The organism is Chryseobacterium flavum, from assembly GCF_003385595.1.
Lineage (GTDB): Bacteria > Bacteroidota > Bacteroidia > Flavobacteriales > Weeksellaceae > Chryseobacterium > Chryseobacterium flavum.
The window spans coordinates 1-56,336 of the sequence record NZ_QNUE01000021.1; the positions used below are offsets into that span (position 1 = coordinate 1).

The window sequence follows — 56,336 nt, forward strand, 5'->3', positions numbered from 1 at the left end:
ATAATATACTTAAAATAATAAATGATTATATCCCATATCAGAGTAAACCTGTCATTAAATCAACATTTAGGGATAATTATTTTAAAAATGACTGATTTAATTGTCATCATATTTATTACATTTGTAGTGAACAAAAATTTTTTTATGAAAAGATTAGCTATAATTTCTGCTTTATTTATAGGAGTTTTCGCATTTGCACAAGGTATAAAGTTTGAAGACGGCAACTTTGCGTCAATCCTGGCAAAAGCAAAGAAAGAAAATAAACTCATATTTATTGATGCCTATGCTTCCTGGTGCGGACCCTGCAAGCTGATGGTAAAAAATATCTTCCCGCTGAAAACAGTAGGTGACTATTACAATGCCCACTTTATTAATGCCAAAATTGATATGGAAAAAGGGGAAGGAATTGAGCTGGCAAAAAAATATAATGTAAAAGCTTTTCCTACTTACCTGTTTATTGATCCCAACGGTGAAACAGTACACAGGACTTTAGGCTATGTAGAAGAAAAAGATTTTATACAGTTTGCAAAAGATGCTGAAGATCCCAACAAAAGGCTGACAGCATTGAAACAAAAGTTTGAAAGCGGAGAGAAAGATCCTGATTTCTTAAAAAATCTGGCAGGACTTACCATGTACAATGATACTGAATTTGCCAGCAAGGTATTGGTACGTTATTTTGAACAAAAAACCACATTGGACCAGGAGGATGCCCAAATGCTGATCTCAAGTCCTCAAAGTACAGAAGGACCTTTATATAAATTATTTCAGGATAAAAAAGCTGATATCCTAAAGTTTATTTCCAAAGATAATTATGAAAGGGCAGATAAAAGTATTAAACTGACCGAAATCTCCAGAAAAGCCTATAATGCAGAGACCAAAACATGGGATGAGAATTACTTCATGACAGAAACCCAGAAATTTCTGCCTAAAGAAAATGCTGAAAGGTTATTTAAATCAATGAAAGCAAGCAGAGCGCTAAAAAATAAGGATATTGCCCTGTATGAGAAACTGATTCTTGAATTATACCAGGATTACTCCAAAGCAAGTTCCGGAGAATTGAATTCGCATGCGTGGAATTTCTTTGAGAATGTTAACAATAAAGCTTCTCTCGAAAAGGCTATTTTATGGGCACAGGAATCTGTAAAAAAAGATCAGAGCTTTGCCAATACAGATACTTTAGCTAATCTTTATAACAAGGTAGGTGATAAGAAAAATGCAAAATTATGGGCAGAGAAGTCTATCGAACTTGCAAAAAGTAATGGTGAAGATTCTTCAGATACTGAAAAGTTGCTAAAAAGTCTTTAAATCATAAGATAATAAAATTAAAATCCGCAGAATAGTTCTGCGGATTTTAATTTTATTATTATTTTTCTGTTTTTCTAATACTCAAATAATACACTTCCCCATGTAAATCCACTTCCAAAGGCAGAAAGAAGTACAAGATCTCCTCTTTTGATTTTACCTTGTTCAATGGCCTCACTTAAAGCAATGGGGATTGAAGCTGCTGTGGTATTTCCATATTTCTGGATGTTATTAAAGACTTTGTCATCCGGTAACCCGAACTTTTCCTGTACAAACTGAGCAATTCTCAGGTTGGCCTGATGCGGAATAAACATATCAAGATCTTCAACTGTTTTTCCAGCCTTATTTAAGGCTTCCATCATCGTTTCAGGAAATCTTGTTACCGCATGTTTGAATACAAAGTTTCCGTTCATGATAGGATAAACTTCTTTATTGGTTACATTTTCGGGGTCTTTTCTCATTCTGTCACTCCATCCGAACTTAGAACCCGGGAACTGTGTACAAAGATCATCAGCGTATTTTCCTTCAGAATGCATATTTACTGCAAGAACATCTCCTGAAGTTTCATCCTCCGTTGCAGAAAGCACAATAGCCCCTGCCCCATCTCCGAAGATTACGGAAACTCCTCTTCCTTCATCAGAAAAATCCAGACCGAAAGAATGAACTTCTGCTCCTACAACAAGAATATTCTTATAGGTACCTGACTTGATGAATGCATTGGCAACACTCATAGAATACACAAATCCTGAACATTGGTTCCTTACATCCAGTGCTCCGATTGTATCGCATCCCAACATATCCTGAAGCAGCACTCCACATCCCGGAAAATAATAATCCGGTGACAACGTAGCAAAAATAATATAATCAATATCTTTTGAGGTAAGCCCAGCCTGCTGAATAGCCTTTTCAGCTGCTTTAAAGCCTAAATAAGCGCTGGTTTCCTGAGAATCATATCTATTTTTTCTGTGTCTTCTTTCCTTGATGCCTGTCCTTTCTGTGATCCATTCATCATTTGTGGTCATTAGTTTAGCTAAATCATCATTTGTAACAATGTTATCTGGAACATAAAATCCCACACCTTTAATTGTACTTTTAATCATATAGTTTTATAATTTTGGCAAAGATAAAACTTATTTAACACATAGTTTTTCAAAATATTAGTATTTTTACTTTATGTCAATTGATACGGTATACAGAAATCCCCAATGCGAATGGGTAGATGTAGAGGCTCCTACTGCGGAAGACCTGAAATTTCTTCATGAAAGATATGAGATCAATAATCTTCTTCTGGAAGATACCATAGATCCCAATCACCTCCCAAAATATGAAGAAGATGGAAATATAAAGTTTTTTCTTCTCAGGGAAAGTACAGAACTGGAAAGGAAAAATCTGAATACAATCAGTGACATCAGTACCAAAATTGCTATTTTTTTAGTAGACAGGACTATTATCACCATCCACCGGATGAAAACCAAAAGTATATCTGAAACCATAAAAAAACTTTCAGCCACCCAGGAAGAAACCACTCCGGAAAAAATAGCCCTCATGATTGCTATATTGATCATGAAGAGCTTTGATGATGAGTCTATCAGCCTGCTGGAGACTATGGATAATATTGAAAATGAGATTTTCCTTAAAAATACCAACCATACAGGCCAGATCCGGCGCCTTTATAAGCTGAAACGGAAATCAGGGCTGAATTCACGCGTATTGGTTATTTCTACTGATGCTATTGATAAATTTAAATTATTAAACCTGCCGGATTCTGCAATCGTCGATTTAAAAGATAAGCATAAGGATGTAGTAGCAGATTTTGACCACCTGAATATACAGATCACCAACCTTATTTCGATGTTCCTGGCACTTTCTGATCAAAAAGCCAACCAGGTGATGAAAGTTCTTGCTATTTATTCGGTATATTTTTTACCCATCACATTTATCGCCGGAGTATATGGGATGAATTTTGATAATATGCCTGAACTTCATCATAAATACGGCTATTTTATTACAGTGGGAGTAATGGCTACGGTAGTTATCTGTACATTTATTTATGTACGCCGTAAGCAGTGGTAACCGCAAACAGTCATTTTTACTAGAAACACCATGAAAACTGAAGATCTTAATAAAATCCTGAATGACAGCTCTCTTTCACAGGCATCTAAGGAAAAGCTTATTGCGTTGCATGAGAATATTTCTTCCAGGGAATTTTCAGATCTGTTGGACCATTCCGGAAATCAGTATGTAGAATTCGTACAGGAAGGGGGCGGTGTTTGGGGAAGTGCACTTGTAGGTTATCTTTATGGTCTGGAGATCTTTGGCATCCGCTTTCTGAAAGTGGCGGGAACCAGTGCCGGAGCTATCAATACCATACTGATTGCAGCCTGTAAAACGAAGGAAGAGGCCAAAAGCGAGCTTATTAAAGATATTCTTTTCAGCTGGAACTTTGCAGATTTTATGGACGGAAAAACATATGTAAAAACGACACTCCATGCCATGCTCAACAATAAAAATTTCTTTACTGTCAATGCTGTCATTGCTGCTGTTCTGTTCATTATCCTGATCAGTATTCCTTTCGTGGTATCTTCGGAAACCATCCTGAATGCAAAACTGATGTTCCTGATTCCATTGGTTCCGGCTATAATCCTGTTCTTCTGTATAAAAAAGCTATACCATAATTTCAGAAAAGAAAACAGTGGGCTTAACCCCGGAAATGTATTTTTAAACACCATGAAAAATGCGCTCGACAGTTTTGGAATAAAAACGGTTGCGAAACTTAATGAAAAATTTGTCCGGAAGGAACATCATCTTAACCTCAACTACCGCTACGGGAACGGGCAGGAATATTATACCATGGCCCTGCAAAGCATTGAAAATATTAAAAGTAAAAATCAGGAACACATTGATCAGACCCGATATAAAATTTTCTATGAAAGTGCTGCCAATAATGATTATTATAAAAACAATCCTTTTTATCAGCTCAGGTCCGAGTATGTAATTATTACCACTGATATTAATGCTAAAATAAAAGTGGAACTTCCAACAATGGCCAATTTATATTGGTCTGAGGAAGAACTGAAGCATATCAGTCCGGCGGAATTTGTCAGAGCGTCAATGTCCGTGCCTTTCTTTTTTGAACCTTTTCAAAAGAGGATCAATAAAGATGATGATTCGGTAAAATATGCATGGAAATTCTGGATGAATACCAAACAGGAAAATATCAATCCTGTAGGAATTTTTATTGACGGAGGCAGTATTTCCAACTTTCCCATTGACCTTTTTCATGCAGATGAAGTTTTTTATCCCAGAATGCCGCTTTTTGGTGTGCAGCTGACCAGCGATTCTGATCTTCTTTCAGAAAAAGGAAAAACAAGCGAAGAAATTCTAAAAACACCTTTCAGCTATGCAGGAAATATCATCAGTACTTTAAAAGGGTTCAATGATAAGACTTTTCTTACCAAACACAGCTTTTACCATCTTTTCAGTATACAGACGGTCAACTGTGGAACCAGCAGCTGGCTAAACTTTTTTATGAAAAAGGAAGAAAAAGAAGAACTTTTTAACAGAGGGTTCCAGGCTGCTCTTGACTTTCTTAACCGCTTCGACTGGGAAAAATACAAATATGAAAGGATGTTGCTTTCTATGAAAGAGAGAAAAATACTTAAAGAAGAAGATACTCCTACGGTAGGGTAAAGATCTTTAGCTTAAAAAAATATATGAATTATGAAGTATATCTGTAGTTGTTGTGGAGAAGAAAAAGAGGAGTGGCCTGCGATCGCCTATCCCGTTCCTTATTTTTATTCAGAATTATCTGAAGAAGAGCGTAAAAAGTCCGAGCTTACTTCCGATTTATGCATTATTGAAGATCCAGAATATACTCACCAATTTATCCGTACGGTTCTTATACAGGAAGTTACAGATAGCTGCCAGGATCTGGAGTATGGCATTTGGGTTTCGCTAAGCGAAACAAACTTTAATGAATATGTTGAGAATTATGACAATAAAGAATTTGAAGCTGAATATTTCGGCTGGCTTTGCTCTTACCTTCCTGATTATGATTTCCCGGAAAGCATTCCTACGACAGTTGTAGTAAATAATTCTATAGGCCGGCCATTTGTTTATCCCCATCAAAGTTATGATCATCCCTTTGTGGATGATTTTTATGACGGAATAGCAGAAGAAGAAGCAATGAAAAGGATTAACAGAGTTTTAAATAGGAATAGATGAACTGGATTATCAGAAGTACAAAAAAAGTAAAATTCCATACGAATCTTCAGGAAGTTCTGAAGCCAGTATGGGATGACCTGGCTGTTTATAACTGGATTCTTACTGATCTGGAATTTATATCTACCGGCCAACCAATCCCTATCAATTATGACCAGGATGTTTTCATTTTAAATTGTCAGCAGCTTGAACAACTTTATAATACCAATCCTCAGATTATTTGGGGAATAATATCAGCTGTTCCAGATAATATTAATCCAGATACTTCAATAATCTCTACATTATCTGCCGAAGATACAAGTGTTTGGGAGCCTAATCATTTTTTAATAAAGGAAAGTATTTTAGAAATTGTTGCTTTTGATAGTGGGTATACTATTATAAAATTTAAAGATAAAGGGCTTTCAGATAAATTTAAAGAATATTTTCAAGAACAAGCGGTAGATCTGCAAAAGTTCAATGAAAAATATATGTAAAACCTTTGAATACATACAAAAGTAAGTTGAACTCGTTCCGATTCAAGTTCAACTTACTTTTCATAATATTGTTATAAATTATCCAGAAACTCCAGATACATCGGAACGCTCCTGTTGATCCACTCATCGGAAGAATCTCTTTCAATTCCATAGTAAACAAAAGGTTCTCTGTAATCTGCCTTTATATAATCAAAAGTCAGTTCATAGGGTCTGAAAAGCTCTTTCATCGTATATTTATATTCCCCGGATGCGCTGTATCCTTCTTCATCTATTCCTGCTGTAACAGCCAGACTCATCTTCTTTCCTCCAAGTTTATAGCCACTTGTACTTCCATATGCCCAACCATATAAAAGGACTTCATCCAGCCATTGTTTTAAAAGCGGCGGACTGCTGAACCAATAAAAAGGAAACTGAAATACAATTTTATCATAAGACTCCATCATTTTCTGTTCCTGAGCTACATCAATTTTCCCATCAGGATAGATCTCATACAGCTGATGAACTGTATATTTTTCAGGGTATTTTTTTAATTCATCAATCCATCTTTTATTGATCACAGATTTTTCAATATCCGGATGTGTCACAATCACTAAAGTCTTCATTATGTTTAAATTTCTATTACAAAATTACTACACATAACTTACATTTCGTACATTAGCTACCCATTGTATGGTACTATAAAAAATGTAAGTAATGACTAAAATAAAGGAAACTTCAACCAATTTTGCCAATAAAAAAGCTCTTGCTGATGAGTGCCCGGAAATCTATGCTTCCAACATTATCGGAGGGCAATGGGCTCTGGCGATCTGCTGTTATCTGATCAATGGAAAAATGAGATTCGGGGAATTAAGGAAATGTCTTCAGAATATTACTGAACGAATGCTTACGCTTCAGCTCCGCAGGCTGGAAGAAGACAAAATCATTACAAGAACAGTTTATGCTGAGGTTCCGCCACGGGTAGAATACGAACTTACAGAAATAGGCTACAAACTAAAACCTATTATTTTGGAATTTGAAAAATGGGGAAAGGAACACAAAGAACTCATTGGGAAGAATAATGTTTTCCCGACATAGTTATTTTCTGTTTTTTGTGTAATTTAGTATGCATAAAATCCACAAACTAATACTATGAAAACCTGACTTTTTTAATTGCCCTGGTTACGACTATTTGCTGGGGGACAACTGCAGTTGCACAAAAAATTTCGGATGGTCAGACACTGGACCTTAACGGGATGAGTGTTACCTTCAATATTCTTAATAAAGAAAGTATTGAAGCCGGGGGAAAAGCTTATGACCGATATAAGGTTTCTGCTTCTGTAAAAAATAACTCAGAAAAGCCCTACAACATCAGATTGACTTCCTTTCCTCAAATTGTCAGCAATATCGGGCTGGTAGAACTGGACTGCATCAATGCTACCGGTGCAAGACTCACTTCTAAGAAGATTGAGTTGAAAATGAAAGCCCAGATCATCAATGTAACTTATTCTGCATATGATAAATCTGGAAAATCAATAACCAGTACAATTCCGGTAACCGGCAGCTATTATTTTGATCCGGGCGATACAATTAGTGATCATGCGATTTTCATTGTTCCTCAGGGAGAAAAACCTGATGTTTCGGTAAGAAGCCTGAAATAAATGAATTTGTTCCGGTAAATTACCGGAACAAAAAACTATTTTTTCATCCATAAAGGCTTTTGTTCTAAAACTTTAAAGTGAACCGGACAGATTTCAGCATGAGCTCCTTTCAGGTATCCGGTACTCATCAGAAATTCATTAACAATCTCTCCGCCTGTAAATTTAAATGTTTTCTTAAACAGCTTCATCCATTCCTGCAGAGTTTTGGGATGATGATGTTCCAGCCATTTTTCAAATGATCCGAATTCCTTCTGCAGTTCAATAATTGTCCGGGCATTTTCTATTGCTGCATTTACCTTTAGTTTGTTTCTGATAATTCCCGGATCATTTAACAGTCTTTCACGGTCTTTTTCCGTATAAGCTGCTATTTTCTTAATATTAAAATGATCATATGCTTTTCTAAAGCTTTCTTCCTTTTTCAAAACGGTTTCCCAGCTTAAACCTGCCTGATTGATTTCCAATAATAATCTGCCGAACAATTCGTTGTCATCATGGATCGGAAATCCATAATGATGATCATGGTAGTTTTTATGCAGTTCTTTCCTGCTTTCTGGTTGCATTCTTTCGATTGCCAGACAATAACTCATTGAATTCTGTTTTTAAAATAATGGGATAAAGATAAGTGTGTATTGTGACAACTGCCAGTCAGTAGCTATTAAATTTCCGGAATTTATGTGAAAAACCACAAAATGATTTTTACAATTTATAAAGCTCAAATCAAAATAAAGTGTAGTTTTGTATCCATGTCACGTTCAGGAGTCCATATGAAAACCTATAAAGTCATCATAATGATGCTTATACTGTCATTTTCATTATCTCCATGTTCTGTAAAAAGAAATATTCTTGATATTTTTGATATTCAATACATCAGTGGCCTAAATAAAGTAAAAACAACATCCGCCCCGATTACAAACTGTGATGGTTCTGCAATAACCACCAGGTTTTCAGCTTCAAAGACGATTATAAGATTAAGTGACAAAGATATTTTCCTTGCATGGCATGTACAAAGTAACAGAGAAAGGAATTTGTCATTTAATAAATACTCAGGCTATACTTCCGGAAACAGTCCTCCTAAATATATTTTATTTAAAAGACTCAGAATAAATTTGATATAGTTTTAAAAATCAAATTCAATCAGTCTTTTACAATAATATTATATTTCAATGAAACATACCATAAATGACCGGCCTTCCGATTTGGCCGGCTTATACACTTTATCTTTCCGTCTGGTTATTGGATGGACCTATTTTTCAGCCTTCTGGCGCAGACTTATTCTTGAAAATAAATTAATTCCTGATGAAAAAGGATATATAGGAGAAAAGTTCAATCATTTTCTTCCGAATGCATTAGGAATAAAACCTGTTATCGAATATCTGGTTACTCATCCGGAAGCTTTACAACGTTCCATGATAACCTTTACAATTATTGAGGCTGTAGTAGGATTATTCATCATTCTAGGACTGTTTACCAGACTGATGAGTATAGGGATCTTCAGTCTTGCTCTTGGAATTCTTCTGGGATCCGGCTGGCTTGGGACAACCTGCCTTGATGAATGGCAGATAGGAGTTCTGGGAGTAGCAGGAGGTTTTGTTTTGTACCTCACAGGGAGCGGCCCTTATTCTCTTGATTATTATTTCATACAAAAAAAGCAAGGTTTCACACAGCGAAAATGGTTTCAATGGCTGGGATCCGGGGTACTTCCTTTTTCAAAGCCTAAAACAATTGTATTAACAGGTTCCCTGTTTATTTTCGGGCTGACCCTTTATACCAATCAATACTTTCATGGTGGGGTTTGGGGAAATCTGCATAATAAATCAATAAAACCTAACATTGAAATTTCTCAGGTTTCGCAGGATAATTCAGATCTTAAATTTGAAGTATACAGAACTGAAGGAGCAGATGTATACGGATCCTTCCTGATAGGAATTCAGCTCCTGGATCAAAATGGAAATATCCTGAAAGAATTCAATTATGAACAACTTTCTAAACTGTCTGGTGAGCATATTCAAAATCATTATGTAGCCAAAGTTAAGCCAGGAAAATACAGCCTGATTATTCCCCTGGGAGCCAGGGCAGACATTTCACTGGATATAAGTAATATCCTTCAAAAGCATACTATTCATACTTTAAAACTGATTGATATCAGTGGCATTGAATGGACAGCCATAGTCAGATAAATACAATGGTAAATATCAGGATATTAAAATCTCTTTTCCTGTTTTCAGGAAGAAATATAAAAGGGCTGCTGTTTTCTACAGCAGCCCTTAATTTATAAGCTGTTCTTTTTGTAAATCCCGGGTAATATCACTTCGTTTATTTTGTTTTTCAGGAAAGACTCACTTTATATATACATGAGCTATCGGGATTGAGTTCCAGAACCCGTACTTCAAGTAAAACATCCAGTCCCATAGTATCACACACGCCTTGTATAAAGGGTTTTATAACCGGCCATTCCAACAGTTCTGCAATTTCTAGACGCTGTGCAATTTTATGGTAGCGGTCAACTCCTTTTATCAATAATTCAATTTTATGGTCATTCAATTCTTTAAGTTCAAAACTATATTCGGGACTGGATGTAAAAACTGCCCCTATAAGTATTTTTGCCACTGCCGGAATCCCGGCATGCAAATCGGGTTTTGTATCTAAATTCTTTAAGGTCATTCTTGATCCCAGATCATACATAAAGCTGCTTGAAAGTTCTTCTATAGCATCCTTACCATAAAGCCTTCCTGCCTGCTTAAGCATTCCTCCGTAGAATGCGCCTGTAATATCGGAAAGACGCTGAACAAGCTCTGTGAAGGTAGCAGGGAAAAAATCTGAAATAATCTGCTCCCGATCCATTTCTGAAAGATAAACGTCATTTTTCCTGAAATCAGATAATGCCAAAAATGTTTCCGGCAATTGTAAATTATTATTCATGATAAAAGTTTTTAAAATATAGATTTTATAGCTCTGTAATAGTCAGTACAATCCTTAAATAGTTTTAATGAATAAAAACAAAGGTCAAACAACAATGGCTGTGTAAAGTGTTTTCAGAGATGGGACAATCTTTCAGACTTGAGTATTTTACAATACCCGGTATATCTCCTTTGGAAAAAAGGATGTTGAAGAGGGAATTTATTCATATTTCTTTCATTTGTTACTGTAAAGCTATAAAAAAAATACAAATTCTCCAATAAGTGATTTTATTTTATATGAAAAACTACTATCATTTATTATATCTATATATTATCAGGCGGTTAAATAATTTAACAGCCTGACTGGTAAAAAAATAACCTCCGGAAATCCGGAGGTTTGTCAATTAAATTTTAGTGCATGGCTTCACTCAAATCTATTTTTTCTTTGCTTTTTCTTTCTTTTATAAATAAGATAAACGGAATACATATCAGAAATATTACTCCCAGATAAAGAAATACATCCATATAGGACAATACAGTCGCCTGTTTTGTTACGGACAGGTCCAGCATTTTATAAGCGGCATTCATTGCTGCATCAGGAGTCATTCCTTTCGCAATAAAGTTTGCTTTCAGAGCAGCCAGTCTTTGCTGAACATCAAAACTGTTTTCGTCCAGATGTGAAATCAGATTATTTCTGTATTTCTGGCCGGCATTGGCAATAAAGGTTGTAATCGCTGCAATCCCGAAAGATCCTCCAAGTTGTCTCATCATTCCTGTGAAAGCTGCTCCCTGACCAATCTCCTGCCCTTTCAGTGTACTTAAGGACAGCGATGTGATTGGAATAAACAGTAATCCCAGCCCGGCTCCTCTTACGATCAGCATCCAGAAAAAAGCATCTTTACTTGTGTCCGGTGTCAGGATTTTATATCCCCAGAAACTATAGATAAAGAAGATGAATAATCCCAGGGAAACCAAAATCTGCTGTTTCGCTCCTTTAGTAAGTAATCTTCCGATGATAGGCATCATAAAAGCTGTCGTTAAAGCTGCCGGAATCATTAAAGCTCCTGACTGGAGTGCCGTCCAGCCCAAAATACTCTGCGTATAAAGCGGAACTATGAATGTTGACCCATACAGCCCAAACCCTAATACAAATGACATCACCGTTCCGATTCTTAAGTTTCCATTTTTCAATACCCTGAGTTCTACAATCGGGTATTTGAAGGTAAGCTCCCTCCAGAGGAATAATATAAATCCTAATATTGCAGCTACTGTAAAGGCTACGATCATTCCGCTCTCAAACCAGTCTTCTTCATGTCCTCTTTCCAGAATGAACTGTAATGAACCTACCGTTACAGCCAGTAAACCAATACCAATCCAGTCGACATCTGAAACTTTACGCTTTTCAGCATATTTTGGACTTCTTACGAACTGCAGTGTCATTAAAGTGGCTGCAATTCCGATCGGGATATTAATATAAAATATATACGGCCAGCTGTAATTATCAACAATATATCCTCCAAGTGGCGGACCTAATGTAGGACCAATGATTACTCCCAGGCCATAAATAGCCTGAGCCATACTTCTCTTTTCAATCGGATAAGATTCCGTAATGATCGTCTGTGAGGTTACCAGTAAGGCTCCTCCTCCGATACCCTGCATCAATCTGAAGAAAACAAGTTCCCAGATATTGGTGGCATTTCCACATAAAAATGAAAATACCGTAAATATGATGATGGATGCCGCAAAGTAATTTCTACGTCCGAACTGCTGTGAAAGCCAGCTTGTCATCGGAACAATAATTACGTTCCCGATAGCATAAGCTGTAATCACCCAACCCACTTCTGAAAGCGTAGCTCCAAGATTCCCCTTCATTTCATTCAGGGCAACATTGACAATCGTGGAGTCTACAATTTCAAGAAGGGCACAAAGGATAGCAGTAATCGTAATGATCACTCTCCGCGCTCCATATTCTACTAATGAATCTTGCATAGTTTTTTTGATGTGAAAAGGCAATTGTGAATTGTGTTACGCAAATGAATAGTAAATTTTAAACAGTATATCTGAATTGACTGCAAAACTGACTCACATTGACAACAACATTCATTGACTTTTAACAATTTTAAATATTATTTCAAAGCAACTTCTGCTTTCACATTCATTCCTGTTCTCAATCTTTTTGCAATATTCTTGTCAAGATTTACAAAATCAATTTTTACAGGAAGCCTTTGAACTACTTTTACGAAATTACCACTCGCATTATCCGGAGGAAGAATAGAGAAAGTTGCTCCTGTAGCCGGAGAGAACGAGCTTACCACTCCTTCAAATTCTTTATCAGGAAAAGCATCAATTTCAATTTTCACCTTCTGGCCTTCAACCATTTTATCCACCTGTGTTTCCTTAAAGTTAGCCACTACCCATTTCTGGTCGTTTTTAACCAGAGCGAACAGCTGTGCTCCGGCCTGTAAGTATTGCCCGGCCTGCGTAGGAACTTTTCCGACATATCCGTCTTCGGGAGCCACAATAACAGTGTATGACAAGTTTAATCTGGCATTTTCAACATCTACCTCTCTTTGTTTAGCCACAGAACTTGCAACGCTGATCTGCTGAGAGCTTGCTGCTGTTTGGGATGAAGCAATATTTGTTTGCTGCGCAATCTGGTTTCTCTGATCAATCAAAACCTGTAATTGTTTATCTGCAGACTGCTTTGCTGCCAGAGCCTGTTCATATTGCTGTTCTGTAATTGAATGATCCTTTACAAGGTTAGCATATCTTTTCAGGTCCTGAGAAGTTTTCCAAACGTTTACTTTTGCAGCTTCTATCTGTGCGTTTGCAGTTACAACTGCTGCTTCGGATGAACTGATGTTTTTTGAAGTGGCTGTAGTAGTAGCTTCCGCATTGGAAATATTACTTTTAGCAGTAGACAAAGCTGCCTGTGCCTGTTCAAGAGCCATTTTCTGATCTCTGTTATCTAAAATAACCAGTGTATCTCCTTTCTTCACAAACTGATTATCCTTTACTTTTACTTCTGCTACATATCCTGAAACTTTAGAAATGACAGGGGCCATATTTGATGCAATTTGGGCATCATCTGTTTCCTCGTGATATTGTCCGTAAGTATATGCTCTGTAACCATAGATTCCTCCTCCGATTACTACCGCTGCTAAAATGATTGGAAAAACTAAACTTTTTTTCTTTTTAGGTTCAGCTGCCTGTGTATTATTATTTTCCATTTTGGGTTTCGATCTGATTATTTAATTGTTAAAGTTCCTGTTGTCTGTAATAGTTTTCTATATGCCAGGGCTGCATCTGCTTTTGCATTGATTACCCCTACGTTTGCTGCAATCTGAGCGGCATCAGCATCCAGTAGTTCCGTCATGGTAGCAAGTCCGTTGTCATATTTGTTCTTTGTAATCCTGTAATTTTCATTGGCCTGCTCTGCAGACTTTTCAAAGACGGCAATTCTCTTTTTTGAATAGTCTGTGTTCTGGTATTCTCTGTTGACCTCCAGCTTAATATTGTCATTTAATAATTCATCTGTAGCAGCCAGTTGCTTTTCCCTGGCCTGGGATTGTTTTAAAGATGAATTTTCTTTCCATATATTTGATAAATTATAAGAAATTCCCACTCCTACATTCACTGCGTTGTATACTGTAAGAAATTTAGGAATATCTGCTGCAACATAACCTCCGGTAAAAGCTATTGATGGAAGGTTTTCTGCTTTGGCTGCTTTGGTCCCCAACTCTGCTGCTTTTCTTTGCTGAACCAATGCCTGCAGATCTTTACGGTTTTCTTTAGCTTCATTCACATAGAAATCAACGGGCTTTACTTCTGAACCTTCTTCAATATAGTTTTCATCAATTTCAAGCTCTGTTGTTTCCGGAAGACCCAGCAATAAATCCATATTGATATTGGCGATATTGTAATTATTTTTTGCTTCCAGCAACTGAAGCTCAATATTTGAGGTCTGAAGGTTTGCCTTTAACCGGTCATTTCTTGCTATTAACCCATTATTCTCCATTTTAAGGAATGTCTCATCTCTTTTCTGGGAAGCAGCCAGGTTCTCTTCAAATACTTTAATAGATTGGTTTGCTTTAAACAGGTTATTGTAAGCCTGCGCTACATTATATGCAATTGCAATCTTATCATTTTCAGTGCTCAATTTAGAAGCTTCTACCAGGTATTTTGCAGACTGAATACCATATTTGATTCTACCGCCACTGTAAATCGGTACGCTAAGATTAGCAGAACCGTAAAGAACCTGATGTATTTCCGGTCCACCTGCACCGGGAGAAACACCGGGAAGCTTGATATCAACATTTGGTTTCATCGGAAGATACATATAGCTTCCGGAAACCTTTAGCTCAGGAAGCTGTCTGTTTTTTGCCTCCAGGAGATCAGCGGTAGCCTCCTCAATCTTGGCGGCATCAATCTTAAGATTCTTGCTATTCTGGATTCCCAGTTGTACAGCTTCGTCAAGAGTAAGTGTCCTTTTCTCCTGAGCATTTGCATTTGCTATTCCTATGAATAATGATAATGCAATCACTGAGTTATTTATTCTCTTCATAACCTAAAAGGTCTTTTAGTAAATATTTTATATGTTTATTAAGTTCTGTATAGTACTTTTCATCAAAGACGTCATCCTCCTCTGTATCATTAAGAAACTCCTTGTACATTTCTTTTGCATTTGACGCGTAAAACAATGTACCGCTTATGGTTGCATGAAGAAGGTAAATTGGAGGATTTTTTGTAAAAATTCCTTTTTTAAGACCACTTTCAAGAACCTGAGAATACATAGAGATGAATCCCATTTTGGTCTGCTTCAGGAATTCTACAATCTGCGGGTTTTCTGTATGAAGCTGTTCCCGTTGCATAATCCTGTAAAAACACTTATGATTCCTTACCCTTCCTGAAAACTGATCTACGATTTTTTCGATTTTCTGCCATTCATTAATATCAGTTCTTTCTAAAATGTCTTTTGAAAAAAACTGTCCTTCATTCATTCTGTATTCAACCAGCTTTTCATAAAGCTTTTCTTTAGAGCCAAAATAGTAAGAGATCATTGAAATGTTCACATTTGCGGCTTTGGATATTTCTCTTGTAGAAGTTCCGTCAAAACCCTTTTCAGCAAAAAGTTTTTCCGCAGCAAATAATATATTTTCTTCTTTTGAAACCATATCATTTCTATTTTCAGGGCGCAAATTTACACAAGTTTTAAATAAAATCAAACGATTGATTGATTTTTTAATATAGATTTAATTTATCGGATTTATAAGGCTGTCTCTATAAACTGACCAGGCCTAAAATCAAGACAAAATTAAAACAGGGAAAATACAGTAAATTGCTAAAAAGAGATCATTAAACAGCAACCTGAATATACTGTAAAAAAAACTCTGGTCAGGAACCAGAGCTTATGAGTTTTTATGAATATATCTTGATAATTTAATACCAAGATCAGTCCATACAATTCTGGGGTTTCCATTTCTGGTAAGATGCAGATCAGCTGTACTGATCTCTTCCAAAATGCTTTCGATGTTTGCCCCACTGATAAATTTTGAAAATCCGGTCCAGTTGAAACCGTTGGCATTTATTTTCTTATACACAAGGTTCTCTGACTGATAATTCTGCAGCAATGCCAATCTGAAAATTTCAGAACAGTAATTCAAAAAATTCTTCTGTTTCTCCCGGTTCCAACCTGCTATTTCCCTTGCCCAGAAAATAATACTTTTTAAATATTCCGGTTTTTTCTTCACCATAAAAGCATCGCGAACCCACTGCACAAAAAGTTTCTCAAATTCGTTTGTTTTATCCCCTGAATTCAGGAGTTTGACGGCTTCATTGAGATCTCCCTGTGCCTCATGAATAATTTCCCTGACTTTTTCTTCAGTAACAGAAAAATTACTTTTCATATAATGTTCAAGATCTTCATCATTAATCCTTGGAACTTCTACAACCTGTGTTCTGGAAAGAATAGTCGGAAGAATATCATTTGTATTTTCTGCTGTAAGAAGAATAATCGTCTTTGCAGGTGGCTCTTCGAGAAATTTCAGAAATTTGTTTGAAGCGGCAATATTCATTTTATCAGCCCTCCATACAATCAGAATTTTTGTACCCCCTTCAAAACTTTTCAAAGAAAACTTCTGGTTCTGATCATCTACCTCATCAGCCGAAATAAAAAGTTGTTTATTTTCGGATTCAAGAAAGGCAGTCCAGTCGTCATAACTTGCATATGGAGATGCCAGAATCATTTCCCTGAACTCTTCAAATTTATTTTTACTCAGAGAATTTTTGTTATCCGTAAAAACAGGAAAACTGAAATGCAGATCCAGGTGATTAAGGTGCTCCACTTTAGATGCAGCATGCTCATTTTCCCGGCTTAGGATTTCCCTGGCGTAAGCCAGCACCATAGGTAATGTCCCATATCCTTCTTTTCCGACAAAAAGCTGGGCATGACTCACTCTGTTTTCAGCGATACTTTCCTGAAGAAGTTTTTTAAGGTTTTGCTGTCCGGCTATGTTCTCCCAATTCATGTCTCAAAGATAAAAAAACTGAAGAAGAATTTAAGTCTAAATTTATGAATAATCAATTTTGAAATAAAACCCTCACAGATATTTGGCAGAATACGGATAATCTCACAGGCAGAGTAAATTGTTAATCATAAAAAAGGACATAACTATTCATGAACCCTCGTGATACAGGCCTTAACAAACTTTAACCACATATAATTTTTACAATTCATTAATATTTAAGATATTTGCGCATTGTTTTAAAAAGAAAGAATGAAAAAAATCTTTGTAGTATCATTCATATCAGTTGGATATTTTCTGAATGCACAGAGTCTAAGCAACTCTCCTTACGCAACATACGGAATTGGAGATGTAAAATATGATAATACGATCGAAACTGCTTCAATGGGTGGTATATCAACTGCCTTTATCAGTGACTTTACCAGTAGTTTCAATTTTGCTAATCCGGCAAACAATGCCAACTTTGAGCTTACAAGCATCAGACTGGAAGCAACTAACGAAAACAATTATTTCAAATCGAACTATCAGGATACGAAATCTACAAAGCATTCTACATATCTTTCCAATATTGCTTTGGCCTTTCCTTTATCCCCAAAGGTAAAAATGGGACTTTCCTATCAGCCCTACAGCTCAAAAAGTTACAATATTGTAAATTCAGAGACCGCAGAAAACGGACAAACATATTATAATGCTTTTAAAGGAAGTGGTACTTTAAATACAGCACAGGTAGCTGTTTCCTATAAAATCAACCAACAGTTTTCCGTAGGTGCCAGAGCTAATCTTTATTTCGGGGACCTTTATGACCTTAATGAATTCAGTACATCAAATTCTGAATACATTAATGGATATGAAACAAAGAACAGAATCAAAAATTTTAACTTCACCCTGGGGACAAGTTATCAGAATCTGAATACGCGTACTGATAAAAAGTTGACCATTGGAGCTACTGCCACTTTTGGGAATACCAGCAATATGACGACAGATTATACCAACAGTACTTACAGGTATATTGATGCAGACGGCACAAAAGGAAGTGATACTCAAATTATTGAACAAAAAAGCAAAAAGACCAAAAACCTTATTCCGCTGCAGGCTTCTGTAGGGGTAGGATACGGAAGTGAAAACCATTGGTTTGTTTCAGGACAGCTTGACTATAAAAAGGGAGAAGATATTTCATATTTTGGTAAAAGCTTCAGCTTCCAGGATACTTACAGAATTTCTGCCGGTGGATGGTACCTTCCTAATTATAATAATTTCAGGAATTATTTTTCCAGAGTTATTTACAGATATGGAGCTTTTTATGAAAGAGGGAATCTTAATATAGATGGTAACAGTATTAATAAATTCGGTATCTCTGCCGGAGTAATGCTTCCATTCAAAAACAGCAGTATCACAAGAATGAGTGGTCTTGAAATAGGACTGGAGGTTGGAAAACGGGGTACTTTAAAGAATAACCTGATCAACCAGAACTTCATCAATCTGAGAATTGGCTTTAACTTTGCTGATAAGTGGTTCAGAAAGACCCTTTATAACTAGAATGAACTTTTCAAAAAAAATATCATATAAAAATATAGCATGCCTTTTTAGTTGTGCTATATTTTTTATATTGACTTCCTGTGAAGAAGACCTTACTAAAAGCAATGGAAGTCAAAGTAAGAACTTTCCTTCGCAGATCATCAATAATGCCAATATCGTACAGCGCGATTCCGGTTTTGTTACCCTAAAGGCAAAAGCACCCATTATTGAAAAGTATGAACTGATTGACAGTCCTTATGTTGTTGCAAGAAAAGGAATCAATATTGAGTTCTTTGACAAAAAGAAGCCTAAAATCCCCGGAAAAATTACCGCCAGGTATGCCCGTATTTTTGAATATAAAAAATTCTACGAAGCAAAAGGTGATGTAAGAATTACTACGAATGAAGGCCAGAAGTTTGCTATGCAGAGTATTTACTGGGACCAGAAGAAAAACAGGATTTATACCAAAGATACTGTTTATGTAACGATGGAAGACGGTTCTACACTGGTTGGAGCCAATGGAATGACTGCCAAAGATGATTTTTCAGAATACACCTTCTATAACAATTCAGGAGACTTTAATTCCAAAAGGATCTCTGAAAACAAAAAATAAATAACTCTACATGAAAACTCTTGCTATTGGGCTCATGTCCGGAACAAGTCTGGATGGTCTCGATATTTGTCTCGCTGAATTTGAAAAGCAGGATAAATGGACATTTCAGATTTTAAAAACTGAGACGCTCCCCTATTCCGAAACCTGGGAAAGCAAGCTTAAAAATTCCATCTATCTATCCACAGAAGAAATATTGGAACTTCATTCCGAATATGGATTTTATCTTGGTCGGCAAGTAAGAGAGTTCATTAGAAAACATCAGCTTGAAAACATTGATCTGGTTGCCTCACACGGACATACTGTATTCCATCAGCCACAAAAGAAATTCACTCTTCAAATCGGAGACGGAAGAGCCATTAAGCTGGAAACCGGATTACCTGTTGTTTATGATTTCAGAAGCCAGGACGTTCTGATGAATGGAAATGGTGCTCCCCTGGTTCCTATAGGTGATGAATTACTTTTTTCAGAATACAGTGCGTGTCTGAATCTGGGAGGATTTTCCAACATTTCTTTACGATCAGAAGGAAAAAGAATAGCTTTTGATATAGCTCCGGTGAACATCATCCTGAATCATTTGGCTCAGAAGGTTCATAAAAGCTTTGATGAAAATGGCACTTTGGCGAAAACAGGGAAAATAAACGAAGTTTTGCTTGAGAAACTCAATGCATTGGAATTCTACCAGCAACCTCATCCTAAATCATTAGGAATAGAATGGTGCAATCAACACATATTTCCCACTCTTCTGAATCTGGAAACATTAGATGCTCTGGCTACTTTTACAGAGCATACCGCTCAACAGATTTCCAATGTTATCAACAACAATAGCATAAAAGATATTCTGATTACGGGAGGAGGTGCTTATAACACGTTTTTGATTGAAAAAATAAGAGAAAGAACAAAAGCCGAAATCATCATTCCCGAAAAAGAGATCATCAATTATAAAGAAGCCCTGATCTTTGCTTTCATGGGTGTATTAAGAATAAATAATGAGATTAATATTCTTTCATCAGCTACCGGAAGTTCAAAAGATCACTGTTCAGGCATAATTGTTTGATAAGCCATGATACCTGAAAAAATAAAAACCTCCGGAACCGGAGGTTTATTATTATTTATAAGCTTCAATCTTATCCGTCAGTGTATTGATAAAATTTTGCAGAGGCTTCTCTACCATCATTTTGATAAAAGGGTTGAATTTTCCTTCAAAAAGCATCTGTACTTCTGTCTGGTTTTCATTAAGAGGATTCAAAGTTGCTGTTAATGAAAAATCCAAACTTGAACTTGCAGATTTTAAAACCGCTTTTCTATCATCTACTTCATCTATTTTCAATGCTATTTCCGGCATTCCCTGTAATCCGAATTTAAAACCATTATCTCTGGTTTCAAATTTCTGAAGGCCGTCCGGCATAAATTCTTTATAATTTTCAGGAGACTTCAGTAATTCTGTTAGCTCCTTAGATGATTTATTGACAATAATTTTTCGTCCTTCTAAATTCATTTTTTATTTTTGTATTTAAATTCTTAATTCTTACAAATGTATAAAGTTTTTGTGAACGAAAAAAAATTATTAATATCTAAGCATCCTGAGGAACTTGAAAAGAGTCTTGGGTATGAAAGTTTCACAACTTTAGAAATTGCATTAGATCTTTTGGAAAATACATCAGCAAAAGAACTCAATGTTTTCGGTGAGAATATTGAAGAGATCTGGCAGGAGTTTCAGAAACTGTTCAGAATCATAGAAGCTGCAGGAGGCATTGTAAGCAATCCGGAAGGTGAAGTTCTTTTTATCAAAAGATTAGGTAAATGGGATCTTCCAAAAGGGAAAATGGAAAAAGGTGAATCCAAAGAAGAATCTGCAATAAGGGAAATAGAAGAAGAAACCGGTCTGAGAAATGTGGAGCTCGTAAGATTTATCAATACGACCTATCATATCTATGTGGAAAGAAACGGTGAAAAGATTCTAAAGTGTACCCATTGGTTTGAAATGAACTTCAGCGGAGAAGATACATCAAAACCGCAGACAGAGGAAGGGATAACGGAAGTTGCCTGGAAAAACAGCCTGCAGATAGAACAGGAGGTTTTTCCCAGCACATTCAAAAATATCAAACTTATTGTTAAAGATTTCCAGGCGTCTAAAACTAAATAAAATCAATCACCTTTTCCAAAGCTATTCCTCTTGAACCTTTCAGGAGGATATTCTCTGAATGGATAGGGTTCTGCTTCAGATATTCTATTAAGGATGTAGTATCTTCAAAGGAAAGATTGGAAAGGTTTGTTGCTTTAAAATGTTTTCCCACTGTAATGATCTGATCAAAATTCAGTTCCTGAGCCAGTTTTAAGATGTTTTTATGTTCTTTCTCGCTTTCGGCGCCTAATTCCAGCATATCACCAATGATAATGGTTTTAGTACCCTCAAAAGTAACAAAATTGTTTAATGAAGCTGTCATAGAGCTTGGATTGGCATTATAAGTATCCAGGACCAAAGTTCTGTTTTCTTTTTTTACGACCTGTGAACGCATATTGGTTGGGGTGTACTGCTCAACAGCATGCTTTATTTTTTCAAAACCAATTCCAAAATGGAGTCCAAGACTTGCCGCTACACACAGATTTGTAAAGTTATAATCACCTGTAAGTCTGGAAACGGCTTTCATTCCATTGTATTCAAGTCCAACAAAATGTTCTTTGGAAAAAGATTCAAAATGATAATCTGAGTCTGTTTTTCCAAAGGTTATCTTTGGCGAATAATCCTGAGTTTTTTCTGCCTGAATCGGATCATTTTCATTAACAATAATCGTTTTGCTGTTACTCTTAAGATAATCGTAGAGCTCAGATTTACCTTTAATAACACCTTCAAACCCACCGAATCCTTCCAGGTGTGCTTTTCCAAAATTGGTAATATATCCAAAATCGGGCTGGGAAATTGTACACAAGAATTCAATTTCTTTCTGGTGATTTGCTCCCATTTCAATAACAGCCATTTCATGCTCAGGCTTTATAGAAAGAATGGTTAAGGGAACACCTATATGATTATTCAGGTTCCCGAAGGTATACTGTACATTAAGCTTTTCTGAAAGCACCGCATGTATAAGCTCCTTTGTCGTTGTTTTTCCATTACTTCCCGTAAGCCCGATAAAGGGAATCGTAAGTTTACTTCTGTGATATTTTGCCAATTCCTGTAAGAATTCCAGGGTAGACGGAACATAAAATATATTTTTACCCTTGTTTTCAAATTCAGGTAATTCTACAATTACTGCAAGAGCACCATCATCTACTGCTTTTTCCGCTAAAGTTGCAGCATTGAAATTCTCACCGGAAAAGGCAAAGAAAATATCATTTTCTGTTATTTTTCTACTGTCGATGGTTACTTTACCAGCCTGTAAAAATAAAGGATAAAATTGTTCTATATTCATGGTTCAAAAATAAAAAACCTTCCGAAAATCCGGAAGGTTTTTTATAAGTATTTTTGATAATATTATCTTCGAGTTCTACTCTTGTCGTTTGTTCTTGCATCTTGTGCTACACGGAATCCGATCCAGCCATAAGATTTACTCTGGTTTTTATATCTTCTCTGACCCGGATCCAGCCAGTAAGCTGTATCCTGCCAAGATCCTCCTTTTACTACTCTTATATCGTTAGAAATTCCGGAAGTTCTCTCTTTAGTATCCTTCTGTAATTTCACTCTACCGTTTGCATCTACAACAAAACTCTTACGAGGTGCATTGTACATATCAAATGATGAAGCTGAATCACCTTCTCTTCTGAACTCCAGAGAAGACTGTCTGTCTCCGTCTCTGTAATTTCTGTAATCGGCAATTGTTTCTCTTTCAAATTGTCCCGGAAGTCCTTTGTATACTAATCTTCCATCAGCTAAAGTATCATATTTGATAGAACCTTCGTCAATCATCTTGTAAGTTCCGTCACCGTTTCTTACAATAGCCTGAGGCATATTTCCTCTGTAGTAGTTGAAATCATTGTAATCTTCATCAATGATAGGTCTGTAAACATCGGCAGTCCATTCAGCAACGTTACCATACATACCATAGATTCCCAAATCATTTGATGGATATTGTCTTACGTCTGATGTTTGTGCAGATCCGTCGTTCTTCCATCCTGCAATACCTGAGTAATCACCTTTCCCCATTTTAAAGTTTTCAAGGAACATTCCTCTATCTCTTCCTTTGGTACCTCTTAATCTTTCGATTTCCGGCTTTTTACCTAGGTATTGGTTGTATTCTCTGTTTTTAGCCATACCAAGAGCTGCATATTCCCATTCAACTTCAGTAGGAAGTCTGAACTTCTGAACCATTGCAGCATTGGGAGCCCTGTTTGCGGCAAGAAGTCTCTGGTTGGTAGTTTTAAGACCTGTTTTCTGCTGCATTCTCTGCTCATTGATATATCCCTGCATTTCAGGATCATTCGATTTGAATTTATCCATATTGAATGCTGTTCCTCCCTGGTTATTGGATTCGTTGATATACAAATCTTTTGCAATAATACCAGCGTTCATCAAAGCTTTTTCGTTCGCTCTGTCTGTCAGCCATTCACAATATCTGTTTGCCTGAGTCCAGGAAACTCCTACTACCGGGTAGTAGTCAAATTCCGGAGAACGCAGGTACGTTTCATTATAATCGTTTCTAGATAATTTGTTGTCCCATAATAAGGTATCCGGTAAAGCTCCGTTATAGATCTCCTTAAAGCTAGGGTCACTTGGTGGGAATACATACTTCAACCATGTAAGGTATTCGCGGTATTCATAGTTTGTAATCTCAGTTTCTCCGATGAAGAATGAACTTACCTGCATTCTGCGAGGGGTGTTATTCCAATCGTGCATAACATCATCTTTCACTAATCCCATTGTAAAAGTTCCACCTTCTACATATACCATTCCCGGCCAACCTTTCTGCTTCTGTTGCTTTCCTGCAAAAAACCAACCCTGTTTTTCGTTTGGTTTCCAACCTGTTTTACTGACAAATTTTTTGGTACCGCCACCTTTGCTGGTTCCTGATCCGCCACAGCTGGTTAATGCAAGTGTAGAACTTAATGCTATTAATGAAAACAACTTTAGTTTTTTCATAGTCGATATAAATATTTTCAAAGTACAAAGAAAAAATAAATTATTCAATAAATCAAATAAAGATTTGATTTTTTTGAAAAACGATAACAAATTAATTTTATTGTATCACAATTTAATTATAAAATTTTCATTTATTTTGTAATTTAGAAATTTCAATAATAAACATGAGACAAAAAATCACGCTTTTATTTCTAATCTCTTTTGTATCAACACTTTGGTCCCAAAGAAACACCATTGAATGGGATGGTTCAAAAATTCAGGACTTTGGGGACACAAAATTAAATCTTCCAAATTTTAAAAATGAAGGTTTTTCCTTTGGCCAAAATAACGTTTTTATCATAACTAAACAAAAAATTGGAGAAAAGCAGTTAAAAGTTTCTGATCTTGTCTGGGAAAATATTCCCAACAGAGAATTATATGATTTAGATAGAGGAAGTCTTCCTGATAATGATATTGCAAACATCACATATTATAATTTAGAAGGAGAAAATTATGCCAGTATCAGTATTGCTTTATTTAAGAATGTTAAGGGGCGTGTTCAAAGATTATCTTCATTTAGTGTTTCTGAAGCTGCAGCCCTGAACATGTCCGGTGGCCTGAACAGGATTGGTTCTGCTGCCAATCCTTTGTCAAGTGGAAATTTTTACAAAATAAAAGTTGATAAATCCGGTATATTTAAAATTACAACCCAGTTTTTAAAAGATAACGGCATTAATCCATCATCTGTAAATCCTAAAAATTTCAGAATTTATGGAAATGGAGGACTTATGCTTCCGGAATTCAATCAGGATCCAAGATACAGTGCCCTGCAGGAAAATGCTATCCAGGTTGTAGGTGAAGATGATGGCGTGTGGAATGATAATGATTATGCTCTTTTCTATGCACAGGGTCCGGATGGATATAACCTTTATGATACAGATAATGGTAACGGCTATAAAAGAACCGACACCCGAAATGATAAAAGCAATAATCTGAAAAATATTTATGAGGACTTTTCCTATTATTTTATTAATTTCGATAAAGGCCCGGGGAAACGGGTACAGACGGTGGATGGTAATCTTCCTGCCCAGCTGATCACAAGGTATGACAGCTATCAGGTTATCAACAATGACCAGAAAAATCTTATGAAAGTGGGGAGAGTATGGGTTGAAGATGCTCCTTTTACGACGGAAAAAACAGTTACCTTAACAACCAATTCCGCAATACAGCCTAACGATATTATAAGATACAGAACAAGGGTAGCCGGATACAGAGCACAGCAAAATAGCCTTGAAATCAGGATCAATGACCAGAACCCTGTTTCCTGGCCGGTTCCCGAAGATACCCCGACCTTCCAGTATAATTATTATTTTCTGCCCCCTTATTCGGGAACACTGACCAATATCACCGGAAATCAGGTTACCTTCAAGTACAATCCGGATATTTCCCTGAATCCTAACGGAACATTCTATATTGATTATATAGAACTGCAATACAAGGAAAATCTTGTGTTTAATGGGTCACAAATGAATTTCAGGGATTTTTCACTGGTAAGCGGCAGCAATACCAATTACGGATTCAGTATTTCCAATGCTTCAAATATTGAGCAAGTATGGGATGTTACGGATATTACCAATGCCAACAGAAGGGTAAATAAGGCAGGAGCCGGAAATTTCAATTTTTCCTACATTGCTTCTGATCCGAATTTTAATAATGAGTTTGTGGCTTTTAGAGCCGATGCTGCATACTCTCCACAGTTTGTTGAGAGAATAGGAAATCAAAACCTTTCTGCTCTTCAAAATATAGATTATCTGATACTCACTGTTCCGGAAATGATGGGACAGGCACAGAGGCTGGCCAGCTACCATCAGACTAAAAACAACTACAAAGTAGAAATTGTAGACGTTAATAAAGTTTATCAGGAGTTTGGAAGCGGAAGCAAAGACCTTACTGCCATCAGAGATTTTGTTACAAAACTGAATACACCACAGGGCAGACTTAAATATGTTTTCATTCTGGGTGATACTTCATATGATTATAAAAATAAAGTTTCAAACAATTCGAATATTATTTCCAGCTATCAGAGTGAGCAGTCTTCAGATTATGTGGGTTCTTTTGTTACTGATGATTATATTGTAATGACCAGCCCGCAAACAGCAAGAATCATTGAAAACAATCTGCCTGATGTACCGGTAGGAAGAATCCCTGCATCAAATGTTTCTGAAGCCGGAGATATGATCAGTAAGACCCTTGCCTATTATAATGCGCTTCCGGGGCAGTCAAGCCCGTTTGGAGACTGGCGTATGAGACTGGACTTCGTTGTAGATGATGATGCTGAAGACGGTGGCCCATTCCATAATGTAATGAATACAACATTGGTAAATGTATTTGAACAACCTGCACAGCAGGAATTAAAAGAATATAACGTTAAAAAACTGTATCTGGATTCCTTCACTGCCCAAAGTACTGCGGCAGGGCAAAGGTACCCGCAGGTTAATCAGGCAATCTCCAATGCTATCGGAAACAGTATGTATCTGTTCTATTTCGGGCACGGGGGGATTAACGGGTGGGCTCAGGAAAGAGTATTAACCAGTACTGAGATCCAAAACGCCAACAATTTTTCCAATGTATACAGCAGATTTCCGTTTGTTTCTACAATCACCTGTGAGTTTACCTTATGGGACGAACCTGCAACCAACTCAGCCGGAGAACAGTTTATTAAGCTGAAGCAGGGAGGTGCTGCCGCAATGATTACTTCCAGCCGTGCCATAGGGGTTATTTACGGACGCCAGTTTACAGATACTTATACTAAGAATATTTTTAAACTGAACAATGATGATTTTGAATCTTTAGGAAATGCCCAATTAACAGCAAAAAAACAAAGAGGACCGGATCTTAACCATTTAAAAGTTAACTTCCTTGGCGATCCTGCTATGAAACTAAGCAGACCTCAAAGACTTCTGGTTATAGATAATATTGAAACTCCTGTTCCCGGTCTTATCAGAGGACTGGATTTTGTTAAGATCAAAGGGCATATCAACAATCCTAACGGAACAGTAAACAATACGTTCAACGGAAGAGTTACGATTAATATTTTTGATAAAAGAATCAATAAAAAAACATTAAATAATGACGGAGGCCTTACTCCTGTACTTGAATATACTGAGGAAGGAAGTCCCATTGTAAAAGCTTCGGGAACTGCTGTAAACGGAGTATTTACTGTTGAATTCTATGTTCCAAAAGACATTAATTATACGGTGGGACAAGGAAGAATGCTGGGCTATGCAGACAATAAGGTAACAGATGTATTTAATAATCAGGTGGTACAGGTAGGAGATATCAATCCTAATGGTATTAATGACAACCAGCCTCCTAAGGTAAAATTGTATATGAATAATACCAATTTTGCGGATGGCGGTATTACCAATCAAAACCCCACTCTTCTGGCTTGTCTTACAGATGACACAGGAATCAATTCCACAGGCTCCGGTGTGGGGCATGACATTACCGTATATCTTGACGGACAGATTATCAACACTATTGTTTTGAATGATTTTTATGCTGCGGGGGAAGGAAACGGATGTCTGAGCCCAAGCCTGGCCGAGTATCAAAAAGGAAATGTAACCTATCCTTTCAGAAATTTAGCAATTGGGCAGCACCAGTTAACATTTAAAGTTTGGGATATAAACAATAATTCGACAACTGCAACGTTAAATTTTGAGGTTAAGGATGAATCTGATCAGCATTTGGTAATCAACCGCCCGCTGAACTGGCCGAATCCTTTTACCAATAAGACTTACGTTCAATTTGAGCATAACTGTGATGATATTCTGGATGTAAATGTTCAGATTTATACAATTACCGGAAGACTGGTAAGAACTTTATCGCAGGCAGTAGTTGCAGAACCGTTCCTGCAGGGCTTCAGAACCCCTCGTCAGGCAATAGAATGGGACGGAAGAGATGATTTTGGGTCTACAGTTGCAAAAGGTACGTATATTTTTAAGATATTTGCAAAAAGTCAAAATCAGGAAAAATGCAAAGGAAGTGCTACAGCTGTAGAAAAAATGGTACTTTTGAAATAATTTAAATAAAACTTAGATAATAAAATTAATAAAAAACTGATAATATATAAAAGACAACATATGAATTTAACTACTAAACTGCTTTTAGGATTTGGGTTAAGTGCTGGTTTTCTAGGCTATTCGCAAGATTTAGGGAAAATAAACCCAGTGCTCACCGGAGCTCCTTTCCTAAGAATTGCACCCGATGCAAGATCAGGAGGTATGGGAGATCAGGGGGTGGTAACCTCTCCGGATGCATTTTCACAATTCTGGAATGCTGCGAAATATCCTTTTAGCAGAACAAGTTCTTCCATCGGTCTTAACTATACACCGTATATGGGAAAACTTACTAACGATGTATTCTTACTTTATGGGGCATTCCATAAGTTTCTGGGACAGGAAGAAAGATCTACCATTTCTGCAAGTATCTATTATTTCAATATGGGACAGGTAGACCTTACCCAGCTGGTAGGTACAGAGATTGCTTCAATGGGTACATCAAAACCAAACGAATTCTCTATTGACGTTGCGTATGGTCTGAAGCTTTCTGACTCCTACTCTATGGCTGTAACAGGTAGATTTATTCGTTCAGACTTAGCCGGAGGATTCAATACAGATACAACTCTAAAAGCGGCCAACTCGTTTGCCGTAGATGTTTCAGGATATTATAGCTCTCCCAGATTCTCAAGTATCGGAGGATATGACGGGAAAGTAAATGCCGGTTTTGCAGTTCAGAACTTAGGTCCGAAACTGGATTATACAGGAAACGAAGAATCGAGATCTTACCTTCCTACCATGGCCAGATTAGGGGTAGGTTATGATATGTACCTGGATGACATGAACAGAATCGGAATCAGTGTAGAAGGTTCAAAGCTTTTGGTTCCGGGATCTGAATATGTGGGAACAGATCCAAATACCAGACAGCCTAGATATGAAGTTCCGAATGTAGGTGTAATGGCCGGTATCGGAAAGTCATTTAAAAATAAAAACAGTATCATGTACAGTGGTGCTATCGAATATTCATATGATAATGCTTTTTCTGTAAGAGGAGGTTATTTCCATGAAAGTGAAGAGCAGGGAGCAAGACAATTTGCAACAGCAGGTATCGGATTGAATTACCGTTCTTTTGGTCTGGACCTTTCTTACCTGATCAATATGTCAAAAATCAACAGTGCATTGGATAATACACTTCGTTTTGGTCTTACCTGGAATATCGGAGACGAAACATCTAACAATGACCGTTAAAAAAAGCAACCGCTATATAAAAAAGCCTCATACTATAATTAGTCATGAGGTTTTTTTATAGTTAATAGCGAGTCGTCAATACGCTTCGCCTGTCAATTTGTTTTCACACAATAAAATTTCACCATTTACATTGCAAAGCAAAAAATTCACTGTTGACCCTTAAATAATGTAATCGTATAATCAAGAAGTTTTCCATCCCCATAATCTCCATGGCCGGGAACTACAATTTTTACATCCGGATATTCTTTTTTAACTTTTTCAACAGTATTTGACCACGCTGAAATATTGGCATCTCCCAAATATCCTTTACCTGCCTCAATTTCTTTCAATAAACAGCCTCCAAATAAAATATTTTCACCTGGAAAATATCCTACAGCATTATCTTTTGTATGTCCCTCTCCAAAAAATTTTGCGATAACATCTTTATCACCTACCTTCAAAACAACAGCATCATCAAAACTGTTTTCAGGAATAACAAAATTATTTTCTCTGGCTAATTCAATAGTTTTAACATATGAATAAGATGGAATTTTCTTTTTATGAAACGCCATCAGCCCTCCTAAGCTATCATCATGAAAATGGGTTGGAATAACGGCATTAATTTTTGCACCAAGTTCTTCATTAATCCATTGTATCAGCTCTTCCGAACTTTTATCATTAGTGGGAGTATCAAAAACAACAGCTTCGTGATGATCTTTCACAATCAATCCATTACAGGGTACATTTCCAAAATCATTCGTCTGTTTAAAGGAAGTATGAATAAAAGAATTTTCTGAAATCCGGGTAATAATCAGCGTGTTGGATTTATAAATTTCCTTTGCTTTGAAACCTTTCCTGTTCTGTGAGCCACAACTCACAAGGAAAAAAGGAAAGAATATCATGAGAATATTTTTAATTGTATTTTTCATGAAGCCATTATTTAGAGTTGAAATAAGCTAAGGTAAGAATTCGTGGAACAAGATTTGTTGGCTGTTGTGTTAAAAAATGATCAGCATTGATCTATGGTTTATCAATCTGATTCGTTTATCGGTTTATTTTAAATAACAGGACAGCACTTAAAAAAAATATAATATTTAAGTTTATAAAAGTCTCTTTTTTATGGCAGTTTTCTTAAATTCAATAGCTATTTTTGTAATATGAACTATTCGGCGGAGCTAAAAAAATTTGTAACCAGTCAATATGTATATTCTGCAATCAGAATTACGCTGGCTACTGTTCTGCCTTGTTTAGTCCTGGCCCACTTCGGAATTCTGAAAGAATACTTCCTGTTTCCTCTCGGAACCAGTTTTGTAGCACTTACTGACCAGCCTGGACCTTTTATCAGAAGAAGAAATGCCCTGGCTTTTGCAATCTGCTGTTTTGTCTTTGTTGCATTCATTGCAAGCCTGGTAATGAATTTTAAAATACTGGTACTCTTTGAAATCATTGCATTCGGTATGTTTTTTTCACTTATCGGGGTGTACGGACAGAGGCTGGCTGCTGTAGGTTCTCTTTCGCTTGTTGTCCTGGCGATCTTTATTGACGGACACCTTACCGGAAGCAATATATTTAAAAGCCTTCTGATATTTGCCAGCGGATGTATCTGGTTTTTACTGATATTCCTCGTTGTGACAACCATCCGTCCTTATAAGCTGGCAGGACAAATGATTGGTGAAAACTATCTTCAGCTTGCGGAATTTTTAAAAATAAAAGCCAATTATTACCAGAAAAACCCTGATTTTGATAAGCTGACCACCCAGGTTATTACCAAACAGATCGAGATAAAGAATCTCCAGGAAGATACCCGTGAAACGGTTTTTAAAACAAGAACCATTGTCAACGAATCTACGACAACCAGCCGGCTGCTAATGCTGATGTTTCTGAACTCTATGGACCTTCATGAAAAACTGATGACGTCCGAAAGTGATTATCAAAAACTGCAGCAGAGTTTTGAGGACAGTATGATTCTGGTTAACATCCATGATTACCTCAATTTGCTGGCAGAAGAGATTACCAATATCGGGATTGCGCTCCAGAGTGGAACGAGAGCAAAGCCTATGTTTAATCTGGAACTCGAGCTAAAAAACCTGAATTTCAATTATTTCGAGCTCAGAAATAAACAGCTGTCCTCCGACAATCTCGAAAATTTCATGATCCTGCGCCAGATCCTGATGCGTATTAATGAAATTACAAAAGAGATCAATGAGATTTACAAAGTTTTTTCCCAGGACATAAAACTGGCAAAAAGTTTATCCACCGGTTTAGATCTTAAAAAGTTCATGCCCAATGAGCCTAAACTTAACGCCAAGGTTTTAAGAAATAATATTTCATTATCGTCATCACATTTCCGTCATGCAATCAGGATTACTACAGCCCTGTTGGTTGGGTACCTCTTTTCCATGTTTGATTTTCTGGGGCTAGGACATACCTACTGGATATTAATTACCATCACCGCTATTTTAAAGCCTGCCTACTCCATTACCAAGCAAAGAAACCTTCTTCGTCTCTATGGAACAGTTACAGGAGCTACCATTGCATATATCATTCTGCATTTTATTCATATTAATGGTGTTTTGTTCGCTATTCTGCTTATCAGTATGATTATGTGTTTCAGTTTTTTAAAGGGAAGGTATTTTTGGGCAGTATTGTTCATGACAATTTATGTTTTCCTGAGTTTTAATTTTTTAAACCCCGGAAAAGTGGATGTTATTTTCAAAGACAGGGTGCTGGATACTGCAATTGCCGGAATTATTGCATTTGCAGTTTCTTATATTGTGCTGCCTGTCTGGGAACACACCCAGACCCTGGATCTGATGAAAAAATCTGCTGCAGATAATCTTATTTATTTTCAAAGTGTGATGTCAAAATTTCTTAATGGAAGTTTTGACATTGAGGATTATAAAGTAAAGCGGAAAAATGCTATTATTTCTTTAGCTAATCTTTCAGATAATTTTCAGAGAATGATCTCTGATCCTAAAAACCAGCAGAAAAAGCTGGAAGTTGTTCATCAGTTTGTTGCCACATCCCACCTTATTACGGCATACACCGCTTCTCTTTCCCAATATTCTAAAAGTAATGAACAATATCCTGAAATAGATGCCGAAAGCTGGAGCAGGAAAATTGAAGCTGAAATGCAGCAGACTTCTGCATTGTTAAATGGAGATGATGTCAATGAAGCGCTTAAAATGGAAAGCCGCCTAGAGCCTGAAGATTCTTCTATTGAAGATATGCTGCTAAAAAGAAAGACGGAGATTGAAGAGAATGATATTGTAGACAGAAGAGATCCGGACAAAATTTCGCATCTGACAGAGCTTAAGAATATTCATGATATCCTGGAACTGATTTATGATGTGGCTAAGGAGCAGAGAAAAGTTATTGAAAAATACAGAAGCGAAAAACACGTTACTCCTCCACAATCGTAAAGCAATAATCATCAAAAAACTCAACCCGGGCTTTAAATTCATCAGAAAACTGATTATCATATACCCTGCAGCTTATTTTGTGAAGATGTTTTAGTTCGAAAGGTTTTACTTCATAATTTTTCTTCAGGGACCAGTACTTCGAGTGATGAATTTTATACATACTTTCCTTTACACTCCATATGATTGTATAAAAAGTATCTGCCTTATCTTCGGGAATAAATCCCCGTTCATGCTCATAGGTAAATTTATCAATCACCCTTAAAATTTTGGGATTAAATTTCTCAATGTCTATTCCTATCTTATTTTTAGATATGGCAATAGCGGCAAATGGAAAAGAATGAGTGATGGAAATTTCGGCATCCTTAGGTGAAAGAAAAGGTTCTCTCTCCTTATATAAGATTTTAGAATGTGGTTTTAAACCTTTCAGCAGTTTTCTTACCATCAATACTTCCAATAGTTTTTTAGGATGGTAATCTTTTACCTTTTCAGCATTTTCAGGCTCCAGAAGTTCGTGAATATCAAGTTCTTCACTTTCGTCATACTTCCAAACTAGGATTGTGGCATTATCATCTGAAAAATCTCGGTAAAGGGGCATTGTTTTTTTATTCGATAAAAATAATAAAAAGATATGGAAGAAGAAAATGAATAAAGAGCTCGTGGGCATCGAAGCCTGAAGATTAAAACTGCTGTCCTCTCTTGTTTTCAGGAATCCTAAGCTTAAATCTCCCGCTTCTTCCCCTATTCAGGCCTATAATTAATACTTAACCTGTTGTTTTTTTATCTTAATTATTAATTGTAATTTTGCAGTTCATTATCAATTGAATTTTAAAAATTATTCATTAAATATGAGTACTACAACACAATACGTTCCTTATAAAGTTAAGGATATTTCCCTGGCAGAATGGGGAAGAAAAGAAATTACCCTTGCGGAGGCAGAAATGCCAGGTTTGATGGCTATCCGTGAAGAATACGGGCCTTCACAACCGCTTAAAGGAGCAAGAATTGCAGGATGTCTTCACATGACAATCCAAACAGCTGTGCTTATTGAGACTCTTGTAGCTTTAGGAGCTGAAGTTACATGGTCTTCTTGTAATATTTTCTCTACCCAGGATCATGCCGCTGCTGCTATTGCTGCTGCAGGAATTCCTGTTTATGCATGGAAAGGGTTAACTGAAGAAGAATTTGACTGGTGTATCGAGCAGACTTTGTTCTTCGGAGAAGACAGAAAGCCATTGAACATGATTTTAGATGATGGTGGAGATTTGACAAACATGGTTTTTGATAGATACCCACAGTTTACAAAAGATATCAAAGGCCTGTCTGAAGAAACAACTACTGGTGTACACAGACTGTACGAAAGAATGAAGAATGGAACCCTGGTAATGCCTGCAATCAATGTAAACGATTCGGTAACCAAATCTAAATTTGACAACAAATACGGTTGTAAGGAATCTGCAGTAGATGCTGTAAGAAGAGCTACAGATGTAATGCTGGCAGGTAAAAGAGTGGTCGTTTGCGGATATGGAGATGTAGGTAAAGGTACTGCTGCTTCATTCAGAGGAGCTGGTTCTATTGTGACCGTTACAGAAATTGATCCGATCTGTGCCCTTCAGGCAGCTATGGACGGATATGAAGTAAAAAGACTGGATACCGTTGTAGATAATGCTGATATCATCATCACTACCACAGGTAACTTTAATATTGTAAGAGGAGAGCATTTCCTTAAAATGAAGGATAAAGCGATCGTTTGTAATATCGGACACTTCGATAATGAAATCGACATGGCCTGGCTAAATAAAAACTATGGTCACACTAAATCTGAAGTTAAACCTCAGGTAGATATCTATACCGTTGAAGGAAAAGAAGTAATCATCTTAGCAGAAGGAAGATTGGTAAACTTAGGATGTGCAACAGGGCACCCTAGTTTTGTAATGTCAAACTCATTCTCAAACCAGACGTTGGCTCAGATCGAATTATGGAACAACTCTGCAGCTTACAAAAACGAAGTATACATGCTGCCTAAGCACCTGGATGAAAAAGTAGCTGCTTTACACCTTAAGAAATTAAGTGTGGAGCTTGAAACTCTTTCACCTGAGCAGGCTGAGTATATTGGGGTGGATGTTAAAGGTCCGTTCAAGCCTGAATACTACAGATACTAAGCATAGATAAAATATGATATGATCCCACTATTTGGAAATAGTGGGATTTTTTATGTATATCTTATCAGGTATTCTGTATTTTCTCAAAAATAACATCACACAATAACTTTTACGCTCCTGCTTTGGAAGTTTAATGAATACAGTATTTTTCCCATACTTTCCGTTCATATAGTGAGGTTAATAAAAAATGAATATATTTGGCCTCTTAAATAAAAACATTTAATTCATGAAAAAACAAAAAGTTTCAAATGCATTCATTGCAGCATCGTGGGTAGCATTGGGAGCAGGAATGATCGGCTATATCGTAGGTCTTGCCAGAGCAGAAATGCAGTTGAATGAGAAAGGTTATTATTTCACCATCCTTTTATATGGTTTATTTGCTGTGGTATCACTACAGAAAGCTGTCCGAGACAAATTAGAGAATATTCAGGTAACAGATATTTACTATGGCATCTGCTGGTTCGCTACATTATCTTCTATTGTACTGCTTGCCGTAGGGCTTTGGAATGCCACCCTGCTTCCGAGTGAAAAGGGGTTCTATGCATTTGCATTTTTACTGGCCCTTTTTGGAGCAATTGCCGTACAGAAAAATACCCGGGATAATATGATCCAGGAATAATACAAAACCTCTCCGAAAATTCGGAGAGGTTTATTTTTTCAATATCTATTTTACAACTATTGATCAAAGTGGTTCGGATGTTGTGCTTTGATGTCATCTACAGTTCCCAGTACTTTATCTTTCAGCGAATCCTGATACTTCTGAAGATTTTCTGCAATCTGAGCATCTGCACTTCCTAAAATCTTTGCTGCCAGAATCCCTGCATTTAAAGCTCCGTTCAGGGCTACTGTTGCTACAGGAATACCTCCCGGCATCTGAAGAATGGATAAAACAGAATCCCATCCGTCAATAGAATTACTTGATAAGATCGGAACCCCGATTACCGGTAGCGTTGTACAGCTGGCCACCATTCCTGGCAGATGTGCTGCCCCTCCTGCTCCTGCAACAATTACTTTAAGTCCTCTTTCTTTGGCCGTTTTAGCATAATCAAACATTCTTTCCGGTGTCCGGTGTGCTGAAACCACTGTCAATTCATATGGAATATCAAGACTTTTAAGAAAATTTGCAGCCTGTTCCATGATCGGCAGATCGCTCTGACTGCCCATAATAATTCCTACCATCTTCAATTTATTAGATTTCAAAGATAAAAAATTAAATTGAAGCTGAGAAGCCGGAAAAAACAGAATAAGAGTCTGTTTTATAAGGCTGGAGGAATAACATTCTATCACAAACTTTGCATCTTTTCTGCCTATCTATGAAGTACACCGTTAAAATCAGAAAATAATATCTTAATATAGTCTTATTGGCTTAAAATTTTCATCTGTATTCCTATAAATTACCGCATCTGTATCCATAAAATGGTTTTTAATTAGGATAAATTTGCTTTTACACCACATTGAATTTTGAAAGATTATAAACTTACACTGGCCATACTTACAGTTGCCATTGTCTGGGGGACAACATTTTTATCCATCCGTATTGCAGTGGAAACTATTCCCGCATGGTTTGTAGCAGGAATCCGCCAGCTTCTGGCTTCTGTCATTATGCTTTTAATTCTGGTTTACAGAAAAGAATTTAAATGGATTGGCTGGAACAATCTGAAATATCAGATCATATTTTCTTTACTAATGCTGGTTATAGCTAACGGAATGACTACAGTGGCTGAAGAAGAAGTAACCAGCAGTCTTACATCTTTAATAAGCGCATGTTCTCCTCTTCTCGTATTTTTTGGCAGTCTTGCATTGGGGCTTCAAAAGTTTCATTGGCGGGCTTTTGCAGGAGTGCTTTTATGCTTCAGTGGGATTGTATTCATATTCTGGGACGGCATCAATGATCTTAAAAACCCTGATTACGCATTAGGGATTCTGTTTTTATTTATTGCTATTGCCGGTTGGGCTTCCGGAACAATTTTCACAAAAAAACTAAACCTGCACAGTGGAAATATTTCTTTAAATCTATTTTATCAGTTTGCCTTTGCAGGAATTATACAGCTTATATTTGCTTTTTTATTTTCGGATAATTATAACTTCGGAAACTGGACGGTGCGCAGTATTTCTGCCATGCTCTATCTGTCTGTATTTGGTTCTGTAGCTGCTTTTTTTGCATTTCACTATGCCTTAACCAAGGTCTCCCCTGTTCAGGTCTCTATACTGGCTTACATTAACACTGTGATATCTATATTTCTAAGCTGGCTAATTCTTGGTGAGCACATTAGTGTAAAATTTGTCATTGCAGCTGTACTTATTATCTGCGGGGTTTTTATCATTAATTACAATCCGGAAATGTTTAAAAAGCAACGGATTGATTCATAAAAGATATTTTAAGTCCTTAGATTCTTTCCGTACATGGCATTTTCCAACATTTGTAACATTTCACAATTTTTCCTTATATTGTATACTCAACGTACATTATATGTTAAAAAACACATTTTTTATACTGCTGGCATCTTCCTTTCTTCTGGTAAGCTGCGACTTCAAAGAAAAGGAAAAGAACCTGACAGAACGAGAAAAACAGTTGCTCGAAAAGGAAAAAATATTCGCAAAAAAAGAATCCGAATATCAGTCTCTCTTAAAAATGAGAGACAGCATCTTTGCCAAAAAAGATTCGGTAAAAATAGCTGTATGGCCTGAGGAAATTTCAGGAGCATGGAATGGAAAAGTAATTTGTACTGAGTCTAATTGCAGTGATTATGCCGTGGGAGATCTACGCACAGATATCTGGGAGTTTGATAATGATTCCACCCAGCCAATCGCCAAAATTATTAACAATAATAATCTGATAAGACTGTATTCAGGAAAGTTTGAAAACAATGAGATAAAACTTTCCTTCAAAACAGATTCCACTTCAAAAAAGAATGTAGAAATGAGTGTTCTCCTCAATGATATTTCTGACAACAAGATCAAGGGAACCAGAACGATTACATCTGATGGATGTACAGCCAAGTTTTCTGTAGAATTAGTACGTTCCACCAAATAAACACTTATGATTTTACTGAGTATACACAACCTGAGTCTTCCTATAGAAGATCCGGTATTAAAGTTCCTGTTGGTACTGATCATCATTCTTGCAGCCCCTTTACTCCTTAATAAGATTAAAGTTCCACACCTTCTGGGACTGATCATAGCCGGAGCCATAATAGGTCCCAACGGATTCAATGTGTTATCAAGAGACAGCAGTATTGTAGTAACCGGAACAACAGGCCTTCTCTACATCATGTTCCTGGCAGGTCTTGAAATTGACATGGGAGACTTTAAGAAAAACAAATGGAAAAGTCTCACCTTTGGTATCTATACGTTCACTGTTCCTTTTATCCTGGGATACCTGGGAGGATATTATATCCTTCATTTTTCCATGCTGACTTCTATTTTATTTGCCAGCCTATTTTCTTCCCACACCCTGATTGCTTATCCATTAGTCAGTAAACTGGGAATCGCAAAAAATAAAGCAGTGAATATTACAGTTGGAGGAACTATGATTACTGATATTCTTGCCTTATTGGTTTTAGCGGTAATAGTAGGAATGTCGCAGGGGGATGTAGGTACAGAGTTCTGGATCAGGCTTTCTGTATCTTTCATCGTATTTGCTCTTATTGTACTCATAGTGTTTCCTATCATCGGACGATGGTTTTTCAAAAAGGTAGATGATAAAATTTCTCAATATATTTTTGTACTGGTCATGATCTACCTTGCAGCCATGCTCGCCGAACTGGCCGGTGTGGAGGCTATTATTGGTGCATTCTTTGCAGGATTGGCATTAAACAGGCTGATACCTCATACCTCTTCTTTAATGAACAGGGTAGAATTTGTTGGAAATGCGATCTTTATTCCATTCTTCCTGATCAGTGTGGGAATGCTTATCGACTTTAAAGTCTTCTTTAAAAGCTGGGAAACCCTGGAAGTAGCCGGAATTATGCTTGTTGCTTCTATCGGAGGAAAATACCTTTCTGCTGTTGCCACACAGAAAACATTCAGGCTAACTAAGGAGGAGGGTAAGCTGATATTCGGGCTAAGTTCGGCTTCAGCTGCGGCCACGTTGGCATCGGTAATGGTAGGATATAATATTATTCTTTCAGAAACTGAAACCGGAGAACCGGTAAGACTATTAAATGAACACGTTCTGAACGGAAGTATTTTACTGATCCTGATTTCCTGTACCATTTCTTCATTCATTTCTATGGCGAGTGCTCAGAAAATTGCTGAAAGTGATAATGAGGACACCGTTTCCGGGACCAGCCATGAAGAAGAAAACATTCTGCTGGCAATTAATCATGAAGAAACTGTAGAAAGAATGGTAAATCTCGGGATTCTTATCAAGGCTCATTCCAATACAGAAGATCTGTTTGCCCTGAATGTCATCAATGAGGATAAAAATGAGTCTTCAGTTAAAAATGCAGAAAAGCTGCTTCTTCAGGCAACGGATGCTGCCGCTGCTGCTGATGTTAAAATACAGGCACTTAAACGATATGATAATGATGTCATTAATGGGGTAAACAATGTCATTAAAGAACAGAAAATTACAGATCTTATTATAGGTCTGGAAGATGAAAAAGGGTTTTCTCCTTCTTTTGTCTACAATCTGTATAATGGTTATCTTCAGAATGACGATGTGAATGTTCTGGTATATCATGCAGCACAGCCACTTTCAACCATAAAAAGATATGCTGTGATGATCCCTGAGAATGCACATAAGGAAGCAGGCTTTTTCCATGCCCTTCTGAGGGTCTGGAATATTGCCAGAAATTCCGGAGCCACTGTCGTTTTCTATGCTCCTGAAAATATTATTGACGTTCTTCAGAAAATTATTAAAAAAGCTAATATAGAAGCTGAATTCATTATCATGAGTACCTGGCAGGACGGTGAGAGGACAGCTACTCAGCTGAAAGAAGATGAAGCCTTAATCATACTCATGGCCAAACGTGGAATGAAGTCCTATATTCCTCAGATGAGGCTTATACCGGAATTACTGAACCGATATCTGAATGACAACAATTACCTTCTGATTTTCCCGTTTTCAGAATATGATAAGAACAGTCCAGAAATCCGCTCTGTAGGAAATCACGGAGATTTCGTGGAAATCGGGAATGTTATTCAGAATATTTTTAAATAATATCCGCTATTTTATACAAAATTTAAACAACATTGAAAGCAAAGAAAATATTATTATTCACAGCCACCTTAAGCATACAACTCTCCTTAGCACAATTTGCTAAAGTGGTTGATCAGGATGGATATGTGAATGTAAGGGAAAATGCAGATGCCAAAAGCAAAATCATCGGAAAAATCAATTCAGACGAAATGGTATATGTTTTTGAACATGATGAAAAAACACAATGGTATACTATTGATTACAAAAATAATAATGGAGGAACTCTTAACGGATATGTTCATAATTCCAGACTAAAATTTATTGAATCTTATGAGATTATCCCATCAGTGGTAAAGAATGAAAACAAGGCTATTTTCAAATCCGGGAATATCAAAGTAGAGATTGCTGCTGAAAAATTCAATTATAAAGACCATAAAAAAGACTTTTCTTCAACGAACTCTGGGAACCAGCAACAGGAAGATCTCTATAAAGGTCAGCAGGTCTGGGGTACAGATGGAAATAGTCCCAACACACATTATAAATTCATCACTGTGTGGATTGGGAATAGAATGATTCAAATTCCTCAAAAGGACATCGAAAACCTGTTTAATGTTGATAACGAATCAGCCCAATGCTTTTTTGACCCTTCGAATAAAGCACTCTATATCACAATGTTAAATTCTGACGGTGCCGGCAGTTATGCTGTTCTTTTTAAAATTGAAAAAGGCATTTATAAAGGAAAAGAAATCATCATTCCTTTTTAAATAAATATCCGGATAATTTCGATGGCCCGTATCATACATTCAGAAGAGAAAAACGGAGCATTGATTTCCTGAAATCAGAAAATAAAAAGGAAGCTTTTTCACAGGCAGAAAAAGCTTCCTTATACTATATTTAACCTGAATTACTCAGAAATCACCTTCACCATTGACTTCACTTTAATCAATTTTTCCATCAGTTCTTCTCTGGAATCTGCCAGCACATTAATATGGCCCATTTTCCTGCCTGGTTTTGTTTCAGTTTTTCCATACAGATGTATATAGGTTTCAGGCAGTTTAAGAACTTCTTCCATTCCTTCATAAACTACTTTTCCGGCATACCCTTCAGCACCTACCAGATTTAGCATTCCGCTGTACGTTATAGCATCTGTATCTGCCAAAGGTAAATTTTTTACAACTCTGTACATTTGCTCAAACTGTGAGTTTGTATTTCCTTCCTGACTCTGATGCCCTGAATTATGCAGTCTTGGAGCTGTTTCATTAACCCAGACTTTTCCTTCTTTATCCAAAAATAATTCAATGGCAAATAATCCCGGCGAATTTACAGCGTTCAAAAACTTTTCAGTAATAGAATCAATCTGTTGCTGTACATCATCTGTCAGAAGAACCGGGCAAACATTGAAGTCTAATAAATTCAGTTTCGGGTCAGCTACCATTTCTGTCACCGGAAACGTATTGGTTTCTCCTTTTTCATTTCTCGCAACAATCACAGAAAGTTCTTTATCGATATCTACCAGGCTTTCGATAACAGAAGCTTCTTTCCATATATGCTGATAGTCTTCTTCGGTTCTGATTACCTGTACTCCCTTTCCGTCATATCCTCCGGTATTCATTTTCTGAACGAAAGGAAGAGGCATCATAATTTTCTCATCACTGTTCCAGACTACCTGAAATTCCGGACTTGGTATATTGTGGGCTTTGTAAAATTCTTTCTGAAGAATTTTCTGTTGGATAGTTTTAATAATTCCGGCATTAGGGACTACTTTTATTCCCTGCCTTTCAAGTTCTGCAAGGGCATCCGCATTCACATGCTCTATTTCAATGGTCACAACATCTTTATCCTTTCCGAAGTTCAGTACAGTTTCATAATCATTGAAGTTTCCTTGTGTAAAATATGAAATATTATGACATGGCGCATCAGAAGCGGGATCCAGTGTATAAAATTCATCGTCATATTTCAGAGCACTTTGGATCAGCATCCTTCCCAGCTGGCCACCTCCCAGAATTCCTATTTTCATTTTTATTTTTAATTAGATTTATGCTTATTGAATTTTATCAAGTTTTAAATATCCAAGCCCCATCGGATTTTCCTGGTTCTCAATATCAGTTTTTCTAAGAACAATAGAGTATTTCTCTTTCATTTTCTCAGGAAGAATATCATTTACGTTAAAAATATCATCAATATCCACCCCATGTTTATCATCAATATGACTTACAGCTCCTTCAAACCCCATTGTCTGATAAAAGTCGGTAGCTTTTGCTCGTTTTACAATTTCTCCCATGGACGGGCCAACCATTAAATGCTGTTCATGGAATTCTTCAAAAAAACCTCTTTTATATCCTCCTAAATTCAGGAAATACAATTGTTCTTCCGATGACCTCTCTCCTTTGTCTACAATCTCCACCTGGTATCCGTCTGCAAATTTTACTTCCTGGTAACAATCGATATGGATTTTACCTTCTGCTTCTTTCCAGAAATCCTTCATATCCGGGACAAGCTCTTTGAGATTTTCTGCAATCCCGAAAAAAACATCATGCTGCTCAATATTCCTTCCCTTGGGTGTCGCCCCCAGAATAACGTAAAATAATTTCATATCTTTTTTCATGCATACAAAAATACGTTAAATTTATCTTTTTCAAATGTTTGGCAGACTACTACAATAATTTTATATTTGTAGTATTAATTGTAGTATGTCAGAAATCATCATACTCTTCCTTGGTGCAATTTCCGCTGGTCTTTTGGGTTCACTTACGGGTTTAGGAGGAGGAGTTATCATCATTCCTTTATTGACGCTGGGTTTTGGCGTTCCAATGCATTATGCCATCGGTGCTTCACTGATCTCTGTGATCGGCACTTCTTCCGGTGCAGCTGTAGCCTTTGTTAAGGAAGGTTTTACCAATATGAGGATCGGAATGTTTCTTGAAATCGCTACCACAGCAGGGGCCATAGTAGGAGCTCTGGTTTCAGGAATGCTGAATCCTAACACAATCGGAATTATTTTTGCCAGTATCCTTCTTCTGACTGTTATTTTAAACCTTAAAGGGAAGCCTGACCACCAGGAACCTCTTATAAGCGGAAGCCTTGAAGAAAAGCTGAAACTGTACGGAACTTTTCCTGATAAAGGGGTATTAAAAAATTATGCAGCAAGAAATACCGTTCCTGGTTTTTTAATGATGATGTTTGCAGGGGCCATGTCAGGGCTTTTGGGAATAGGTTCCGGAGCGTTAAAAGTATTGGCTATGGACAATATGATGAAGCTGCCATTTAAAGTTTCTACAACAACCAGTAATTTCATGATTGGAGTAACAGCTGTAGCAAGTGCTCTTATCTACTTCCAGAGGGGTGAAATTATTCCGGTAATCGTAGCTCCTGTATTGATAGGTGTAGTAGTAGGAAGCTTTATCGGATCTAAAACATTGATGGTTTCAAAAACTAAAAAACTAAAAGTATTTTTTGCCATTGTTATTACCATCCTTTCTATTTATATGATGTATAACGGTATCAATAAAAGCTTCAGATAATGAGAAAGAATTTTACAGATGTAGACTTAAACCGTTCTGTAGGAAATCTTCTGAGACTGGGCGTTATCCTCTCTGTGGCTACATCACTGGTAGGTTTTATCAAGTTATTTATGGAGGGATTTAAAATGCCTAAAAAATATACTTCATTAGATGTCGGAAGTTCTTCTGAAAAAGTATGGTCTCACTTCTGGGATTCATTATGTAAGGGTGAAGGAATGGCCATTATTCAATTAGGGATTCTCCTGCTGATCTTTACTCCTTTAATGAGAATTATCTTTGCATTAATAGGGTATTTAAAAGAAAAAGACTATGTATATGTATTTATTTCCTCTATAGTATTAGTCATTATGGCGGTAAGCTTTTTTGCAGGCTATGCTCATTAACTTTTACATTTCATAAAATTCCAACGGCAACTGATCCGGATCCTGGGTAAAGAAAAATTCTTTTCCGGTAAACTCATCTATCCTGATTTCTTCACAGTTTAATCCTTTCCCGATAAGCTCAGCTCGTTTCTCAGCTACATTTTCAACCGAGAACGCGAGATGCCTTAATCCACACGCTTCCGGACGGGATGGTCTTTGAGGAGGATCAGGAAAAGAAAACAATTCGATTACATAATGATCTCCGATCGCAAGATCAAGCTTGTAAGACTGCCTTTCTTCACGATAAACTTCTCTTATTATATTAAGGTTTAATGCCTCAGTATAAAATTTCTTTGAAACGGCATAATCTGAACAAATAATTGCAATATGATGGATTTTCATCTTAAATTTTTTAACTTTTCTGTGAGTAATTTTTTGTATATTTTCTGAAGTTTCCGCTATACCTTTCCTTCTCTCAGGTTTTGTTCTATTTTTACGGAATGCACTCTTATCCGGTACTTTTCCCTGTATATTTGGACTGAATATCTTCAATTAGCCGGTCGCCCAGCTTAATCCTGTCTTTTTTATTACAAATTGCTTTTTTCAATGATATAAAAGATTCTGTTTTAATGAATTGTTATCATCATTTGATTTCACTGCAATTCTCTTTTCTTCTCGTATCAATAATATATTGGATTTTCCAGTCATTATTTTGTTTTACCAACTGAAAGCTGTTGGCTCCACAGTGCAAAAGTTTACCCTTAAAATAGAAAGAGTAAGGAGTAAAAACAGTGGCCAGGTTACCATCAGTATGAACAGCTTCTATAATGATCTTCTCATCCAGATCCCCTTTGGCAAACTTTGAAACAGAGGATACAAATCCCTGAATATCATTATTTTTTACTATTCCCTCTTTTGTCACAGTCTGCATTATAGCATTTTCCGCAAAAACAGATTTCAATACAACAGAATCTGCGGTCTTCATTGCAAAAAACAGGGTACGGATCGGCTTTTCAATTTCCTGGTTTTGCTGACTGAAACACAGACCATTGATTAAGAGAAAAATGACGGCTATTTTCTTCATGTAATTACGGTTTAATTTTAAAGATAAAAGTAGAAAAAAAAACAGCTTATTAACAAAGTTTAAATTCACAATATTTGTATTCTTCGAAAAATAAATTATTTTTATCAACAGAAATTTGATATGTGGATTGTTTACATAACCCTGGCCATACTTTTATTGGCCTTAACCATACTCCCAAAGATCCAGAATTCCCATTGGGTGTTTCGGGTGCCTGAATTTGCAAAAATACAGATAACTTATCTTATATTTTTCACCTTCATATTGGGCTTGCTGACCGAGACTACAGAATATTTATGGTATTACCAGGGGCTTCTCGCAGTTTTATTTATTCATCATGGCCAAACATTGATTAAATATACCCCTCTTTATCCTGTAAAAAAACACAGACAACGCCACATATCCTCTGAAAAGCTGCATTTTATATCGGCTAATGTATATCAGTTCAATAAGGAATACAGCAGATTTATTGGACTAATTAAAAAATACAGTCCGGATTTTTTCATGACTATGGAAAGTAACGGAGATTGGGAAAAAGCACTGAAAGCCCTTGAGGGTAATTATCCCTATCAGCATAAAGTCACTCTTGAAAATACGTATGGAATGCATTTTTATTCCAGAATTGAAATAAAACATGCAAAGACCCATTATTTTGTAGCAGATGATATTCCCAGTATTGAAATTCATATGAAGACCAATGACGGTTTTTCTTTTGTGTTTTTTGGCGTACATCCGCCGCCGCCGAGTCCTACAGAGGAGGAAACTTCAAAGGAAAGAGACGGTGATCTTCTTAGCACAGCCCAACGGGTAAAGGATATTAAAGATCCTGTAATTGTGGTTGGTGATTTCAATAATGTAGCATGGTCAAAGTCTTCCATATTATTTAGGAAAACCAGTCAGCTGATCGACCCGAGAATCGGTCATTCCTTTGTATCTACTTTTCATGCAAAATACCGTCTTTTAAGATTTCCTATTGATCTGATGTTCCACAGTGAAAACATCTTTATCAATGAACTTAAAACATTGGAAAATTTTGGATCAGATCATCTTCCCGTCTACTGTAATTTTTTTATAGATCATCACAATGACGAACAGGAAGAACTTATACAAACTGCCACCAGGGAGGAAGAAGCAGAAGCTAAAGAGATGATACAGGAGGGAATAGAAGAAGATGGTAATCGTGATACAGTGGTTACTGAGGATTAAAAAAAGAGCAGGCCTCTGACCCACTCTTTTTGAATATTTTTTTTCAGAATCCGAAGTTCCAACCCCAGCTAATAGCTCTGTTCTTACCCCACGTACCTATTGTAGTTCCTTTTTCTGTTTTGGTAAAAATGATAAGCAGTATGGTAATAACAGCTATAAGAATGTACAACTTCTTCTTTTTCATTTCTAAAATCTCATTACATCTTTCACTATTCCGTTCTTCTGGGTGTGAGGTAATAATTCAGTCTCTATGAATTCCTTGATTTTTCCGGAATCGCTATCATTATCCGGAAATAAAAGATGTACGTTTGCTCCGGCATCCAGGGTAAAGAATAAAGGCAGCCCTGTATCTCGTCTGAAGTCCCAGATCTTATTAATAACTTCGAGGGTTCCTGTTTTCATGAGGATAAAAGCAGGCTCACTCATCATCATCATAGCATGGAGAGTAAGTGCTTCATGCTCCACCAGCCTGATAAAGCCATTCATATCTCCATTCTTGAGAATCTCTTTCATCGGAACAAAATTTTCCCTGGCTTCCTGAAATCTTCGTTCTGCATAAGGATTGGTTTTCATCAGCCCATGCCCTACTGTTGAAGAAACACTTTTCTGGCCTTCGTGGATCAACAGGACCCAGTCATTAAAACGCTTAAAGACCTCATGGATTTCCGTATCCGGATATGGTACAGCAAACAAGTCCGAACTTCCTTTCACATGTTCTGTTTCCCCCCAGACAACAAGTCCGTTATATAAACTTCTGCAGGCGCTACCGCTTCCCAATCTTGACAGGAATGATGCTTTTTGTAAAGACTCCTCGTCTGAAGATTTACCCGTGAATACCTCATCCAGGCTCATCAAACATTTGGCAATTGCCCCAAATCCGGAGGCAGAGCTTGCTATACCCGAACTATGGGGAAAGGTATTTTCAGTTCTTATGATGTATTTACCCTTCAATATCCATGGAAGATATTGCGCTATGCTTTTGAAATATTTCTCAATCTTTTCTGCAAACTTTATTTCTTCATTACCGGACAGGAAAGTCTGCACAGAAAAAGGTTCGTCAGCAATAAACTCCATTGACGTATTGGTCTTACAATGATTTAAAGTGTAGCTGATACTTGGGTTGGCAGGAATCTGATGTTCATATTTCCCCCAGTATTTAATCAGTGCAATATTGGACGGACAGCTTTCAGAAACAGTCCGGGTATGGATAGTAAAGTTTTCTTTTCCTATAAATTCTTGTGTTGTCATAGTTTCATTCAAATGATAAAGCCGGTTTTAATCACAAAGCCAAACTGTAATATTTTTGATTTCTCCGGAATACATCCGGATCATTAAGAGGTATAAGCTTTTGGAAACAAGCTTTATTTAATTAATACATCTCCTCAATAATATCTGCATATTTTTTGATCACCACATTTCTTTTAACTTTCAATGTGGGAGTAATTTCTCCTGTATTGATATCAAATTCTGCCGGCATCAATGTAAATTTTTTCACTTTTTCATAATCAGCAAGATGATGCTGCAGTTCTTTGATTTTGTCTTTATAAAAAGCTGTCACCTTATCATTTTTTACAGCATCCTCCCAAGTGGTAAAAGGAATATTATTCTTTTTGATGAAATCCTGTAAAAATTCAAAGTTGGGAACAATCAGCGCTGAAACAAATTGTCTTCCCTCCGCAATCAGCATAATCTGCTGAATAAAATTGTTATTGGTTAAAAGATTTTCAATCTGCTGGGGAGCAATATACTTCCCATTGGATGTTTTCATGAGGTCTTTAATCCGGTCTGTAATGATCAGATTTCCTTTTTCATCAAACTTTCCTGCATCACCTGTTTTAAACCATCCGTCTTCTGTAAAAACTTTCTGGGTTTCCTCAGGCTTGTTATAATATCCTTTCATAATACCATTACCTCTTGCCTGAATTTCATCACTTTCACCAATACGGATTTCTACTCCCGGAAGTGGTTTTCCACTGGTAGCATGTTCAAAGTGGGTTAAAGGAAAAAGAGTTAAGGTTGCCGTAGTTTCAGTTAACCCATATCCTACGGTTACATGGATTCCCACGGATTCAAAAAATCTGGTTACTTCCGGTGACAGGGAAGCTCCGCCGCAAGGCAAAAACCATAGTCTTCCTCCCATCTTTTCTTTAATCTTACTGAAGACCAGCATATCTGCTATGGATTCTTTACACTTTAATCCAAAAGGAATCGCTTTTTCATTCCTTCTTAATTCAGCGGTTTCCCATCCTGTTTTCAAAGCCCAGTTAAAGATTTTCTTTTTAAATGAAGACCCTTCTTCCGCCTTTTCAAGTACTCCGGCATATACCTTTTGAAAAAACCTTGGTACTGTACACATTGTGGTAGGTTTCACTTCTTCGAGGGCTTTTGCTACGTTTTTAGGATCTTCAAGAAAATACACCCTGGCTCCCCCATAAAGGCAGAGTAAGCTCCAGCTTCGTTCAAAAACATGACTCAAAGGTAAAAATGCCAGAGAAAGTTCTTCCTCAAAGTTTTTAAATTTAAAAAATTCAAAGTGAGAGTCAAAAGCCTTTATAAAATTTCCATGCGTGAGCATTACTCCTTTGGGAGTTCCTGTTGTTCCGGAGGTATAGATGAGTGTAGCGGTATCTTCATCTTCTTTTTTACAGATTTCAAGTTCCGGAGAAGCCTTTGCGATAAAATCTTCAAGGTAAAAACTGCTGAACTCTTTTTTGATCCACACTGCTTTTTTAGAAACAACAATAGTTTCAAGATTGTTATCTTGCTTATGTAAGAGATCCAGACAGGCATCATATTGCCCCTGATTTCCTACCAACACTACTTTGGCACCAGAATCATTGATAATATATTCAGCCTGTTCGGCATTGTTCGTTGAATAAACAGGAACAGTAACTGCTCCAATTGACATGGTTGCAAGGTCAAAAATCATCCATTCAGAAGAATTGTCTGAATAGATTGCCACTTTATCATTTTCCTGAACTCCGGCGCCTTTTAATGCATTTGCTGTTTTAAAAATGATTTCACTGAATTTTTTCCAGCTCAGTTCTTTCCAGGCTTCATCTTTCTTTTTAAAGCCAATGGCAGCTTTTATAGGATGCTTTTCTATATTTTTCAGGATAATTGCCTCTGCCAGATTCATTTCTTCAGCTTTTTGTCGTTAATATAATTGTTCAGATGAAAGTCTATACTTTCTTTTACGGGAATAAACTGATAGTTCAGCTTATCTTTAATTTTTTGATTTGAAATCGTATTGAATGAAGAAATCGCTTCAATATTTGATTTGGTTACCATTCTTAATTTAGGAATCATCCAGCCGAAAAGTATATTGGCAAGTCTTCCTATATTCAGCTGGGTTTCTGTAAGAACCTTTGCGTCTTTAAGGCCCAAACGTGTTCTGATCTGCTTTCCGAGCTCTGCATATCTCTTATTTTCGGAAACAATAATAAACCGCTCGTCAAAAATATTATTTTCCATGAGTTCCACAGCTATTTTTGCTACATCTCTAACATCCACATAGGCAGAACCTCCGGAGAATGTGAAGCTATTATCTTCAAAAGTAGAAAACAATTCTCCACTGCTTTGGTGCCAGTTTCCACTGCCAACGATCATTCCGGGATTGATAATTGCTACATTAAGCCCTTCAGCGGCTGCCCTCCAGACTTCCATTTCGGACAGATGCTTTGAAATGGCATAGGCAGAATGGTCAAATTTAGGATTAAAGTCAGAATCTTCGTCAAGCTCACCTTTCTCATTGAAATTATCTAAAACAGCAACAGAGCTTACATGCAGAAATTTCTCTACTTCAGATCCTTCACAGGCAAACAATAAATTTTCTGTCCCTTTAATATTGGTATGGTACATTTCTTTTTCATCTTTTGGATGAAAACTTACTTTTGCGGCACAATGATATACTTCTTTTACCCCCTTTAGGGCATTCTGTAAAGAACTCTGATCATCAAAATCCACATCTGCCCACTCAATTTTATTAAAAAAATCATCAGGATTTTCTGTATAAAAACTGTATGAATGCCTTACTTCGTTTAAATTGCTGCCTGGTCTTTTGGAGGCACGTACTTTTTTACCTCTTTTAAGAAGCTCCAATACGATTACCCTTCCCAGGATTCCGGTTGCGCCCGTTACAAAAACCATTAATTATGTTACTTGATTGCTGACTAAAATATAACAATATTTTCTATCCGGCAATTCTTCATTCCTATGCAAAAGTACTTTGAAAAACTGCTTTTGCAAATTTGCGACTTTTAAAGCAAAACTCCACTTAATTTAACCAATATTATCATTCTGAAGAGCATAAAATAATCGGATAAGCCTTCAATCTCACATTTTATTATGCAGAAATATATTCAGTAAACAATTTGTCATTCCCGTGAATCCGGATGTCTGCATTACGTGAATAGCCCGGATCCTAAAGAATGACAAATCTGTCAATATTTCTATAAGCTGTTTTTTTGATAACTGTACTTAAGCCATTACCATGTTATTTCTTCTTGGGGCTTTATCACAAAGAATATCTGCAATACTTTTTGAAATAAGATTGCCTTCTGTAAGATTATCCAGCCAGAAGAATTCTCCGGCAGCATTTATTTCAATAAAATAATATTCATCTTCAGGGGAAACAATAATATCTACTGCCCCATAGTCTACATTATAGGCATCTAAAAGTGCCAGCAGTTTTCCTTCGATATCTTCCGGGAGTTCTGTACGTACCCATTTATCAATAAGGTTTACTCCATCTTTCCTCCAGTCCACTTTAGAATCTTCAAACTGCTGGGAGTCTACCTCAAAAGCGTATATATCCCTGCCAACAATTGTTACTCTTAGTTCTTTTTTCTTCTCGATCATTTTCTGAAACTGCATAGGGCAATATAATAATGAATCGAGCTCATCAAGTTTATCTTCTTTGACAACATTGGTAAAAACTACATTTTCCACCCCATCTTCATAAATGGCAAAGCCGGTTTGCATTTTAGCTACTACATTCTGATGTTTCAGGATAAATTTTCTGGCCTCATCAGCATTATTGGTGATACATGTTTCCGGAATTTTAAATCCGACTTTATCTGCTATTTTCAATTGCTCTTCTTTACTGTCGAGTCTTCTGTAAACACTTGGTTTACCTAATGCATATGCTTCCACAGATTCAATAAATCCGAAAATTGTATTACGGATCTCCCCCATTGCCGGGCCATAAAACTTTTGTTCGAGTTCATCTTTCAATCCTTTTCCGATATTGTAAGCTCTTCTGTACCAGATGGCAGCAATATCGTCCAGGCGGTACTTTTTCTCCTGGGTTTCAAGGATGCTTACCCATTCCCCATCCTGAAAGATCGTTGATAGTTTATTTTTTAAAGGATATAAATCAACGTCAAACCGAATGACTTCACATCCGTTTTTATCAATATATTCTGTCACTTTTTCAATAGAAAAGTTATCTGCTGTATGTGTTATAATTAATATTTTATTCATGGAAACTGATTCTTTTTATAAGGTTATCGGCAATTCTCTGTGCTATGGGAAAATCAAGCTCTTTCTGCAGCATCCCCCATTCTCCCTGTGGGTTCACTTCAAGGAAGTAATATTTTCCATCTTTACCTTTGATCATATCAATAGCTCCAAGGTAAAGCCCCATTTCTTTCATCATAGAGTTCAGGTTTAGTTTAATATTTTCCGGCAGTTCATAGTATGACCAGAAATAATTCCCCTGTGACACCCTCCAATCTGCATTTTCACTGTTATTAATTTTCCCTGTATAAAATTCACCATCTACATAAACAATTCTCAGCTCATATTCTTTATCAATATACGGTTGAAAGATCATGGGACAATATGCAATATCTGAAATATGCCCCAATGTATCTTCTTCAATAATAGTTGTGGCAAGTATATTTTCCCCGGTCATTGTTTTTCCGGTCACACTGTGAAGCTTAGCAACGGCTTTTCCATGACAATACTGATAAAAAAAAGTTTTTATCGTGTTTTCATCATTAGAAAAGATAGTATGGGGAATGGTCAGGTTATTCTTTTGGGCAATGTTAAGCTGAAACATTTTATTTCCATCGATCTTTTTTTCTTTTTCATAGGGATTAATCCATGGGATATGTTCCAGAATGGTGAACAGGTTATACCGGAGGTTTCCGTATTCTTTCAGGAAGATCTGCCTGTAATCGCCATCCAATTCCTCCGGAATGGTTATCTTCCACGCTTTCCTGTGCCAGACTCCTTTAATATTATCGGAATGAACCGTATTTCCATATTCATCTGTTAATTCAAACGAATTTTCGCTGACACTGATTTTCTGTAGATGATTTATCCTGTCGGAATTCAGCCTGAAGTAAGGAATATTCTGAGTTGTAAGATATTCAAAAAAAAGATCAATATTATAAAAATCCTGAGAGTGGGTAATACAGAGAATCATTAGCCTGCTTTATTAAAAAGGGAAACTTAATGAATAAGTTTCCCTTTGTAGTTTATTACTATTCTACACTGTCAATTATACTTCCTGAGCATCATCATCTCCGTCAGAAGGATATTTCATCGTATGATCCATATCTCCTGTAGAAGATGTTACATTATCGATAATTGGCTTTGTAATCACATCTCTTTCAGGAATTGTAATATCAGTACCTCCTTTTACTTTTTCAGGTTCTTTAAGCTGTTTTTCTAAGAATGATGCGAAAAACGGTTTCTTTTTTGAATTTTTGTTTTCCATAAGTTAATAATTTTAATTTTTTGACAATCCAAATTACAAAAAAAATCAACTCATGGAGAAATATTTCAACAGTTTAATAAAATTTTAACAAAAAGCCTTAATTTAAATATCAGATTTAATCTAAACCAATAAACTGCTTTACAACTTTAGCAAACTCAACAGGATTTTCAGCCTGTACCCAATGCCCGGCGTTCTTTACGGTTACAATACGGGCTTTCGGAAATTGCTGCTTAATCCCAAACTCATCCTGTGGTAAAATGTAGTTGGATTTATCACCCGCAATAAATAAAGTTTCTCCTTCAAATACTCCAAACTTCACTGCATTTGAAACAAACTCATTATACTTTTCAGACAGTGTTTTAAGGTTGAACCGCCAGTTAAGTTTTTTCTGATCATCCCAGTATAAATTTTTGGTTAAAAACTGAACGGTAGATCTTTCGGGAATATATTGATTTAAAACAGCCTCTACGTCATTTCTAGAAGCCACCGTATTAAAATCCACACTTTCCAGTGCTTTTATAACACCCTGATGATGCGGAGGATAAGCTTTTGGGGATATATCTACAACAATTAACTTATCTACTCTTTCAGGATATTTAATAGCAAACTGCATCACAGCCTTTCCTCCAAGAGAATGCCCCAGAACATGTGCCTTTTGAATTCCGTAATGATCCATATACCGTGCAATATCATCTGCCAGATCATCATGGGACATACTGTCTGAATGAAAACTACGCCCATGGTTTCTCAAATCAATAAGATGTACCGGAAGAAACTCTCCCAGATCTTTTCCAAAGCTTCCCCAGTTATCCAGCATCCCAAACAACCCGTGAAATACCAAAAGAGGGGTTGAGGCGATATTTTCGCCAAATATTTTTGAATTTAAAATTTCCATATCTCTTTAAATAACAAATCAGATGTTATTAATTTTTTACCATTTTGCAAGTCTTTTCAGATATGCCTGTACTGTATTTTCAAGTCCCATATAAAGCGCTTCTGAAATTAAAGCATGCCCGATAGACACTTCCAGCAGATTAGGAATATGATCTGCAAAATACTTTAAATTATCCAGGCTTAAATCATGACCGGCATTAATACCCAAACCAAACTCCGTGGCAGCAACAGCCGTATCATAATATGGCTTTATAGCCTGTTCTTTATTGATGGAATAGTTTTTGGCATAAGCTTCTGTATACAGTTCTATTCTGTCAGTTCCCGTCTTAGCGGCATATTCCACTAATTCCGGTAAGGGATCAAGAAAGATGGAAGTGCGGATTCCGGCATTTTTAAATGTTGCAATAATCCCGGTAAGGTAGTCCAGGTGTTTTTTGGTATCCCAACCTGCATTTGAGGTAATAGCATCATCAGCATCAGGCACCAATGTCACCTGTTCAGGTTTTACATCCAGCACCATATCAATAAAAGACTGATGAGGATTTCCTTCAATATTAAATTCAGTAGTAACCAATGGTTTCAGATCATAAACATCTTTTCTTGTAATATGTCTTTCATCGGGTCTCGGATGAATTGTAATGCCCTGTCCTCCGAATTCCTGAATCTTTACAGCAGCTTCAGTGACACTTGGTGTTTCACCTCCTCTTGCATTTCTTAGTGTCGCAATTTTATTAATGTTTACACTTAATTTTGTCATTTCTTATATAAATGTTAGATTTCCGGAAAGACAATACATTTCAATATCAGACTTTCAGTATCTATTGTTATTATATTATTTTATCAGCCGGACATTAACCTCTGGCTGCTTATACTTTCACGCTTACCTGCATTACCTGAAGATCGAACTCTTTGGAAGCAACCAGCAGGTGGTCAAAAATATCTGCTTGGATCTGTTCAAAACGTATCCATTGAGAATCGTTCGTAAAACAATACACTTCCAAAGGAAGTCCCTGAGGAGTTATATCGAGCTGACGAACCATTCTTGTTCCATTCTTATCAATATCAGGATCATTCTCTATATACTTTTGTGCATAATATCTGAAAACTCCTATATTGGTCAGTTGCCTTCCGTTAACTATCTTATCCCGGTGCTGCAGTCTTTCATTTTCTTTTCTGATCTCATTCTTCTTCTCTTCAAGATAATCCGAAATCAGGTTAATTTCTTTTAAGCGTTCAATATCTTCTTCTGTCAGAAATTTAAAAGAATTGATATTAAAATAAATAGATTTTTTAATTCTCCTTGTATTAGACTCAGACATTACCTGAAGATTCCTGATCTCAGTTGTCAGAAAATCATATGTTGGAATGGTGGAGACCGTTTTATCAAAATTGGTAATCTTTGTTGTAAGAAGGCTTATTTCAGTAATATTTCCTTCAATACTGTATTTCGGAATGCTGATCCAGTCTCCTACTTTCAGGTTTTTGGAAGTAGCTACATGGATACCGGTAACAAATCCAAGGATTGTATCTCTGAAGACAAGAACAAGTACAGCAGTAATCGCTCCTAAGCTTCCAACAATGGTAGTCCCTTTTATCCCAAAAATTACGCAGATTCCTACAACAGTAAAAACAAAAATACCGAGGATCTTCATTGTTTCTGAAATGGCATTCAGCGCCATGATCTTATAAAAATCCTGTTTAATAGCAAAATAGTTTCTGAATGCTGTCAGAGACCTGTACAACATTCCTGCAAGGATCAGGACCAATCCTAAATTAACACTCCGTATAATAAAGATCGTGGTTTTAGGCAGTGCACGTTCAGGAAATATTGATCCCTGTATTGCACCTACAATAATCAGAGCAGCAAAATGAGCTACAGAATTACTGATCTTGGACTGGTGAATGGATTTAAGAACAGGAAACTTTTCTTCATTATGAAATAACTTCAGAATAGAGTTAATAACAAATTTAAAGACAAAATCAACAATTAAAAATAATGCACAAAGCAATGCCAGTTTTACAATAATATGAAATATCCAGTCCAACCCGGTAGGAGATATCTGGGTGATATAATTATACAACTGTTCGCTTACTTCCTGCAAATAGTTTTTGGTTTCTTGTAAGTCATCTTTCATTGACAGCAAATTTATAAAATAAGAATGATGATTGTAGATATTCACAATCAATTTTCATCCCAAAAAGCTTAATATATCAAATATTTTGTGAAAGCATCAATCCCTTGTCATTTTTTACAAACCCTCAATTGTAAAAGAAATTTAAACTATAAATAACAAACACTTATTA

The 56,336-nt window shown here is 36.6% G+C and carries 54 protein-coding genes; 25 read left to right on the forward strand and 29 right to left on the reverse strand.

The window, feature by feature from the left end:
- The first annotated feature begins 144 nt into the window (after window positions 1-144).
- A complete protein-coding gene (locus DRF59_RS18235; RefSeq protein ID WP_115963702.1) occupies window positions 145-1,305 on the forward strand; it encodes a thioredoxin family protein in 1,161 nt (386 codons plus the stop codon).
- A gap of 74 nt (window positions 1,306-1,379) precedes the next feature.
- Here the strand turns inward: DRF59_RS18235 and DRF59_RS18240 are convergent, their stop codons facing one another.
- Window positions 1,380-2,402, reverse strand: coding sequence for a 3-oxoacyl-ACP synthase III family protein (locus DRF59_RS18240; RefSeq protein WP_115963591.1), 1,023 nt, complete (start codon window positions 2,400-2,402; stop codon window positions 1,380-1,382).
- A gap of 73 nt (window positions 2,403-2,475) precedes the next feature.
- On the opposite strand from DRF59_RS18240, the gene DRF59_RS18245 reads away from it, so the two are divergent.
- The 4 genes from DRF59_RS18245 to DRF59_RS18260 are packed head-to-tail and all read left to right on the forward strand — an operon-like array spanning window position 2,476 to window position 5,996.
- Window positions 2,476-3,375, forward strand: coding sequence for a magnesium transporter CorA family protein (locus DRF59_RS18245; protein WP_115963593.1), 900 nt, complete (start codon window positions 2,476-2,478; stop codon window positions 3,373-3,375).
- 30 nt (window positions 3,376-3,405) lie between these two features.
- Complete coding sequence (locus tag DRF59_RS18250) at window positions 3,406-4,992, forward strand: patatin-like phospholipase family protein (protein WP_115963595.1); 1,587 nt, start codon at window positions 3,406-3,408, stop codon at window positions 4,990-4,992.
- Between the two features lie 30 nt (window positions 4,993-5,022).
- Window positions 5,023-5,526 (forward strand): DUF2199 domain-containing protein, encoded by a 504-nt coding sequence (locus tag DRF59_RS18255; RefSeq protein ID WP_115963597.1) that lies wholly within the window; start codon window positions 5,023-5,025, stop codon window positions 5,524-5,526.
- Window positions 5,523-5,996, forward strand: a complete 474-nt coding sequence (locus tag DRF59_RS18260) for a hypothetical protein (protein ID WP_115963599.1) — start codon at window positions 5,523-5,525, stop codon at window positions 5,994-5,996. The genes DRF59_RS18255 and DRF59_RS18260 overlap by 4 nt, the downstream gene beginning before the upstream one ends.
- A 71-nt stretch (window positions 5,997-6,067) precedes the next feature.
- Here the strand turns inward: DRF59_RS18260 and DRF59_RS18265 are convergent, their stop codons facing one another.
- Window positions 6,068-6,598, reverse strand: a complete 531-nt coding sequence (locus DRF59_RS18265) for an NAD(P)H-dependent oxidoreductase (RefSeq protein ID WP_115963601.1) — start codon at window positions 6,596-6,598, stop codon at window positions 6,068-6,070.
- Window positions 6,599-6,689: 91 nt separating this feature from the next.
- On the opposite strand from DRF59_RS18265, the gene DRF59_RS18270 reads away from it, so the two are divergent.
- On the forward strand, window positions 6,690-7,070 hold the full coding sequence (locus DRF59_RS18270; protein ID WP_115963603.1) for a winged helix-turn-helix transcriptional regulator: 381 nt from the start codon (window positions 6,690-6,692) through the stop codon (window positions 7,068-7,070).
- Between the two features lie 158 nt (window positions 7,071-7,228).
- Window positions 7,229-7,633, forward strand: a complete 405-nt coding sequence (locus DRF59_RS18275) for a hypothetical protein (protein ID WP_115963605.1) — start codon at window positions 7,229-7,231, stop codon at window positions 7,631-7,633.
- Window positions 7,634-7,668: 35 nt separating this feature from the next.
- Here the strand turns inward: DRF59_RS18275 and DRF59_RS18280 are convergent, their stop codons facing one another.
- Entirely contained in the window at window positions 7,669-8,220 is a 552-nt protein-coding gene (locus DRF59_RS18280) for a DNA-3-methyladenine glycosylase I (RefSeq protein WP_115963607.1), read from the reverse strand.
- 102 nt (window positions 8,221-8,322) lie between these two features.
- On the opposite strand from DRF59_RS18280, the gene DRF59_RS18285 reads away from it, so the two are divergent.
- Window positions 8,323-8,748, forward strand: a complete 426-nt coding sequence (locus DRF59_RS18285) for a hypothetical protein (RefSeq protein ID WP_123873709.1) — start codon at window positions 8,323-8,325, stop codon at window positions 8,746-8,748.
- Window positions 8,749-8,796: 48 nt separating this feature from the next.
- A complete protein-coding gene (locus tag DRF59_RS18290) occupies window positions 8,797-9,810 on the forward strand; it encodes a TQO small subunit DoxD (RefSeq protein ID WP_115963623.1) in 1,014 nt (337 codons plus the stop codon).
- A 148-nt stretch (window positions 9,811-9,958) separates the two neighbouring features.
- On the opposite strand, the gene DRF59_RS18295 is transcribed toward DRF59_RS18290, so the two are convergent.
- From DRF59_RS18295 to DRF59_RS18320, 6 genes are all read right to left on the reverse strand, one after another.
- Window positions 9,959-10,552, reverse strand: a complete 594-nt coding sequence (locus DRF59_RS18295; RefSeq protein ID WP_115963625.1) for a hypothetical protein — start codon at window positions 10,550-10,552, stop codon at window positions 9,959-9,961.
- Window positions 10,553-10,941: 389 nt separating this feature from the next.
- Entirely contained in the window at window positions 10,942-12,519 is a 1,578-nt protein-coding gene (locus DRF59_RS18300; protein ID WP_002977631.1) for a DHA2 family efflux MFS transporter permease subunit, read from the reverse strand.
- 137 nt (window positions 12,520-12,656) lie between these two features.
- On the reverse strand, window positions 12,657-13,760 hold the full coding sequence (locus DRF59_RS18305) for an HlyD family secretion protein (RefSeq protein ID WP_115963627.1): 1,104 nt from the start codon (window positions 13,758-13,760) through the stop codon (window positions 12,657-12,659).
- 17 nt (window positions 13,761-13,777) lie between these two features.
- Window positions 13,778-15,094, reverse strand: a complete 1,317-nt coding sequence (locus tag DRF59_RS18310) for a TolC family protein (RefSeq protein ID WP_115963629.1) — start codon at window positions 15,092-15,094, stop codon at window positions 13,778-13,780.
- A complete protein-coding gene (locus DRF59_RS18315) occupies window positions 15,078-15,704 on the reverse strand; it encodes a TetR/AcrR family transcriptional regulator (protein ID WP_115963631.1) in 627 nt (208 codons plus the stop codon). Before DRF59_RS18315 ends, DRF59_RS18310 begins: the two co-directional genes overlap by 17 nt.
- A 234-nt stretch (window positions 15,705-15,938) precedes the next feature.
- Window positions 15,939-17,057, reverse strand: coding sequence for a DNA polymerase III subunit (locus DRF59_RS18320; RefSeq protein WP_115963633.1), 1,119 nt, complete (start codon window positions 17,055-17,057; stop codon window positions 15,939-15,941).
- 249 nt (window positions 17,058-17,306) lie between these two features.
- Here DRF59_RS18320 and DRF59_RS18325 point away from each other — a divergent pair, with 249 nt between their 5' ends.
- The 3 genes from DRF59_RS18325 to DRF59_RS18335 are packed head-to-tail and all read left to right on the forward strand — an operon-like array spanning window position 17,307 to window position 20,236.
- On the forward strand, window positions 17,307-18,590 hold the full coding sequence (locus DRF59_RS18325; RefSeq protein ID WP_115963635.1) for a hypothetical protein: 1,284 nt from the start codon (window positions 17,307-17,309) through the stop codon (window positions 18,588-18,590).
- Window position 18,591: 1 nt separating this feature from the next.
- Window positions 18,592-19,182: an LPS export ABC transporter periplasmic protein LptC gene (gene lptC / locus DRF59_RS18330; RefSeq protein WP_115963637.1), complete on the forward strand. Its 591-nt coding sequence runs from the start codon at window positions 18,592-18,594 to the stop codon at window positions 19,180-19,182.
- A 10-nt stretch (window positions 19,183-19,192) separates the two neighbouring features.
- Window positions 19,193-20,236: an anhydro-N-acetylmuramic acid kinase gene (locus DRF59_RS18335; protein WP_115963639.1), complete on the forward strand. Its 1,044-nt coding sequence runs from the start codon at window positions 19,193-19,195 to the stop codon at window positions 20,234-20,236.
- A gap of 51 nt (window positions 20,237-20,287) precedes the next feature.
- On the opposite strand, the gene DRF59_RS18340 is transcribed toward DRF59_RS18335, so the two are convergent.
- The gene (locus DRF59_RS18340) at window positions 20,288-20,677 is read right to left on the reverse strand and encodes an SRPBCC family protein (protein ID WP_115963641.1); all 390 of its coding nucleotides are present in this window, start codon (window positions 20,675-20,677) and stop codon (window positions 20,288-20,290) included.
- A gap of 36 nt (window positions 20,678-20,713) precedes the next feature.
- Between DRF59_RS18340 and DRF59_RS18345 the strand changes: the two genes are divergently transcribed.
- Window positions 20,714-21,325, forward strand: coding sequence for an NUDIX hydrolase (locus tag DRF59_RS18345; RefSeq protein WP_115963643.1), 612 nt, complete (start codon window positions 20,714-20,716; stop codon window positions 21,323-21,325).
- Here DRF59_RS18345 and DRF59_RS18350 read toward each other — a convergent pair.
- Both DRF59_RS18350 and gldJ read right to left on the reverse strand, forming a co-directional pair.
- Window positions 21,318-22,589, reverse strand: coding sequence for a UDP-N-acetylmuramoyl-tripeptide--D-alanyl-D-alanine ligase (locus tag DRF59_RS18350; protein WP_115963645.1), 1,272 nt, complete (start codon window positions 22,587-22,589; stop codon window positions 21,318-21,320). The two genes, DRF59_RS18345 and DRF59_RS18350, sit on opposite strands and share 8 nt — an antisense overlap.
- Window positions 22,590-22,651: 62 nt before the next feature.
- The gene (gene gldJ, locus DRF59_RS18355) at window positions 22,652-24,253 is read right to left on the reverse strand and encodes a gliding motility lipoprotein GldJ (RefSeq protein ID WP_115963647.1); all 1,602 of its coding nucleotides are present in this window, start codon (window positions 24,251-24,253) and stop codon (window positions 22,652-22,654) included.
- Window positions 24,254-24,417: 164 nt separating this feature from the next.
- Here gldJ and porU point away from each other — a divergent pair, with 164 nt between their 5' ends.
- Both porU and porV read left to right on the forward strand, forming a co-directional pair.
- Window positions 24,418-28,314, forward strand: coding sequence for a type IX secretion system sortase PorU (porU, locus tag DRF59_RS18360; RefSeq protein WP_115963649.1), 3,897 nt, complete (start codon window positions 24,418-24,420; stop codon window positions 28,312-28,314).
- Between the two features lie 60 nt (window positions 28,315-28,374).
- Complete coding sequence (porV, locus tag DRF59_RS18365) at window positions 28,375-29,538, forward strand: type IX secretion system outer membrane channel protein PorV (protein WP_115963651.1); 1,164 nt, start codon at window positions 28,375-28,377, stop codon at window positions 29,536-29,538.
- A gap of 146 nt (window positions 29,539-29,684) precedes the next feature.
- Here the strand turns inward: porV and blaCHM are convergent, their stop codons facing one another.
- A complete protein-coding gene (gene blaCHM / locus DRF59_RS18370) occupies window positions 29,685-30,446 on the reverse strand; it encodes a CHM family subclass B1 metallo-beta-lactamase (RefSeq protein ID WP_115963653.1) in 762 nt (253 codons plus the stop codon).
- 228 nt (window positions 30,447-30,674) lie between these two features.
- On the opposite strand from blaCHM, the gene DRF59_RS18375 reads away from it, so the two are divergent.
- Window positions 30,675-32,939 (forward strand): FUSC family protein, encoded by a 2,265-nt coding sequence (locus DRF59_RS18375; protein WP_115963656.1) that lies wholly within the window; start codon window positions 30,675-30,677, stop codon window positions 32,937-32,939.
- Here the strand turns inward: DRF59_RS18375 and DRF59_RS18380 are convergent.
- Complete coding sequence (locus DRF59_RS18380; protein WP_115963658.1) at window positions 32,920-33,534, reverse strand: 4'-phosphopantetheinyl transferase family protein; 615 nt, start codon at window positions 33,532-33,534, stop codon at window positions 32,920-32,922. The two genes, DRF59_RS18375 and DRF59_RS18380, sit on opposite strands and share 20 nt — an antisense overlap.
- Window positions 33,535-33,784: 250 nt before the next feature.
- Here DRF59_RS18380 and ahcY point away from each other — a divergent pair, with 250 nt between their 5' ends.
- A complete protein-coding gene (gene ahcY / locus DRF59_RS18385; protein WP_115963660.1) occupies window positions 33,785-35,098 on the forward strand; it encodes an adenosylhomocysteinase in 1,314 nt (437 codons plus the stop codon).
- A 226-nt stretch (window positions 35,099-35,324) separates the two neighbouring features.
- Window positions 35,325-35,717, forward strand: a complete 393-nt coding sequence (yiaA, locus tag DRF59_RS18390; RefSeq protein WP_115963662.1) for an inner membrane protein YiaA — start codon at window positions 35,325-35,327, stop codon at window positions 35,715-35,717.
- A 56-nt stretch (window positions 35,718-35,773) separates the two neighbouring features.
- On the opposite strand, the gene purE is transcribed toward yiaA, so the two are convergent.
- The gene (gene purE, locus DRF59_RS18395; protein ID WP_115963664.1) at window positions 35,774-36,277 is read right to left on the reverse strand and encodes a 5-(carboxyamino)imidazole ribonucleotide mutase; all 504 of its coding nucleotides are present in this window, start codon (window positions 36,275-36,277) and stop codon (window positions 35,774-35,776) included.
- Window positions 36,278-36,559: 282 nt separating this feature from the next.
- Here purE and DRF59_RS18400 point away from each other — a divergent pair, with 282 nt between their 5' ends.
- The 4 genes from DRF59_RS18400 to DRF59_RS18415 all read left to right on the forward strand — a co-directional run bounded on the left by DRF59_RS18400 (window position 36,560) and on the right by DRF59_RS18415 (window position 41,005).
- Window positions 36,560-37,468: a DMT family transporter gene (locus tag DRF59_RS18400; protein WP_115963666.1), complete on the forward strand. Its 909-nt coding sequence runs from the start codon at window positions 36,560-36,562 to the stop codon at window positions 37,466-37,468.
- 100 nt (window positions 37,469-37,568) lie between these two features.
- The gene (locus DRF59_RS18405) at window positions 37,569-38,132 is read left to right on the forward strand and encodes a hypothetical protein (RefSeq protein WP_115963668.1); all 564 of its coding nucleotides are present in this window, start codon (window positions 37,569-37,571) and stop codon (window positions 38,130-38,132) included.
- Window positions 38,133-38,138: 6 nt separating this feature from the next.
- Entirely contained in the window at window positions 38,139-40,262 is a 2,124-nt protein-coding gene (locus DRF59_RS18410; protein WP_115963670.1) for a cation:proton antiporter, read from the forward strand.
- Window positions 40,263-40,294: 32 nt separating this feature from the next.
- Window positions 40,295-41,005 (forward strand): SH3 domain-containing protein, encoded by a 711-nt coding sequence (locus tag DRF59_RS18415; RefSeq protein WP_115963672.1) that lies wholly within the window; start codon window positions 40,295-40,297, stop codon window positions 41,003-41,005.
- A 140-nt stretch (window positions 41,006-41,145) separates the two neighbouring features.
- On the opposite strand, the gene DRF59_RS18420 is transcribed toward DRF59_RS18415, so the two are convergent.
- Both DRF59_RS18420 and DRF59_RS18425 read right to left on the reverse strand, forming a co-directional pair.
- Window positions 41,146-42,258, reverse strand: coding sequence for a 5-(carboxyamino)imidazole ribonucleotide synthase (locus tag DRF59_RS18420; protein WP_115963674.1), 1,113 nt, complete (start codon window positions 42,256-42,258; stop codon window positions 41,146-41,148).
- A gap of 24 nt (window positions 42,259-42,282) precedes the next feature.
- On the reverse strand, window positions 42,283-42,834 hold the full coding sequence (locus DRF59_RS18425; protein WP_115963704.1) for a DUF1543 domain-containing protein: 552 nt from the start codon (window positions 42,832-42,834) through the stop codon (window positions 42,283-42,285).
- Between the two features lie 97 nt (window positions 42,835-42,931).
- On the opposite strand from DRF59_RS18425, the gene DRF59_RS18430 reads away from it, so the two are divergent.
- On the forward strand, window positions 42,932-43,762 hold the full coding sequence (locus DRF59_RS18430; RefSeq protein ID WP_115963676.1) for a sulfite exporter TauE/SafE family protein: 831 nt from the start codon (window positions 42,932-42,934) through the stop codon (window positions 43,760-43,762).
- Entirely contained in the window at window positions 43,762-44,145 is a 384-nt protein-coding gene (locus DRF59_RS18435) for a DUF1634 domain-containing protein (protein ID WP_115963678.1), read from the forward strand. The genes DRF59_RS18430 and DRF59_RS18435 overlap by 1 nt, the downstream gene beginning before the upstream one ends.
- Before the next feature lie 3 nt (window positions 44,146-44,148).
- Here DRF59_RS18435 and gloA2 read toward each other — a convergent pair whose 3' ends face one another.
- Together gloA2 and DRF59_RS18445 are read right to left on the reverse strand one after the other, a co-directional pair.
- Window positions 44,149-44,526, reverse strand: coding sequence for an SMU1112c/YaeR family gloxylase I-like metalloprotein (gene gloA2, locus DRF59_RS18440; RefSeq protein ID WP_115963706.1), 378 nt, complete (start codon window positions 44,524-44,526; stop codon window positions 44,149-44,151).
- 241 nt (window positions 44,527-44,767) lie between these two features.
- Window positions 44,768-45,208, reverse strand: a complete 441-nt coding sequence (locus tag DRF59_RS18445; protein WP_115963680.1) for a nuclear transport factor 2 family protein — start codon at window positions 45,206-45,208, stop codon at window positions 44,768-44,770.
- Window positions 45,209-45,328: 120 nt separating this feature from the next.
- Between DRF59_RS18445 and DRF59_RS18450 the strand changes: the two genes are divergently transcribed.
- A complete protein-coding gene (locus tag DRF59_RS18450) occupies window positions 45,329-46,411 on the forward strand; it encodes an endonuclease/exonuclease/phosphatase family protein (protein WP_115963682.1) in 1,083 nt (360 codons plus the stop codon).
- A gap of 43 nt (window positions 46,412-46,454) precedes the next feature.
- Here the strand turns inward: DRF59_RS18450 and DRF59_RS20835 are convergent, their stop codons facing one another.
- The 10 genes from DRF59_RS20835 to DRF59_RS18495 form a co-directional block, all read right to left on the reverse strand.
- Window positions 46,455-46,595, reverse strand: a complete 141-nt coding sequence (locus DRF59_RS20835) for a hypothetical protein (RefSeq protein WP_157967473.1) — start codon at window positions 46,593-46,595, stop codon at window positions 46,455-46,457.
- Between the two features lie 2 nt (window positions 46,596-46,597).
- The gene (locus tag DRF59_RS18455) at window positions 46,598-47,659 is read right to left on the reverse strand and encodes a diphosphomevalonate/mevalonate 3,5-bisphosphate decarboxylase family protein (protein WP_115963684.1); all 1,062 of its coding nucleotides are present in this window, start codon (window positions 47,657-47,659) and stop codon (window positions 46,598-46,600) included.
- A gap of 121 nt (window positions 47,660-47,780) precedes the next feature.
- Window positions 47,781-49,550 carry an AMP-dependent synthetase/ligase gene (locus DRF59_RS18460; RefSeq protein ID WP_115963686.1) on the reverse strand — a complete coding sequence of 590 codons (1,770 nt, stop codon included), beginning with the start codon at window positions 49,548-49,550 and terminating at the stop codon, window positions 47,781-47,783.
- Entirely contained in the window at window positions 49,547-50,560 is a 1,014-nt protein-coding gene (locus DRF59_RS18465; protein ID WP_115963688.1) for an NAD-dependent epimerase/dehydratase family protein, read from the reverse strand. The genes DRF59_RS18460 and DRF59_RS18465 overlap by 4 nt, the downstream gene beginning before the upstream one ends.
- A 330-nt stretch (window positions 50,561-50,890) precedes the next feature.
- Window positions 50,891-51,895, reverse strand: coding sequence for an MvdD family ATP-grasp ribosomal peptide maturase (locus DRF59_RS18470; protein WP_115963690.1), 1,005 nt, complete (start codon window positions 51,893-51,895; stop codon window positions 50,891-50,893).
- The gene (locus DRF59_RS18475) at window positions 51,888-52,844 is read right to left on the reverse strand and encodes an MvdC/MvdD family ATP grasp protein (protein ID WP_115963692.1); all 957 of its coding nucleotides are present in this window, start codon (window positions 52,842-52,844) and stop codon (window positions 51,888-51,890) included. The genes DRF59_RS18470 and DRF59_RS18475 overlap by 8 nt, the downstream gene beginning before the upstream one ends.
- 75 nt (window positions 52,845-52,919) lie before the next feature.
- The gene (locus tag DRF59_RS18480) at window positions 52,920-53,138 is read right to left on the reverse strand and encodes a microviridin/marinostatin family tricyclic proteinase inhibitor (protein WP_115963694.1); all 219 of its coding nucleotides are present in this window, start codon (window positions 53,136-53,138) and stop codon (window positions 52,920-52,922) included.
- Between the two features lie 115 nt (window positions 53,139-53,253).
- Window positions 53,254-54,033: an alpha/beta fold hydrolase gene (locus DRF59_RS18485; RefSeq protein WP_115963696.1), complete on the reverse strand. Its 780-nt coding sequence runs from the start codon at window positions 54,031-54,033 to the stop codon at window positions 53,254-53,256.
- 36 nt (window positions 54,034-54,069) lie between these two features.
- Window positions 54,070-54,789 (reverse strand): pyridoxine 5'-phosphate synthase, encoded by a 720-nt coding sequence (locus tag DRF59_RS18490; RefSeq protein ID WP_115963698.1) that lies wholly within the window; start codon window positions 54,787-54,789, stop codon window positions 54,070-54,072.
- 109 nt (window positions 54,790-54,898) lie between these two features.
- Window positions 54,899-56,167 (reverse strand): mechanosensitive ion channel family protein, encoded by a 1,269-nt coding sequence (locus tag DRF59_RS18495; protein WP_115963700.1) that lies wholly within the window; start codon window positions 56,165-56,167, stop codon window positions 54,899-54,901.
- Window positions 56,168-56,336: the final 169 nt, after the last annotated feature.

Coding starts and splice junctions, on each gene's coding strand:
- DRF59_RS18250 (WP_115963595.1), top strand. CDS start 3,406: ATGAAAACTGAAGATCTTAATAAAATCCTGAATGACAGCTCTCTTTCA.
- DRF59_RS18485 (WP_115963696.1), bottom strand. CDS start 54,033: ATGGAAATTTTAAATTCAAAAATATTTGGCGAAAATATCGCCTCAACC.
- DRF59_RS18470 (WP_115963690.1), bottom strand. CDS start 51,895: ATGAATAAAATATTAATTATAACACATACAGCAGATAACTTTTCTATT.
- DRF59_RS18430 (WP_115963676.1), top strand. CDS start 42,932: ATGTCAGAAATCATCATACTCTTCCTTGGTGCAATTTCCGCTGGTCTT.
- DRF59_RS18480 (WP_115963694.1), bottom strand. CDS start 53,138: ATGGAAAACAAAAATTCAAAAAAGAAACCGTTTTTCGCATCATTCTTA.
- purE (WP_115963664.1), bottom strand. CDS start 36,277: ATGGTAGGAATTATTATGGGCAGTCAGAGCGATCTGCCGATCATGGAA.
- DRF59_RS18350 (WP_115963645.1), bottom strand. CDS start 22,589: ATGAATATAGAACAATTTTATCCTTTATTTTTACAGGCTGGTAAAGTA.
- DRF59_RS18235 (WP_115963702.1), top strand. CDS start 145: ATGAAAAGATTAGCTATAATTTCTGCTTTATTTATAGGAGTTTTCGCA.
- DRF59_RS18445 (WP_115963680.1), bottom strand. CDS start 45,208: ATGAAGAAAATAGCCGTCATTTTTCTCTTAATCAATGGTCTGTGTTTC.
- DRF59_RS18405 (WP_115963668.1), top strand. CDS start 37,569: ATGTTAAAAAACACATTTTTTATACTGCTGGCATCTTCCTTTCTTCTG.
- DRF59_RS18320 (WP_115963633.1), bottom strand. CDS start 17,057: ATGAATTGGGAGAACATAGCCGGACAGCAAAACCTTAAAAAACTTCTT.
- DRF59_RS18465 (WP_115963688.1), bottom strand. CDS start 50,560: ATGGTTTTTGTAACGGGCGCAACCGGAATCCTGGGAAGGGTAATCGTA.
- DRF59_RS18240 (WP_115963591.1), bottom strand. CDS start 2,402: ATGATTAAAAGTACAATTAAAGGTGTGGGATTTTATGTTCCAGATAAC.
- DRF59_RS18290 (WP_115963623.1), top strand. CDS start 8,797: ATGAAACATACCATAAATGACCGGCCTTCCGATTTGGCCGGCTTATAC.
- DRF59_RS18425 (WP_115963704.1), bottom strand. CDS start 42,834: ATGAAATTATTTTACGTTATTCTGGGGGCGACACCCAAGGGAAGGAAT.
- DRF59_RS18450 (WP_115963682.1), top strand. CDS start 45,329: ATGTGGATTGTTTACATAACCCTGGCCATACTTTTATTGGCCTTAACC.
- DRF59_RS18275 (WP_115963605.1), top strand. CDS start 7,229: ATGAGTGTTACCTTCAATATTCTTAATAAAGAAAGTATTGAAGCCGGG.
- DRF59_RS18245 (WP_115963593.1), top strand. CDS start 2,476: ATGTCAATTGATACGGTATACAGAAATCCCCAATGCGAATGGGTAGAT.
- DRF59_RS18340 (WP_115963641.1), bottom strand. CDS start 20,677: ATGAATTTAGAAGGACGAAAAATTATTGTCAATAAATCATCTAAGGAG.
- DRF59_RS18265 (WP_115963601.1), bottom strand. CDS start 6,598: ATGAAGACTTTAGTGATTGTGACACATCCGGATATTGAAAAATCTGTG.
- porU (WP_115963649.1), top strand. CDS start 24,418: ATGAGACAAAAAATCACGCTTTTATTTCTAATCTCTTTTGTATCAACA.
- DRF59_RS18325 (WP_115963635.1), top strand. CDS start 17,307: ATGAAAAAAATCTTTGTAGTATCATTCATATCAGTTGGATATTTTCTG.
- DRF59_RS18380 (WP_115963658.1), bottom strand. CDS start 33,534: ATGCCCCTTTACCGAGATTTTTCAGATGATAATGCCACAATCCTAGTT.
- DRF59_RS18475 (WP_115963692.1), bottom strand. CDS start 52,844: ATGATTCTCTGTATTACCCACTCTCAGGATTTTTATAATATTGATCTT.
- DRF59_RS18490 (WP_115963698.1), bottom strand. CDS start 54,789: ATGACAAAATTAAGTGTAAACATTAATAAAATTGCGACACTAAGAAAT.
- DRF59_RS18260 (WP_115963599.1), top strand. CDS start 5,523: ATGAACTGGATTATCAGAAGTACAAAAAAAGTAAAATTCCATACGAAT.
- DRF59_RS18435 (WP_115963678.1), top strand. CDS start 43,762: ATGAGAAAGAATTTTACAGATGTAGACTTAAACCGTTCTGTAGGAAAT.
- lptC (WP_115963637.1), top strand. CDS start 18,592: ATGAACTTTTCAAAAAAAATATCATATAAAAATATAGCATGCCTTTTT.
- DRF59_RS18280 (WP_115963607.1), bottom strand. CDS start 8,220: ATGAGTTATTGTCTGGCAATCGAAAGAATGCAACCAGAAAGCAGGAAA.
- DRF59_RS18315 (WP_115963631.1), bottom strand. CDS start 15,704: ATGGTTTCAAAAGAAGAAAATATATTATTTGCTGCGGAAAAACTTTTT.
- yiaA (WP_115963662.1), top strand. CDS start 35,325: ATGAAAAAACAAAAAGTTTCAAATGCATTCATTGCAGCATCGTGGGTA.
- DRF59_RS18310 (WP_115963629.1), bottom strand. CDS start 15,094: ATGAAGAGAATAAATAACTCAGTGATTGCATTATCATTATTCATAGGA.
- gloA2 (WP_115963706.1), bottom strand. CDS start 44,526: ATGAAAATCCATCATATTGCAATTATTTGTTCAGATTATGCCGTTTCA.
- DRF59_RS18345 (WP_115963643.1), top strand. CDS start 20,714: ATGTATAAAGTTTTTGTGAACGAAAAAAAATTATTAATATCTAAGCAT.
- blaCHM (WP_115963653.1), bottom strand. CDS start 30,446: ATGAAAAATACAATTAAAAATATTCTCATGATATTCTTTCCTTTTTTC.
- DRF59_RS18495 (WP_115963700.1), bottom strand. CDS start 56,167: ATGAAAGATGACTTACAAGAAACCAAAAACTATTTGCAGGAAGTAAGC.
- DRF59_RS18455 (WP_115963684.1), bottom strand. CDS start 47,659: ATGACAACACAAGAATTTATAGGAAAAGAAAACTTTACTATCCATACC.
- DRF59_RS18410 (WP_115963670.1), top strand. CDS start 38,139: ATGATTTTACTGAGTATACACAACCTGAGTCTTCCTATAGAAGATCCG.
- DRF59_RS18305 (WP_115963627.1), bottom strand. CDS start 13,760: ATGGAAAATAATAATACACAGGCAGCTGAACCTAAAAAGAAAAAAAGT.
- DRF59_RS18335 (WP_115963639.1), top strand. CDS start 19,193: ATGAAAACTCTTGCTATTGGGCTCATGTCCGGAACAAGTCTGGATGGT.
- DRF59_RS18270 (WP_115963603.1), top strand. CDS start 6,690: ATGACTAAAATAAAGGAAACTTCAACCAATTTTGCCAATAAAAAAGCT.
- DRF59_RS18255 (WP_115963597.1), top strand. CDS start 5,023: ATGAAGTATATCTGTAGTTGTTGTGGAGAAGAAAAAGAGGAGTGGCCT.
- DRF59_RS18295 (WP_115963625.1), bottom strand. CDS start 10,552: ATGAATAATAATTTACAATTGCCGGAAACATTTTTGGCATTATCTGAT.
- DRF59_RS18300 (WP_002977631.1), bottom strand. CDS start 12,519: ATGCAAGATTCATTAGTAGAATATGGAGCGCGGAGAGTGATCATTACG.
- porV (WP_115963651.1), top strand. CDS start 28,375: ATGAATTTAACTACTAAACTGCTTTTAGGATTTGGGTTAAGTGCTGGT.
- gldJ (WP_115963647.1), bottom strand. CDS start 24,253: ATGAAAAAACTAAAGTTGTTTTCATTAATAGCATTAAGTTCTACACTT.
- DRF59_RS18460 (WP_115963686.1), bottom strand. CDS start 49,550: ATGAATCTGGCAGAGGCAATTATCCTGAAAAATATAGAAAAGCATCCT.
- DRF59_RS20835 (WP_157967473.1), bottom strand. CDS start 46,595: ATGAAAAAGAAGAAGTTGTACATTCTTATAGCTGTTATTACCATACTG.
- DRF59_RS18375 (WP_115963656.1), top strand. CDS start 30,675: ATGAACTATTCGGCGGAGCTAAAAAAATTTGTAACCAGTCAATATGTA.
- DRF59_RS18420 (WP_115963674.1), bottom strand. CDS start 42,258: ATGAAAATAGGAATTCTGGGAGGTGGCCAGCTGGGAAGGATGCTGATC.
- ahcY (WP_115963660.1), top strand. CDS start 33,785: ATGAGTACTACAACACAATACGTTCCTTATAAAGTTAAGGATATTTCC.
- DRF59_RS18285 (WP_123873709.1), top strand. CDS start 8,323: ATGATTTTTACAATTTATAAAGCTCAAATCAAAATAAAGTGTAGTTTT.